General features: G+C 29.3%; 68 protein-coding genes, 1 tRNA gene and 1 riboswitch (2 of these 70 running past the window's edge). Of the genes, 56 read left to right on the forward strand and 13 right to left on the reverse strand.

Translation table 11 applies throughout. The features are described from left to right. The 3 genes from spoIVB to V2W16_RS01395 all read left to right on the forward strand — a co-directional run. Window positions 1-808 carry the 3' portion of a SpoIVB peptidase gene (gene spoIVB / locus V2W16_RS01385; RefSeq protein ID WP_329380265.1) on the forward strand. The gene continues 470 nt to the left of window position 1, outside the view, so 808 of the gene's 1278 nt are visible here — the last part of the coding sequence; its start codon lies beyond the left edge, outside the window; its stop codon occupies window positions 806-808. 81 nt (window positions 809-889) lie between these two features. Continuing rightward, window positions 890-1663 carry a sporulation transcription factor Spo0A gene (gene spo0A, locus V2W16_RS01390; RefSeq protein WP_253229232.1) on the forward strand — a complete coding sequence of 258 codons (774 nt, stop codon included), beginning with the start codon at window positions 890-892 and terminating at the stop codon, window positions 1661-1663. Window positions 1664-1783: 120 nt separating this feature from the next. Then, window positions 1784-2503, forward strand: coding sequence for a GntR family transcriptional regulator (locus V2W16_RS01395; protein ID WP_138269017.1), 720 nt, complete (start codon window positions 1784-1786; stop codon window positions 2501-2503). A gap of 159 nt (window positions 2504-2662) precedes the next feature. Here the strand turns inward: V2W16_RS01395 and V2W16_RS01400 are convergent, their stop codons facing one another. Then, window positions 2663-3331 carry an MBL fold metallo-hydrolase gene (locus tag V2W16_RS01400; RefSeq protein WP_329380271.1) on the reverse strand — a complete coding sequence of 223 codons (669 nt, stop codon included), beginning with the start codon at window positions 3329-3331 and terminating at the stop codon, window positions 2663-2665. Window positions 3332-3442: 111 nt separating this feature from the next. On the opposite strand from V2W16_RS01400, the gene V2W16_RS01405 reads away from it, so the two are divergent. From V2W16_RS01405 to V2W16_RS01455, 11 genes are all read left to right on the forward strand, one after another. Further along, on the forward strand, window positions 3443-3712 hold the full coding sequence (locus tag V2W16_RS01405) for an ACT domain-containing protein (protein ID WP_138269015.1): 270 nt from the start codon (window positions 3443-3445) through the stop codon (window positions 3710-3712). A gap of 17 nt (window positions 3713-3729) precedes the next feature. Further along, on the forward strand, window positions 3730-5082 hold the full coding sequence (locus V2W16_RS01410; RefSeq protein ID WP_329381531.1) for a PFL family protein: 1353 nt from the start codon (window positions 3730-3732) through the stop codon (window positions 5080-5082). Window positions 5083-5095: 13 nt separating this feature from the next. After that, window positions 5096-6157 (forward strand): alanine/ornithine racemase family PLP-dependent enzyme, encoded by a 1062-nt coding sequence (locus V2W16_RS01415; protein WP_253229234.1) that lies wholly within the window; start codon window positions 5096-5098, stop codon window positions 6155-6157. Further along, window positions 6158-7327: a cysteine desulfurase family protein gene (locus tag V2W16_RS01420; RefSeq protein WP_329380276.1), complete on the forward strand. Its 1170-nt coding sequence runs from the start codon at window positions 6158-6160 to the stop codon at window positions 7325-7327. A 7-nt stretch (window positions 7328-7334) separates the two neighbouring features. Then, on the forward strand, window positions 7335-8489 hold the full coding sequence (gene thiI, locus V2W16_RS01425) for a tRNA uracil 4-sulfurtransferase ThiI (protein WP_329380279.1): 1155 nt from the start codon (window positions 7335-7337) through the stop codon (window positions 8487-8489). Window positions 8490-8576: 87 nt separating this feature from the next. Next, on the forward strand, window positions 8577-9062 hold the full coding sequence (locus V2W16_RS01430; protein WP_253229237.1) for a MerR family transcriptional regulator: 486 nt from the start codon (window positions 8577-8579) through the stop codon (window positions 9060-9062). A gap of 80 nt (window positions 9063-9142) precedes the next feature. Then, window positions 9143-9319 (forward strand): alpha/beta-type small acid-soluble spore protein, encoded by a 177-nt coding sequence (locus tag V2W16_RS01435; RefSeq protein WP_253229238.1) that lies wholly within the window; start codon window positions 9143-9145, stop codon window positions 9317-9319. A 313-nt stretch (window positions 9320-9632) separates the two neighbouring features. Beyond that, on the forward strand, window positions 9633-10499 hold the full coding sequence (locus V2W16_RS01440; protein WP_253229239.1) for a class II fructose-bisphosphate aldolase: 867 nt from the start codon (window positions 9633-9635) through the stop codon (window positions 10497-10499). After that, entirely contained in the window at window positions 10492-11442 is a 951-nt protein-coding gene (locus tag V2W16_RS01445) for a PHP domain-containing protein (protein WP_253229240.1), read from the forward strand. Before V2W16_RS01440 ends, V2W16_RS01445 begins: the two co-directional genes overlap by 8 nt. A gap of 16 nt (window positions 11443-11458) precedes the next feature. Next, a complete protein-coding gene (gene deoC, locus V2W16_RS01450) occupies window positions 11459-12181 on the forward strand; it encodes a deoxyribose-phosphate aldolase (RefSeq protein WP_329380287.1) in 723 nt (240 codons plus the stop codon). Window positions 12182-12292: 111 nt separating this feature from the next. Next, a complete protein-coding gene (locus V2W16_RS01455) occupies window positions 12293-13237 on the forward strand; it encodes an L-lactate dehydrogenase (protein WP_253229241.1) in 945 nt (314 codons plus the stop codon). A 35-nt stretch (window positions 13238-13272) separates the two neighbouring features. On the opposite strand, the gene V2W16_RS01460 is transcribed toward V2W16_RS01455, so the two are convergent. Both V2W16_RS01460 and V2W16_RS01465 read right to left on the reverse strand, forming a co-directional pair. Further along, complete coding sequence (locus tag V2W16_RS01460; RefSeq protein ID WP_253229242.1) at window positions 13273-13536, reverse strand: glutaredoxin domain-containing protein; 264 nt, start codon at window positions 13534-13536, stop codon at window positions 13273-13275. A gap of 51 nt (window positions 13537-13587) precedes the next feature. Next, window positions 13588-14610, reverse strand: coding sequence for a bifunctional glycosyltransferase family 2/GtrA family protein (locus V2W16_RS01465; RefSeq protein WP_329380295.1), 1023 nt, complete (start codon window positions 14608-14610; stop codon window positions 13588-13590). 135 nt (window positions 14611-14745) lie between these two features. Here V2W16_RS01465 and V2W16_RS01470 point away from each other — a divergent pair, with 135 nt between their 5' ends. The 7 genes from V2W16_RS01470 to V2W16_RS01500 all read left to right on the forward strand — a co-directional run bounded on the left by V2W16_RS01470 (window position 14746) and on the right by V2W16_RS01500 (window position 19710). Continuing rightward, window positions 14746-15603 (forward strand): DMT family transporter, encoded by an 858-nt coding sequence (locus tag V2W16_RS01470; protein ID WP_329380298.1) that lies wholly within the window; start codon window positions 14746-14748, stop codon window positions 15601-15603. A 23-nt stretch (window positions 15604-15626) separates the two neighbouring features. Next, window positions 15627-15713: transfer RNA gene (locus V2W16_RS01475), tRNA-Leu, on the forward strand. A 178-nt stretch (window positions 15714-15891) separates the two neighbouring features. Further along, window positions 15892-16347, forward strand: coding sequence for a TFIIB-type zinc ribbon-containing protein (locus V2W16_RS01480; RefSeq protein WP_329380301.1), 456 nt, complete (start codon window positions 15892-15894; stop codon window positions 16345-16347). Window positions 16348-16399: 52 nt separating this feature from the next. Next, window positions 16400-17104 carry a hypothetical protein gene (locus tag V2W16_RS01485; RefSeq protein WP_329380304.1) on the forward strand — a complete coding sequence of 235 codons (705 nt, stop codon included), beginning with the start codon at window positions 16400-16402 and terminating at the stop codon, window positions 17102-17104. A gap of 229 nt (window positions 17105-17333) precedes the next feature. Next, a complete protein-coding gene (locus V2W16_RS01490) occupies window positions 17334-17474 on the forward strand; it encodes a recombinase family protein (RefSeq protein ID WP_329380306.1) in 141 nt (46 codons plus the stop codon). 527 nt (window positions 17475-18001) lie between these two features. Then, a complete protein-coding gene (locus V2W16_RS01495; RefSeq protein ID WP_329380309.1) occupies window positions 18002-18808 on the forward strand; it encodes a histidinol-phosphatase HisJ family protein in 807 nt (268 codons plus the stop codon). 137 nt (window positions 18809-18945) lie between these two features. Then, window positions 18946-19710, forward strand: a complete 765-nt coding sequence (locus tag V2W16_RS01500; protein WP_329380312.1) for an SHOCT domain-containing protein — start codon at window positions 18946-18948, stop codon at window positions 19708-19710. A 70-nt stretch (window positions 19711-19780) separates the two neighbouring features. On the opposite strand, the gene V2W16_RS01505 is transcribed toward V2W16_RS01500, so the two are convergent. Next, window positions 19781-23008: an ABC transporter ATP-binding protein/permease gene (locus V2W16_RS01505; protein WP_329380315.1), complete on the reverse strand. Its 3228-nt coding sequence runs from the start codon at window positions 23006-23008 to the stop codon at window positions 19781-19783. 264 nt (window positions 23009-23272) lie between these two features. Between V2W16_RS01505 and V2W16_RS01510 the strand changes: the two genes are divergently transcribed. The 11 genes from V2W16_RS01510 (at window position 23273) to bcp (ending at window position 30457) form a co-directional block, all read left to right on the forward strand. After that, window positions 23273-23452, forward strand: a complete 180-nt coding sequence (locus V2W16_RS01510; RefSeq protein WP_138269495.1) for a hypothetical protein — start codon at window positions 23273-23275, stop codon at window positions 23450-23452. A 23-nt stretch (window positions 23453-23475) separates the two neighbouring features. After that, on the forward strand, window positions 23476-24165 hold the full coding sequence (locus tag V2W16_RS01515; protein ID WP_329380321.1) for a GTP pyrophosphokinase: 690 nt from the start codon (window positions 23476-23478) through the stop codon (window positions 24163-24165). A 48-nt stretch (window positions 24166-24213) separates the two neighbouring features. Beyond that, a riboswitch (TPP riboswitch) is annotated at window positions 24214-24310 on the forward strand. A gap of 50 nt (window positions 24311-24360) precedes the next feature. After that, on the forward strand, window positions 24361-25185 hold the full coding sequence (thiM, locus tag V2W16_RS01520) for a hydroxyethylthiazole kinase (protein ID WP_329380324.1): 825 nt from the start codon (window positions 24361-24363) through the stop codon (window positions 25183-25185). Continuing rightward, on the forward strand, window positions 25172-25816 hold the full coding sequence (gene thiE, locus V2W16_RS01525; RefSeq protein ID WP_329380326.1) for a thiamine phosphate synthase: 645 nt from the start codon (window positions 25172-25174) through the stop codon (window positions 25814-25816). The genes thiM and thiE overlap by 14 nt, the downstream gene beginning before the upstream one ends. A gap of 1 nt (window position 25817) precedes the next feature. Beyond that, window positions 25818-26597, forward strand: a complete 780-nt coding sequence (gene thiD / locus V2W16_RS01530) for a bifunctional hydroxymethylpyrimidine kinase/phosphomethylpyrimidine kinase (RefSeq protein ID WP_329380329.1) — start codon at window positions 25818-25820, stop codon at window positions 26595-26597. A gap of 170 nt (window positions 26598-26767) precedes the next feature. Beyond that, window positions 26768-27262 (forward strand): thioredoxin family protein, encoded by a 495-nt coding sequence (locus V2W16_RS01535; protein ID WP_329380332.1) that lies wholly within the window; start codon window positions 26768-26770, stop codon window positions 27260-27262. A 1-nt stretch (window position 27263) separates the two neighbouring features. Then, window positions 27264-27953 (forward strand): cytochrome c biogenesis protein CcdA, encoded by a 690-nt coding sequence (locus V2W16_RS01540; protein ID WP_329380334.1) that lies wholly within the window; start codon window positions 27264-27266, stop codon window positions 27951-27953. Between the two features lie 228 nt (window positions 27954-28181). Continuing rightward, a complete protein-coding gene (locus tag V2W16_RS01545; RefSeq protein ID WP_329380337.1) occupies window positions 28182-28553 on the forward strand; it encodes a CidA/LrgA family protein in 372 nt (123 codons plus the stop codon). After that, on the forward strand, window positions 28540-29229 hold the full coding sequence (locus tag V2W16_RS01550) for an LrgB family protein (protein WP_329380340.1): 690 nt from the start codon (window positions 28540-28542) through the stop codon (window positions 29227-29229). The genes V2W16_RS01545 and V2W16_RS01550 overlap by 14 nt, the downstream gene beginning before the upstream one ends. A 13-nt stretch (window positions 29230-29242) precedes the next feature. Beyond that, window positions 29243-29983 carry a peroxide stress protein YaaA gene (gene yaaA, locus V2W16_RS01555; RefSeq protein WP_329380343.1) on the forward strand — a complete coding sequence of 247 codons (741 nt, stop codon included), beginning with the start codon at window positions 29243-29245 and terminating at the stop codon, window positions 29981-29983. Between the two features lie 12 nt (window positions 29984-29995). Beyond that, complete coding sequence (gene bcp, locus V2W16_RS01560; RefSeq protein WP_138269485.1) at window positions 29996-30457, forward strand: thioredoxin-dependent thiol peroxidase; 462 nt, start codon at window positions 29996-29998, stop codon at window positions 30455-30457. A gap of 23 nt (window positions 30458-30480) precedes the next feature. Here the strand turns inward: bcp and V2W16_RS01565 are convergent, their stop codons facing one another. Further along, window positions 30481-31227 carry a MerR family transcriptional regulator gene (locus V2W16_RS01565; protein ID WP_329380346.1) on the reverse strand — a complete coding sequence of 249 codons (747 nt, stop codon included), beginning with the start codon at window positions 31225-31227 and terminating at the stop codon, window positions 30481-30483. A 110-nt stretch (window positions 31228-31337) separates the two neighbouring features. On the opposite strand from V2W16_RS01565, the gene V2W16_RS01570 reads away from it, so the two are divergent. The 5 genes from V2W16_RS01570 to V2W16_RS01590 all read left to right on the forward strand — a co-directional run bounded on the left by V2W16_RS01570 (window position 31338) and on the right by V2W16_RS01590 (window position 35117). Next, on the forward strand, window positions 31338-32666 hold the full coding sequence (locus tag V2W16_RS01570) for an MATE family efflux transporter (RefSeq protein WP_329380349.1): 1329 nt from the start codon (window positions 31338-31340) through the stop codon (window positions 32664-32666). 79 nt (window positions 32667-32745) lie between these two features. Then, window positions 32746-33228, forward strand: coding sequence for a YbaK/EbsC family protein (locus V2W16_RS01575; RefSeq protein WP_329380352.1), 483 nt, complete (start codon window positions 32746-32748; stop codon window positions 33226-33228). A 4-nt stretch (window positions 33229-33232) separates the two neighbouring features. Beyond that, entirely contained in the window at window positions 33233-33733 is a 501-nt protein-coding gene (locus V2W16_RS01580; RefSeq protein ID WP_329380355.1) for a GNAT family N-acetyltransferase, read from the forward strand. A 132-nt stretch (window positions 33734-33865) separates the two neighbouring features. Further along, window positions 33866-34141: a hypothetical protein gene (locus V2W16_RS01585; protein WP_253229257.1), complete on the forward strand. Its 276-nt coding sequence runs from the start codon at window positions 33866-33868 to the stop codon at window positions 34139-34141. 91 nt (window positions 34142-34232) lie between these two features. Then, the gene (locus V2W16_RS01590) at window positions 34233-35117 is read left to right on the forward strand and encodes an SPL family radical SAM protein (RefSeq protein WP_329380360.1); all 885 of its coding nucleotides are present in this window, start codon (window positions 34233-34235) and stop codon (window positions 35115-35117) included. Here V2W16_RS01590 and V2W16_RS01595 read toward each other — a convergent pair whose 3' ends face one another. From V2W16_RS01595 to V2W16_RS01620, 6 genes are all read right to left on the reverse strand, one after another. Continuing rightward, window positions 35118-35300 carry a hypothetical protein gene (locus V2W16_RS01595; RefSeq protein WP_171020663.1) on the reverse strand — a complete coding sequence of 61 codons (183 nt, stop codon included), beginning with the start codon at window positions 35298-35300 and terminating at the stop codon, window positions 35118-35120. 26 nt (window positions 35301-35326) lie between these two features. Then, window positions 35327-36763, reverse strand: coding sequence for a phospholipase D-like domain-containing protein (locus V2W16_RS01600; protein WP_329380364.1), 1437 nt, complete (start codon window positions 36761-36763; stop codon window positions 35327-35329). Between the two features lie 142 nt (window positions 36764-36905). Continuing rightward, on the reverse strand, window positions 36906-37469 hold the full coding sequence (locus V2W16_RS01605; RefSeq protein WP_138269536.1) for a glycerol-3-phosphate responsive antiterminator: 564 nt from the start codon (window positions 37467-37469) through the stop codon (window positions 36906-36908). A gap of 118 nt (window positions 37470-37587) precedes the next feature. Next, the gene (locus V2W16_RS01610; RefSeq protein ID WP_138269537.1) at window positions 37588-37941 is read right to left on the reverse strand and encodes a DUF1667 domain-containing protein; all 354 of its coding nucleotides are present in this window, start codon (window positions 37939-37941) and stop codon (window positions 37588-37590) included. After that, a complete protein-coding gene (locus V2W16_RS01615) occupies window positions 37941-39197 on the reverse strand; it encodes an NAD(P)/FAD-dependent oxidoreductase (protein ID WP_329380372.1) in 1257 nt (418 codons plus the stop codon). Before V2W16_RS01615 ends, V2W16_RS01610 begins: the two co-directional genes overlap by 1 nt. Window position 39198: 1 nt before the next feature. Continuing rightward, the gene (locus V2W16_RS01620; protein WP_329380374.1) at window positions 39199-40650 is read right to left on the reverse strand and encodes an NAD(P)/FAD-dependent oxidoreductase; all 1452 of its coding nucleotides are present in this window, start codon (window positions 40648-40650) and stop codon (window positions 39199-39201) included. A gap of 486 nt (window positions 40651-41136) precedes the next feature. Here V2W16_RS01620 and V2W16_RS01625 point away from each other — a divergent pair, with 486 nt between their 5' ends. The 17 genes from V2W16_RS01625 to V2W16_RS01705 all read left to right on the forward strand — a co-directional run bounded on the left by V2W16_RS01625 (window position 41137) and on the right by V2W16_RS01705 (window position 54178). Beyond that, a complete protein-coding gene (locus V2W16_RS01625) occupies window positions 41137-41544 on the forward strand; it encodes a C-GCAxxG-C-C family protein (protein WP_329380377.1) in 408 nt (135 codons plus the stop codon). 10 nt (window positions 41545-41554) lie between these two features. Next, window positions 41555-42274 (forward strand): SDR family oxidoreductase, encoded by a 720-nt coding sequence (locus V2W16_RS01630; RefSeq protein ID WP_329380380.1) that lies wholly within the window; start codon window positions 41555-41557, stop codon window positions 42272-42274. Between the two features lie 17 nt (window positions 42275-42291). Then, window positions 42292-42855: a DUF2284 domain-containing protein gene (locus tag V2W16_RS01635; RefSeq protein ID WP_329380383.1), complete on the forward strand. Its 564-nt coding sequence runs from the start codon at window positions 42292-42294 to the stop codon at window positions 42853-42855. Between the two features lie 87 nt (window positions 42856-42942). Next, on the forward strand, window positions 42943-43458 hold the full coding sequence (locus tag V2W16_RS01640; RefSeq protein ID WP_329380386.1) for a DUF2284 domain-containing protein: 516 nt from the start codon (window positions 42943-42945) through the stop codon (window positions 43456-43458). A 92-nt stretch (window positions 43459-43550) separates the two neighbouring features. Beyond that, window positions 43551-43889: a GIY-YIG nuclease family protein gene (locus V2W16_RS01645; protein WP_138269544.1), complete on the forward strand. Its 339-nt coding sequence runs from the start codon at window positions 43551-43553 to the stop codon at window positions 43887-43889. Then, window positions 43889-44644, forward strand: a complete 756-nt coding sequence (locus V2W16_RS01650) for an exodeoxyribonuclease III (protein ID WP_138269545.1) — start codon at window positions 43889-43891, stop codon at window positions 44642-44644. Before V2W16_RS01645 ends, V2W16_RS01650 begins: the two co-directional genes overlap by 1 nt. After that, the gene (locus V2W16_RS01655; RefSeq protein WP_329380393.1) at window positions 44645-45193 is read left to right on the forward strand and encodes a hypothetical protein; all 549 of its coding nucleotides are present in this window, start codon (window positions 44645-44647) and stop codon (window positions 45191-45193) included. It abuts the gene before it with no gap. Window positions 45194-45283: 90 nt separating this feature from the next. After that, complete coding sequence (locus V2W16_RS01660) at window positions 45284-46273, forward strand: biotin--[acetyl-CoA-carboxylase] ligase (RefSeq protein WP_329380396.1); 990 nt, start codon at window positions 45284-45286, stop codon at window positions 46271-46273. A gap of 9 nt (window positions 46274-46282) precedes the next feature. Further along, window positions 46283-46762, forward strand: coding sequence for a GNAT family N-acetyltransferase (locus V2W16_RS01665; RefSeq protein ID WP_329380399.1), 480 nt, complete (start codon window positions 46283-46285; stop codon window positions 46760-46762). Window positions 46763-46967: 205 nt separating this feature from the next. Next, window positions 46968-47447, forward strand: coding sequence for a sigma-E processing peptidase SpoIIGA (locus V2W16_RS01670; RefSeq protein WP_329380402.1), 480 nt, complete (start codon window positions 46968-46970; stop codon window positions 47445-47447). A 12-nt stretch (window positions 47448-47459) separates the two neighbouring features. Continuing rightward, window positions 47460-48155 carry an RNA polymerase sporulation sigma factor SigE gene (gene sigE, locus V2W16_RS01675; RefSeq protein WP_329380405.1) on the forward strand — a complete coding sequence of 232 codons (696 nt, stop codon included), beginning with the start codon at window positions 47460-47462 and terminating at the stop codon, window positions 48153-48155. Between the two features lie 240 nt (window positions 48156-48395). Continuing rightward, window positions 48396-49850, forward strand: coding sequence for a UDP-N-acetylmuramoyl-L-alanyl-D-glutamate--2,6-diaminopimelate ligase (locus V2W16_RS01680; RefSeq protein ID WP_329380408.1), 1455 nt, complete (start codon window positions 48396-48398; stop codon window positions 49848-49850). A gap of 33 nt (window positions 49851-49883) precedes the next feature. Next, complete coding sequence (locus tag V2W16_RS01685; protein WP_171020619.1) at window positions 49884-50435, forward strand: hypothetical protein; 552 nt, start codon at window positions 49884-49886, stop codon at window positions 50433-50435. A gap of 17 nt (window positions 50436-50452) precedes the next feature. Further along, entirely contained in the window at window positions 50453-50692 is a 240-nt protein-coding gene (locus V2W16_RS01690) for a hypothetical protein (RefSeq protein ID WP_329380413.1), read from the forward strand. Continuing rightward, a complete protein-coding gene (gene serC, locus V2W16_RS01695; RefSeq protein ID WP_329380416.1) occupies window positions 50682-51755 on the forward strand; it encodes a 3-phosphoserine/phosphohydroxythreonine transaminase in 1074 nt (357 codons plus the stop codon). The genes V2W16_RS01690 and serC overlap by 11 nt, the downstream gene beginning before the upstream one ends. Before the next feature lie 13 nt (window positions 51756-51768). Beyond that, entirely contained in the window at window positions 51769-52935 is a 1167-nt protein-coding gene (locus V2W16_RS01700) for a phosphoglycerate dehydrogenase (RefSeq protein ID WP_329380419.1), read from the forward strand. Next, window positions 52928-54178: a BaiN/RdsA family NAD(P)/FAD-dependent oxidoreductase gene (locus tag V2W16_RS01705; RefSeq protein WP_329380422.1), complete on the forward strand. Its 1251-nt coding sequence runs from the start codon at window positions 52928-52930 to the stop codon at window positions 54176-54178. The genes V2W16_RS01700 and V2W16_RS01705 overlap by 8 nt, the downstream gene beginning before the upstream one ends. 58 nt (window positions 54179-54236) lie before the next feature. Here the strand turns inward: V2W16_RS01705 and lexA are convergent, their stop codons facing one another. After that, window positions 54237-54881 (reverse strand): transcriptional repressor LexA, encoded by a 645-nt coding sequence (lexA, locus tag V2W16_RS01710; RefSeq protein WP_138268970.1) that lies wholly within the window; start codon window positions 54879-54881, stop codon window positions 54237-54239. A 181-nt stretch (window positions 54882-55062) separates the two neighbouring features. On the opposite strand from lexA, the gene V2W16_RS01715 reads away from it, so the two are divergent. Next, window positions 55063-55401, forward strand: coding sequence for a LysM peptidoglycan-binding domain-containing protein (locus V2W16_RS01715; protein WP_138268971.1), 339 nt, complete (start codon window positions 55063-55065; stop codon window positions 55399-55401). Window positions 55402-55572: 171 nt separating this feature from the next. Here V2W16_RS01715 and V2W16_RS01720 read toward each other — a convergent pair whose 3' ends face one another. After that, a complete protein-coding gene (locus V2W16_RS01720) occupies window positions 55573-56634 on the reverse strand; it encodes a tyrosine-type recombinase/integrase (RefSeq protein ID WP_329380428.1) in 1062 nt (353 codons plus the stop codon). A 106-nt stretch (window positions 56635-56740) separates the two neighbouring features. On the opposite strand from V2W16_RS01720, the gene V2W16_RS01725 reads away from it, so the two are divergent. After that, window positions 56741-56829, forward strand: partial view of an AzlC family ABC transporter permease gene (locus V2W16_RS01725; RefSeq protein ID WP_138268973.1) — the 5' end (the start) only. It continues 616 nt past the right edge of the window; only the first 89 of its 705 coding nucleotides appear in the window; it begins with the start codon at window positions 56741-56743; the stop codon falls past the right edge of the window.

The raw sequence follows: 56829 nt of genomic DNA on the forward strand, positions 1-56829 counted from the left end.
TATAATAGTCGAAATAGGAGGTAGTAAAGTTTATAATGCCGATGAAGTTATCGAGCAGTTAAACAAAATCGACCATAAGGAAATTGAAGTTGTAATAAAAAGAGAAAATGTTGAGCAGACAGTAACAGTAAAACCCGTAAAATCAAAAGACGATAATAAATATAAAATAGGCTTATGGGTAAGAGACAGCGTTGCAGGAATAGGAACACTTACTTGTTACAATGATAAGTTAAATAGATTCGTTGCTTTGGGGCATAGCATAAATGATGTTGATACAGGAATAATAATGCCCGTAAAAAACGGAGATTTGATTGAAAGCGAACTTATAAGCATTGTAAAAGGAAAAAGAAACAATCCCGGAGAGCTTAGAGGAGTTTTAAAAGCAGATAACAAAGACATAATCGGTTCAATTGAACTTAATAATGATTTTGGAATTTACGGTGATGTTACAAAGAAAGTTACTTCTTCATCTTCTCCAATGGAAATTGCCCTTCAAGATAAAATAAAAGAAGGCGATGCGAAGATTCTTACTACTATCGATAATAACGAACCAAGACTTTTCGACATAAAAATTAAAAAGACCTATAAACAAACCAAGAAAAACACCAAAAGTATGTTAATCGAGGTTACCGATAAAGAACTTCTTTCAAAAACAGGCGGTATTGTACAAGGAATGAGCGGTAGTCCCATAATTCAAAACGGAAAAATCGTCGGAGCCGTTACCCATGTATTTGTAACAGACCCAACCAAAGGATATGGAATTTATATTGAATGGCTTTTAGAAGATTTGTTGACCAAGCAAAATTAGACAAACTTTGCATTAAAATTGTAGTAATCTTTAAAAGAAATTAAAATAAAACAAAATAATATTAAATCGGGAGGAAAAATTATGGTATATAAAGTTGCAATTGCAGATGATAACGAAAAATTTGCTTTGGCTGTAAAAGACCATTTTGAAGGAAGAGAAAATTTTAATGTAGTGGGAGTAGTAGGAAACGGCAGCGACCTTTTGGACGTTGTAAAAAACGAAAAGCCGGATATTTTACTTTTGGATACAATAATGCCAATGCTTGACGGTATCGGTGTACTTGAAAAATTAAACAAAAGTGATATGGGTAACTACGATCCTCATGTTGTTATGATGTCAGCTGTAGGAGGAGAATCCTTTACAAGACAAACAGTAAATTTAGGAGCTGACTATTATTTCTTAAAACCTTTTAATTTTGATGAATTAACGAGAGAGATAGATGCATATTTTTCTCCCGATATGAACGAAGAAACAAAGGAAGAAAAAGAAAAGAAAGATAAAGATTATCAAGTTATGGTAACATCAATACTTCATGAAGTAGGTGTTCCTGCTCATATAAAAGGATATATTTATTTAAGAGAAGCAATAAAACTTGTTATTGATAATGTTGAATTACTTGGAGGAATAACAAAAACTTTATATCCTATGATTGCAGAAAAATACGGTACAACACCAAGCAGAGTTGAAAGAGCAATAAGACATGCAATAGAAGTTGCTTGGAATAGAGGAAGAGTTGAGACAATAGATAAAATATTTGGTTATACAATAGACCAAAATAAAGGTAAACCTACCAATTCGGAATTTATTGCAATGGTTGCCGATAAAATGAGACTTGATATTGGACAGTATGCTTAAAAGACGTGCAAAAGGCACGTCTTTTTTTATGAAAATCAAAGAGATAATGATGTTTTGTATCTTTTTTGTTGATTTAAGTACGTTTTTATATTAAAATGTTGATAAAGGGAGGTATGAAATATGGAAAAAGTATATCAATACAGCAAACTTTACAAATATTTTAAAGAAAAAATAGAAAACGGATATTATAAGCCGGGAGACTTAATACCTCCGGAACCTGAAATAGAAAAGATGTTTGGTGTAAGCAGAACTACCGTAAGAAAAGCTGTTGACCTACTTTCAAGAGAAGGATTTTTAAAAGCTCAACAAGGTAAAGGAACGGTTGTAACAGACAATAAAACAATGCAAAGTTTAAATCATGTAACGTCTGTTTCTGAAACATTACGACATAAAGGTTATGAAGTTAAACCTAAAAATATATTTATAGATTCCGTTGCTGCGGATGATTTTATTAGTGAAAAACTTGGAATAGAAAACGGAACTGTAATAATAAGAATTCAAAGAATACAGCTTGCAAACAATATTCCAATAGCAATAGTAAAAAATTATTTAAGAAAAGAAGATGTACCGGATATCATTAAAAAGCAAGATGAAATCACATCTTTATATGCATTCCTTGAAAGGGAATATGGAATAAACTTTGATTCTGCAACAGAATTAATTTCTGCAAAGAACGCAACTTTTGAAGAAAGCCAAATGCTTGATGTTGCGGTTGGAACAGCTTTAATCGAACTTAAAAGAACATGTTATATGGGACAAAAACCTATATGTATAGACCATTCAAAAATCGTTGGAAGTAAATATGAACTTGAAATAGAAATGGTTGGTAGAGAAAAATAAAAAGAAACGCATGGCGTTTCTTTTTATTTTTAATTAACAAAATATTTAGTGTATTATATTAATTAGTATTACAGGATTATTTATAATTTAATTATAATATTACATATATTAGTATAATATTAAATAATATCAATTAAAATATAATATATCTAAGTAGTTTTAAAATATAAATTCTTGATTTTCTTTTGTGATTTCATGAATATTTACATTTTTATATTTTTCTTCTATTTCTTTTAAATCGTCAATATATCTTAAATCTTCTCTAAAATGCATAGGGAAAACATCTTTTGTTTTAATTTCTTTTAAGAAGAAGTTAATGGCAAGTGTTGAGTTTTCATTTAATCTTCTATCCACCGGAATAAATGCATAATCAATAACTTCATTTTGTAAATATTCTTTTAACTTCATTATTTCATCTTGATAGTCTTTAGCTTCTTTTTCCTGTGTTTTTTTATCATCATTTTCCCAGTGCCACCAGTTTAAATCTCCGCTGTGGAATAATATTTTTCCTTCTGCTTTTATTAAAAAACTTACTCCAAGGTCTGTTGAACCAAATGTTTTTATTTTTATTCCATTTGTATCTATTTCATCATAAGGCTTTATAAATATAATATTATCTTTTTTCCTTACTTTTATATCATCACTTAAAACACATAATCCTTCTTTTAGAATAAAATCGTTAAAGTGATCCATATGAGAATGAGTAGCAAAGCAAATTACTTTTTTATCTTTACTTTCAATTTTTATTTTGTTCATGGAATCAATTACAAAAATATAATCATCAAGTTCAATTAAAAATCCGCTGTTATATAAATATTTTACTTTCATTTTTTAACCTCCGCTTCACCAAATTATATCAAACAAGGGTTTAATTATAAAGGTAAATATGATAATATATAATTTAAGTTTAAAAATATTTTTATTAAATCGGAGGAAGATATGAAAGCAATTATCACAGTAATCGGGAAAGATAAAACAGGGATTATTTATAATGTTTCAAAAGTACTAAACGACTATGATGTAAACATTGAAGATATTTCTCAAACAGTTATGCAAGATTATTTTACAATGTTAATGCTTGTTAAAATAAACGAAAATAAAGCTTCTTTTAAAACAATTAAGGAAGAACTTGATAAATTATCTGAAGAAATTGGTTTATCAATAAGAATTCAAAAAGAAGAAATATTTGATACAATGCATAAAATTTAAGGAGTAAAACAATGATTATACAAAAAAAAGATGTAATGGATACAATCAAGATGCTTGATACCGAAAATTTGGATATCAGAACAACTACTCTTGGTATTTCTTTGCTTGATTGTTTTGACAGAAACTATAAAGTTGCAACAAATAAAATTTACGATAAAATAACAACAATTGCAAAAGACTTGGTAAAAACTGCGGATACTGTTGCCGATGAATATGGTATTCCAATTGTAAACAAAAGAATTTCCGTAACTCCAATAGCTCTTGCTTGTGCAAACAGCGTTGAAGAGTGGGTTGAGTATGCAAAAGCACTTGACAATGCAGCAAAAGAAGTTGGCGTTGATATTATCGGTGGGTATTCTGCTCTTGTTCAAAAAGGATGTACAACAAGCGACGTTTCATTCCTTGAATCAATTCCATATGCCCTAACAGAAACAACAAATATGTGTTCAAGCGTAAACCTTGGAAGTACAAAATCAGGAATAAACTTTAATGCTGTTAAGAAAATGGGTCCTATAATTAAAAAGACTGCATACATGACAAGAGATAATAACTCATTCGGTTGTGCAAAATTTGTAGTATTTGCAAATGCCGTTGAAGATAATCCATTTATGGCAGGAGCTTTTCATGGTGTAGGAGAAGCTGAAAAAGTTATAAACGTCGGTGTAAGCGGTCCTGGTGTTGTTAAAACTGCACTTGAAGGAATGAAAGGTGCAACAGTTGACGAAATTGCTGAAACAATAAAAAGAACAGCATTTAAAATAACAAGAGCCGGTTCTTTAATAGGACACGAAGTAAGCAGAAGACTTGATGTTCCTTTCGGAATTTTAGACTTATCTCTTGCCCCAACACCTGCAATAGGAGACAGTGTTGCTGAAATTCTTGAAGTAATGGGACTTGAAAGATGCGGTGCTCACGGAAGTACAGCTGCTCTTGCAATGCTTACAGACGCAGTTAAAAAAGGCGGTATCATGGCATCAAGTCACGTTGGAGGATTAAGCGGAGCTTTTATTCCTGTAAGTGAAGACAACAGAATGATTGCTGCAGTTGAAGACGGCTGCTTACATTTTGATAAACTTGAAGCAATGACAAGCGTTTGCTCTGTTGGACTTGACATGATTGCAATTCCATGGGAAACACCTGAAGATACAATTTCAGCTATGATTGCCGATGAAGCTGCAATTGGTGTAATAAACAATAAAACAACTGCTGTAAGAGTTGTTCCTGTATATGGTAAGAAAGTCGGCGATAAAGTTGACTGGGGCGGACTTTTCGGAAGTGCACCTATTATGGAAGTAAACAGCTTTAGCAGTTCTGATTTCATTCAAAGAGGCGGAAGAATTCCATCTCCTGTACATTCATTCAAAAACTAAAGAAGGGAAAAGTATGAGACCTACATTAAAGATTAATTTAAACAAAATATACGATAATGCAATAACCGTTAAAGAAACTCTTGGAAAATACGGTGTAGACGTAACAGCTGTTACGAAGCTTCATTCCTGCAATGAAAGAATAGTTAAAACATTAATGGAAGCAGGAATAAAGAAGTTTGGGGATTCAAGAATAGAAAATCTTGAAAATATTAAGGATTTAGATGCTGAAAAATGGCTTATAAGACTTCCAAGCATTTCAATGGCAGATGAAGTTGTAAAATACAGCGATGTATCCTTAAACAGTGAATATGATACGGTAAAAGCATTAAACGAGGCTGCAAAATATCAAAACAAAACTCACGATATATTATTAATGTTTGATGTGGGCGATTTAAGGGAAGGATATTTTGAAGAAAAAGACATCGTTGAAAATGCTAAAAAAATGAAAAATCTTTCCAATATTAATATAAAGGGTATAGCTACAAACTTAACCTGTTACGGGGGAGTTTTGCCTGATGAAAAAAATCTAACTCATCTTGTGAATGTAAACAAACTTCTTGAAAGTGAGTTAAACCAAAAGCTTGAAGTGGTTTCAGGCGGAAATTCAACAAGCTATACTTTATTTAGAGAAGATAACCCTATTGAAGGAATAACCAATATAAGAGTCGGTGATACGATTTATTTTGGTAGAGACTGTACTTACAGAAGCCATATTGACGGTATGATAAAAGACGCTTTCATATTAAAAGCCGAGATAATAGAAATAAAAAATAAACCTTCAATTCCAATAGGCAAAAGAGGTTTTTCTGCCTTAAATTCAAAACCTGAATTTGTTGATGAAGGTATAAGAAAAAGAGCGATTTTATCTGTAGGAAAACAGGATATAGACCTTGATATGTTTCCTCTTGATACAAATACAAAAATCCTTGGAGGAAGCAGCGATCATTTAATTATAGATATCACAGACAGTAAAAATGATTATAAAATCGGTGATACATTTGAACTTTTTATGTATTATACGGCTACACTTAGAGCCTTTACTTCAAAATATGTTGTTAAGGAGTTTATAGACTAAATGGAAGAAATATATTTGGATAACGCCGCCACAACCATGTGTTATAAAGAAGCGGCAAAAGAAATAGAAAAATATCTTTTATATGACTATGCAAATGCATCAGCCGTTCATAAAAAAGGGTTTGAAGCCGGTAAAATATTAAAAGAAACAAAAGACAACTTACTTGATTTTTTAAACATAAAAGAAAATAGAAGAGTCATTTTTACATCCGGTGCAACGGAAAGTGTAAATATGGCCATTAAAGGAACAATAGGAAAAATCAAACATCCCGAAAATATCAATATTATTACAACCAATATCGAACATCCTTGTGTTACAAATGTATTTCATTATTATGAAGATTTGAATGTAAAAACAAAATATGTTCCAGTTGATAAAAATGGTGTAATAAATTTAGAAGAATTAGTAAACAGTATTGATAAGAATACAAAACTTGTAAGCATAATTTACGTAAACAACGAATTTGGCGTTGTTCAGGATGTTGAAAAAATAATAAAAAAAGTAAAAGAAAAAAACGAAAATGTTCTTGTTCACATAGACGCAACTCAAGCTGTTGGAAAAGTTGATTTAAAACTAAAAGATGCTGATATGATTTCCTTAAGTGCTCATAAATTCCATGGTCCAAAAGGAATAGGAGCTTTAGTATTAAAGGAAAACATAACTCTTCTTCCACTTCTTCACGGAGGTGGGCAACAGGAAAGTTACAGAAGCGGAACAATAAACACTCCTTTAATTGCAGGCTTAAACGAAGCAGTTAAAATTACAAATAAAAACTTTGAAGAAAATAAAAAGATTTTTAAGGATTTGTTTTTATATACGGTAAGTAAACTATCTTCTGAGATTAAAGATTATCATATTAATACTCCTTATGAAAAAGCCGATATTTCTTATCATATTTTAAATGTAAGTTTTAAAGGTATAAAAGGAGAAGTACTTCTTCATATGCTTGAAGAAGATAATATTTATGTTTCCGTTTCAAGTGCTTGTTCTTCAAGAAACACAACAGTAAATAGCATATTAAAGGCAATAGACGTTGATGATGATTTAATAAACGGAACTATAAGAATAAGTTTTAGTGAATTTAATACAAAAGAACAAATTGATGTTTTTATTACAAAATTAAAAGAAAACATAGAAAGATTACATCTTTTAAATAAAATGAGTAGGTAGAAAATATATGAATAAAATAATAATGGTAAAATATGGAGAAATAAGCCTAAAAGGTCTTAACAGAAAATTCTTTATAGATTTACTTCAAAAAAATATTAGACTTTCTCTAAGAAAATTTGAGAATGTAAAACTGCATACAATTCAAAGCAGAATTATAGTAAGCGGATATAATGAAACTGATGAAGAGGCCATTATAGAAAGGCTTAAGAAAGTATTTGGGATTGTATATCTTACAAAGTGCTACGAACTTGAAAAGGATATGAACAAAATCAAAGAAGTAGCTCTTAAAGTAATGAAAGAGGGGAATTACAAAACTTTTAAAGTAGAAACAAAAAGAAGCGATAAAAAATTCCCTATGAAATCTCCTGAAATAAGTAAAGATGTAGGGGCTTATGTACTTATCAATACAGATGATTTAAAGGTTGACGTAAAAAATCCTGATACAATTTTAAAAGTTGAAATAAGAGAAAATGCATATGTTTATGCAGGAGATATAAGATGTAATGCTGGACTTCCTGTAAACAGCAGCGGAGTAGGCGGACTTCTTTTATCAGGTGGACTTGATTCTCCTGTTGCAGGATACTTAATGAATAAAAGAGGAATGAAAGTTGTAGGACTTCATTTTCACAGCTATCCATTTACAAGCATGGATGCAAAAGAAAAGGTTAAAGACCTTGCAGAAGTTTTAAGCGATTATAACATGGGTATAACTCTTGTAAATGTTTCTCTTACAAAAATTCAAGAAGCAATTATAAAAAACTGTGAAGGCGAATATTTAACCGTAATTCTTAGAAGATATATGATTAAAATTGCCAACAGATTAAAAGATAAATTCGATTTAAAAGCTCTTATAACAGGTGAAAGCCTTGGACAAGTTGCATCTCAAACTATTGAAGGAATTTCTTGTACAAATGCTTGCTCTAAGTTACCTATTTTAAGACCATTAATTGCTTTTGATAAAACTGAAATAGTGGATATATCAAGAAAAATCGGTGCTTATGACATTTCAATAAGACCATATGAAGACTGCTGTACAATATTCGTTCCAAAACATCCTATAATTAAACCTAAACTTGAAAGAGTTTTGGAAGAAGAAGTAAAACTTGATATTGATGATTTGGTAGATGAAGCAGTTGAAAATATCGAAATTATTAAATTATAAAATTAAAACTGAATAAACGACAAATTAAGGCTTATTTTTTAAATTATTTGGAGTAATATATAAAAAAACCGTTTAAGGAGTTAAGTTTTGAAATATACTATTACACAAGCATCAAATATTTTAAATTGTAAGCCTTATTTATTAAGATTTTATGAAGATGAGTTCGGGCTTGAAATTCCAAGAAGTTCAAACAACAGAAGATATTATACAACAAGGGAAATAGATATTTTTCGTTACATAGAATCTCTTAAAGACGAGGGAAAGAAAAACAAAGAAATTAAAGAAACTTTATCGGAAAGCAAAAATAAAATTATTTTTGAAGAGATTGAAGAAGAAAAACCGAAAGAAGAAGAAAATAACATAACCTGCCTTATAAAGACGATAAATTCTCTAAGAGAAGAAATAGAAGAATTAAAAAAACAGGATAACTTCAAACAAAGAGATGAACTTATTACAGAAAACGCAAGGCTTAAAATGAAATTAAAAGAAAAGACTTATGAAAATTCAATTTTAAAAGAAAAATATAATGCCTTAAAACAATCAAGAAAAAGAAGCCTTTTTAAATTTGAATAAACAAGGAATAACTTTCCAGTGTATTTTAAAATATTACGTCCATAATATAAGTATAACACTTATAAATGGAGGTGAAACAAATGACTAAAAAAGAAGCTAGAAAAGGCTTAGACCAATTTAAAAAACAAGTTGCCAGTGAACTTAGCATTAATCTTAAAGAAGGATATAATGGTAATTTAACTAGCAAAGAAGCCGGTTCAATCGGTGGTGAAATGGTTAAAAGAATGGTTGAATCTTACGAAAACTCTATGAAATAGTAAGACTTAATCATTTTGATTAATATAAAAAGGAAACGGTTTTCCGTTTCCTTTTTTAATTTAGTGAATTATTTGTATATGTTTTAAATATGTATTTTTAATAAGATTAAATTCATGTTTTATTTATTTGTAATTTTAATAAATTCTTTTCTTAATGAATATGTTATATAAAATATCTATAAAAATACTCTTTATAAAAGTTTAAATGTATTTAAAAAGATTAAAAACTATTGACAAAAAGGGGCTTTATACATATACTGGTATTAAGTGGTTATATGTGGTTATAGCACATATTATATAAGGAGGCGTTAATATGGCTTATGTATCAATGAAAAAAATGTTAAACGACGCAAGAGAAGGCTCTTACGCAATAGGAGCGTTTAACATAGTAAATTACTTAACGGCAAAGGCTGTGGTAAGTGCCGCAGAAGATTTGAACGTACCTGTTATTTTACAAACTTCGGTAAAAACAGTAAAACAATTTGGAATTGAAGAATTTATTTCTTTCTTAAGACCTATATGTGAAATGGCAAAGGTCGATGTTGCCATTCATTTGGATCACTGCACAGACATTGAATATGCGAAAAAATGTATAGATGCAGGCTGGAGTTCTATTATGTTTGACGGTTCTAAAACACCTCTTAAAAAGAACATAGAAGATACTTTGATTGTTAAAGATTACATAGCAGGTAGAGATATTACTCTTGAAGGCGAAGTAGGAAGTATTGTAGGTGTTGAAGATGATATAGTCGTTCATGCAAACGATGCTGCTTATGCAAATAAAGAAGACTGCGAAAAATACTTAAAAGAAACCGGTGTAGATTTCCTTGCTCCTGCAGTTGGCACGGCTCACGGGGTATATAAAGGAGAAATAAGATTAAACTACGATTTATTTAAAGAAATTGATTCCATTTCACCTGTACCTTTGGTTCTTCACGGTGGAACAGGCTTAAGCGATGAAATGTTCAATACTTTAATTGATTTAAGAGCAAGTAAGGTAAATATTTCAACAGCAATAAAAATCGCTTATTGCGACAGTATGTATGAATACTCTTCTACTCATAGGGATGAACATAATCCTTTAACATTGGACGATTATGTATATAAGAAAATTTATGACCTTGCATACAAACACATCAATTTCTTTACACTTAGAAAGGGGAGCGTAAACAATGAGTGATTATAATTTTAAACCTAATTATTTATGTGATATGCATTGTCACACTACACGTTCGGATGGACTTTGCACACCAAAAGAACTTATTGATTTGGCAGCAAAATCAGGAATGAAAGTTTTAACTATTTCTGACCATGATATGCTTCCTCCAAAAACAGTAGAAGTAGACGGAAAAGAAGTTGACAGTGTAGAATATGCAAAAAATAAAGGTGTACATTTATTAAAAGCCTGTGAATTTTCATGTGATACTGATGTTGATGATGTTCACATGGTTGCATATGGCTGTGATTTTGAAGATAAAAAAATTAAGGAAGTAATGGAAGATATAGCAAACAGCAAAATAGAAAGCTATAAGGATTTCTTAAAAAGATTAAATGAGTGCGGATATGAAATATCTCTTGATGAAGTTTTAAATTACGGAGGACAACAAAGGAGCGAAAAAGAACTTCAAAAGAAACTTATTTTTAACTTAATGGCAGACAAAGGATATACAAAAACATGGTCTGACGCAAAGAAACTTTCTAAAAAAGATGAAAGATTAAATGTTAGAAGAAGAAAACCAAATCCTGTAGATATAATAAAAATAGTTCATGATGCAGGCGGTATAATAGTTCTTGCACATCCTTACTTAATAGCCGATAAAGTGGTTTTAGATGGAAAAGAAGTATCAAGAAGCGAATATATAGAAAATCTTATTAAAAACGGTTTAGACGGCGTAGAGGCAAGTTATACCTATGATAAAACAAGCTACACCGGAAACATGAAAAAAGAAGATATAATAAACGAAGTAAGAAATACATATAAAGATAAAGTAAAAATAATCTCAGGCGGGTCTGATTTCCACGGAGACCATAAAAAAGATTCTGACAATCCAAGATTTATAGGTGAATGCGGAATTGATTATGATTATTTCATTAACAACGAATTACTAAAAAAACTTATATAAACAAAAGGAGAATAAAATGGCAGTAGATTTTAGTAAACTAACCAAAAAAGATGTGGGTAAGCTTTTTGATTATGCGAGCCTTGCAAAAGATTTAACGGAAGAAAAAGTAAGAATGGGATGTAGAGAAGCAATTAAATATAATTGTAAGGCATTTTGCTTTTCTTCTTCATACTGGACAAAAGTAGTTGCAGAAGAACTACAAGGAACAGACTTACTTGTAGGCGCTGGAATAGGTTTCCCTCTTGGACAGCAAACAAGCGCCGTAAAAGCTTTTGAAACAGAAGAAGCTGTAAAAATGGGAGCTACCGTTCTTGATAACTGCATGAACGTGGGGGCAATGAAAGATAAAAAATATGATGAAATAAAACAAGAATTTAAAGATTACGTTAATGCGGCAGGCGGAGTGCTTACAAAAATGATAATAGAATGTTGTATGCTTACTGATGAGGAAATAAAAATAGCCTGTGAACTTTGTGCTGAAACAGGAATTGATTATGTTAAATCATCTACAGGACACTACGCAGGACCCACTCTTGAACAAACAGTATTAATGAGAGACTGCTTAAAAGGAACAAATACAAAATTAAAAGTTTCAGGAGTAAAAGCTCCAAAACCTCAAAATGCTTATGCATACTTAATGGCAGGTGCAGAACTTATAGGAACACAAGATGCTCCAATGATTATAGATGCTCTTGATTTAATGAGGGAAGTTGGTATTGTGCCAAAATATGAAGGTTAGATAATAAAATCCTTTCAATAAAAACTTTTTAAGTTTTAACACGGTAAATTTTTACCGTGTTTTTTTATATTTTTTATTTATATGCAAAAGATAAACAGAAAGGAGGTTATTATGTTAAACAAACAAAAGATAGCTATAATCGGTCTTGGCATGGTTGGTTCAAGTATTGCATTTTCCTTAATGCAGGAAGGAATTTTTTCCGAAATTGTCTTAATTGATAAAGACAGAAAAAAAGCAAAGGGAGAGGCTATGGATTTAAGTCATGGGATACCTTTTTGTGAAAGTATTAATATTTATGAAGGGGACTATGATGATATAAAGGATTGTTATGTAGTTATTATAACAGCAGGAGCAAATCAAGAAAAAGGGGAAACAAGACTTGACTTGATAGATAAGAATTTAAAAATATATAAGTCCATTATTCCAAATATTACAAAGACAAGTTTTGAAGGAATACTTCTTGTTGTTTCAAATCCCGTTGATATTTTAACTTATGTTACTCTAAAACTATCCGGATACGATAAAAAAAGAGTAATAGGAAGCGGAACGGTTCTCGACAGTGCAAGATTTCAGTATATGCTGGGAAGACACTTAAATGTTGACAGTAAAAGTATCCATGCATTTATTATAGGAGAACATGGAGACAGTGAACTTGCTGTATGGGATAGTTCAGATATAGGAGGAATGAAAATAAATAACTTCTGTGAACTTAGAGGACATTTTAATCATGAACAAGCAATGAACGAAATATTTAGCGGTGTAAAAAACAGTGCATATGAGATAATTGAAAGAAAAGGTGCTACTTATTATGGTATTGCAATGGCCGTGAAAAGAATATGTACTGCTCTTGTAAAAGATGAACATTCCATTCTTCCTGTTTCAAGCTATATTGACGGTGAGTATGGTTTAAATGATATATGTATAAGTATTCCAAGTATAGTTTGTATGAAAGGGATTGATAAAGTTTTGGAAATTCCTCTAAGCAAAAGGGAAGATGAAAATTTATTTAATTCTGCATCTAAACTTAAAGATGTTTTAGAAAGTCTTAAATTGTAAGAAATCTTTTGTAAAAAAATAAAGGGGATAACCCTTTATTTTTTATAGTGTTCAATTGCTTCATCTACATCAAAAGTCATTTTTCCGTCATCAAAAACGAAGAAAGGAACTCCTATTGTACTTCTTTGTCTTACCTTTGCAAATTCGTTAAGATTATCTCTTAGTTTTAAAAATTCTTTCATTGAAGTTGTATCTTCAGTTATTTCAATAAGTTCATAATTAATGTTTTTTTCTTTTAAAAGTTTTTTTGCATTTATACAATCTATACAACTGTTCATACCATACATTTTAAAACTCATATTTAATACCTTCTTTCTGTTTTATATTATGTCATAAATTAAAATGTGATATTATTTAAAAACAAAATGTTTTTGTCCGTTATAACTTACTACATATAAACACATATCAACTATAATTTTTGCAAAATATACGTTTATTCCAAGATACATATTTACGCCCTTTGTAAGTATTCCGCTAAGTCCTGCAACAATAAATACCAAAACATAGTATTTAAACATTGTTTTGCCAACGTGACCGTCATTTTTAAAAACGAACTTTCTGTTTAAAGTATAATTAAACAGGGAAGAAATAAGCCTTGCAATGTATGTTGCGGTTATTGTGGGTATACCGATAAAAGTAAATAGGCAAAAACTTAAATAATCCAAAATCCCCGAAGATGTAGAAGATAGAATATATTTTATAATTCTTTTATATACCCTGAAAGAATCCCTTAAAGTATCGTAGTGAGAAGATTCGTTGTCGTTTATGTATACAACGCTTATTGGCTCTTGAATAACCTCAATATGTCTATTCTTAAGCTCAAGCAAGATATTCATTTCAAATTCATATCTTTCGCCTTCAATGTCTATTATTTTTTTAAGCATTTCAACACTAAATCCTCTAAGACCTGTTTGTGTGTCTACTATTTCATCTCCGTTATTTAAAAATTTGAAAATCTTTCTTGTTACTGTATTTCCAAATAAACTTCTAAGAGGTGTTGTTTTGTCGAAATGTCTAACGCCCAAAATAAGTTTGTCGGGATTTTCATCGAGTATTTTTTCGATATTCAAAATATCTTTTGGTAAATGCTGTCCGTCTGCATCTGCGGTAACAGCGCTTAAATTATGTTTAATACAATATTCAAATCCCGTTTTTAAGGCTCTTCCTTTACCTTTATTTTCTTCGTGAACAAGAACTGTACATCCCAAATCCTCGACTTGTTTAAAAATATCCTCAAATTCTTTTCCGCTTCCGTCATTTATAATGAGAATTTTCTCATCATGTTCAATTAATTCTTTTACAACTCCGATAAGTTTTTTATCGGGTTTGTAGGCAGGAATAAGAATAACAGGATTTATGTTTTTGTACTTCATAAATTCCCTACCTTTTAATATATGTCTTTTTTATATTTTACCAAAAAAACATAAAAAAATAAATGATAAAAAAAATTATAATTATTCTAAAAATTTTGATATAATATTTTAGTATTTAAAAAAGGGAGGTTTATAATGAACAATCAAAAAAACGGGGCAATATATATCGTTATGGCTGCTTTTTTATGGAGTTTAAACGGTGTACTTATAAAATACATTCCATGGGATGCAATGGCAATAAGCGGGGTTAGAGCATTTTTATCTACAATTACTTTAATTTTAATTAAAGGAAGCATGAATTTTAAAATAAATAAACACGTTATATGCGCCAGTATATCATATATTACAATGGGCATTTTATTTGTGTATGCAACAAAACTCACCACTGCCGCAAATGCAATAATACTTCAGTACACGGCTCCTATATTCGTTATAATTTTATCAATTATTTTCTTCAAAAGTTTCCCTACAAAAAAACAGGTGTTTACCGTTATACTTGCATTTATAGGTGTAATAATATTCTTTATGGAAAAAGTAGGTTCAGGAGCAATGCTTGGAAACATTCTTGCAATTCTTGCAGGGATCGGGTATTCAGGAGTATTTATTTTTAATTCATACGAAGATTCAAATACTTTAGATGCGACAATTTTAGGTAATGGTTTAATATTTTTAATTTCAGTACCGACATTACTTCAAAATAATCAGCCGGCTCTTGATATGGCAGGTGTGTTTGGAATAATTATTCTTGGTATATTCCAAATGGGTGTATCTTATGCTTTATTCTCAAAAGGAATAGAAAGAACGGAAAGCGTAGATGCTTCCTTAATTTCAATGTTAGAAGCAATATTAAATCCAATTTGGGTTGCTCTTGTAATAGGGGAAATCCCAAGTATAACAACTTTTATAGGTGGTGCACTTGTTTTAATAGCGGTTATGTATAATATTTTAAATGGCAAAAATGATAATTCAGGACTTGAAAATCAAGGTCAATGATGATATAATACATAAGGTATTTTGCCGATGTGGTGAAATTGGCAGACGCAACGGACTCAAAATCCGTCGATAGCAATATCGTGTGGGTTCGAATCCCACCATCGGCACCATTTAATGATAATCCGAACTCGGTTTCAATCGGGATAGCTTCGGATTTTTAGTATATATTGAGTGCTAAAGCAAAATCGGTGGTATCACTTATGATATCGCCAATTTTTTACTCAAAAATAAGGGTAGATTTTTATAAAAAGTTCCACTATAATACAAGATATAGGCAAGAGGTAAGGTATGAGTAGTATAATTGGTGAAGTATCAATACCTGCTGACGATCAAGGATTTGTTTTAATGCAATGTCCTCTATGCGGGGAATTTTTTAAAATAAAGCCAGAGGATTATTATGCAGAAGATGTTATTGAAATTTGGTGTCCAAGTTGTGGTTTAAAAGCGGAAAATTATTTTACCGATGACGTGATAGAGCTTGCTTTAAAAAAGACAAAGAATTACGCAAATGATTTAATATATAACGAGATGAAAAAGTTGGAGAAGAAATTTAAAAGTTCATTTACATCGTTTAAGGTAGGTAAAAATCCGAAGCATGAAGAAGAATATCCTATTAAGTATGGAATAGAAGCTTTAGAAGTTGAGGAATATCTTTGTTGCAAGAGGGAAGCAAAAATCAAACCAATTTATAAAATGTGCGGGAGTTATTGCCCGTTTTGTGGGGTAAGGTATGAAGAATATTGATAAAAAACAGTTGAAAATAATTTCCATGGAATTTAGAACAATTGCTAACCGTTTGATTACATGCAATCATCAAACGGGAATGGCTTTATTGAAAAAATTTATGGCTTATATTGACGAAAACGAAATTATATCAGAGTATATAAAACAATATGTTAATACAGACGATTTTCAGCCAGTTGAAAGAGGGACTTGCTTTTCATCAATGGGCGATACAAAACAAGAGGAAATTTCTTATACATATCAGTATTTGAAATATGCTGTAGAGAATTATCACAACTTTTACCATGATATGGCTTTTCGTTATGCAAGAGAAGCGAATCATGCTGTAAAAGAATTTTGTAATCGAATAGTACTTCCTTTTGTCAACTATATTGAGGGGTATCTTACGGAAATAGGCATTCAGATGGGATATGATGAAGATAAAAAATTTATGATTAATGTAAATGGTGGCGTGGCACAGGTAAATGTAGCAAATGATAACGCAACAGTTCATGCAACTCAAAACAATGGTATTGATATTTCTCAATTAGAAAACATTATCTCTGATATTATGAAATACATGCCTACTAATATTACAGAAGAAGAACAGGAACAAATAAGTGACAGTGTTGAAGTAATCCGAGCTGAGGTACAAAGTGCAAGTCCTAGAAAAGGGTTCATTAAAACAGCGCTGAAAGGATTACAAGCTATCAATGGGTCTGCACAATTCGGAGCAGCTATTGCTACATTAGTTCAATTTCTTGGAACAGTTTTATAATTAGATTATTGTTAAAAGCGGCGGTATTATTAATGATACCGTCGCTTTTGTCATATGCTCATTTTCTTTTCTGTTTCCTTTGTCTTCTGTCCTGCTACTTTTCCAGAAGTGTGACCAAAAATTCGAGTGACACTTTGTCAACAAGTGGGAGCGTAGGACGAGGGACGGAGGTTTTCATATACATGAAAAAGTTAGGAGATATAATGAGTATGCAGAACGCGACGATATTATGATTTTAGGTATTTATATTGATTGGGCTTTATCAGTGAAAACAGATAAACATCCCAAATTTCAGCACATGATTAAGGACAACGCAAAGGGCTTATTTGATGTCGTTCTGGTATGGGAGTTAGACTGTTTTGCCCAATAATGTTATGACAAGCGTAAGATATATAAATGTTTTGAAGAAGAACGGTGTCAAGGTTATTTTCGCAAACTTGATGTAACAAATCGGGAACAGCGGCAAAGTCTGATTGATAGTTTTGTAAATGCGGTATATCTTTATGAGGATAAGATAATCCTTACTTTCAACTATAAGGACGGTTCCAAGAATATTACACTGGCAGATGGTGAGGGCGGCGGATTTATCCGTACTCGGTGCACCAGCTTAGATATATTACTGTAAAGCCTAAATGGTTTTACAGTTTTTTTATTTTATAAATATTTATTCAAATATTTCAAAGTGCGGTATTTAATTAAACTTATTTTTAATATTTCAGTAAATTATTTTTTGTTTATAAATATTCTTTTCAACTTAAAAATTTTCAATGCAAAATTATTTGAATAATAAAATTTATATAAACATTAAAGTTTGATATTTTAAATAATTTGATAATATGATATTATTTTGTAGCTTTATATTTAGGATATAAATAGTTTTAAAGGAGAGCTTAATATATGAAAGATTGTCATGTACATACTAATCTGTCTCATGATGGAATATCTACATTCAAAGAGTACATCGAAACTTCTAAAGAAAAAAATGTTGATGAAATAACTTTCACTGAACATTGGGATGATTATACAGGTTTAGATACAAAATTAACAATGTTAGATGTGTCAGAATATAGAAAAGAATATTTAAAATATAAAGATGATTCTATATTAAAAACAAATTTTGGCATTGAAATAGGATTACAGCCAGATATTGTAGATAAAGTTGAAACAATGGTAAAGCAATATCCTTTTGATTTTGTTATAGGCTCATCTCATATTACTTGTAAAAAAGATATGGCAATGGATAAAAGTTTTTTTAGTGGTTTATCCAGAAAAGAAGCTTATTTAAAATATTTTGAAGAAGTTCTTGAAAATATAAAATTATATAATGAATTTGATGTTTATGGTCATATTGATTATGTAGTAAGATATGGGGGATATTCTAAAAAGAAAATAGACTATGAAGAATTTAGTGAAGTATTAGACGAAATATTACTATTACTAATAAGAAAAGATAAAGGAATAGAAGTTAATACTTCAGGGCTTAGATATAACCTAGGTAACCCTCATCCAAATTTTGATATAATCAGAAGATATAAACATTTAGGGGGAAAGATAATTACAGTAGGTTCAGATGCTCATAAGGCTGATGATATTGCTAATAATTTTAGTATTGTATTTGATATCCTTGAAGATATCGGCTTTAAAGAAATTGCATTTTATCATAATAGAAAACCTGATTTCTATAAAATTAGGTCTTTAAGATAATAATTATATAAATTGATTTGTCTTTTATTAAAATATTTAATTGTATATTTTGGGAGAAATTATAAAAAATAATTTAATATTATACATTTTTACTATATAATAATATTATAATACAAATGCTAAAGGATGTGATTATTTTGGGGTTATTATCTAAAGAACAGTGTACTATATGTGGTAAAAAATTAAAATGCAAAAAATTAAATAATTATTCTTTTATTTGTAGTAACTGCATTTCATTAACAGGTTTGGATCTTGAAACACTAAAAAATTTTTCTAATGTACAAATTATTGAGAGAATTAATCATGTAAAAATAGCAGAAAAGTTAAATCAAGAAAAAATTTCAAACTTTGTACCAACAAAAAAGTTTGAAAATTATATATGGTTCGATGATACAAATAAGTGGTTTGCAATACCATCTGGAACAATAAAATATAATATAAATAATTCACATATTTTTTCATATGATGAAATAATAAATTATGAAGTCATCGAAGATGGAACAACTGTATCTACAGGAGGTCTTGGAAAAGCAATTGTTGGAGGAGCATTATTTGGTATCGCTGGAGCAATTGCAGGTGGAACTTCAAAGAAAAATAAGCAAGTTTGTACAAAACTTGATATTAAAATCACTACAAAAGATTTAGAAAATCCAGTTGCCATTATAAATGTTATTTCTACAGAATTAAAGAAAAGTGGAATATTATATGATGCTGCTTATAAAAGTACTCAACAAATTTTATCTAAACTTCAACTTATATTAAATGAATTTGAAGAAAATAATATTTCAGATTCAAATTTATCTATAGCAGATGAAATAAAAAAATATAAAGAGCTACTTGATATTAATGCTATTTCACAAGATGAATTTGATAAAATAAAAAGTAAATTATTAAACTTGTAGGATAAGTAATAATAAATTAACATAAATTATTATATTAATTTAAAAAAAAGGACTGCCAAGCAGTCCTTTTTTATTCACTTCTAAGGGCAAGAACAGGATCTTCTTTTGCCGCTTTTTTAGATGGAATTATTCCGCCTATTAATGTTAAAACAATACTTAAAATTATAAGAATTATTGCTGCGCTAATAGGTAGGGAAGCTTTTACATTTGCTCCGTCGGAAAGAATATATATAAGTTTATTTATAGGTATAAGCGCAAGTAATGAGATTCCAACACCCAAAACTCCCGCAAGAGCACCTATTATAATGGTTTCTGCATTAAATACCTGCGAAATATTTCTCTTTGAGGCTCCCATTGCTCTTAATATACCAATCTCTTTTTTCCTTTCAAGTACACTTATATAAGTTATTACACCAATCATAATGGAAGAAACAACAAGTGAAATGGATACAAAGGCTATAAGAACATAACTTACGGTGTCAACTATGTTTGTAACTGAACTCATTAGCGTTCCTACCATATCCGTAAATGAAATTACTTTATCTTCATTGCCTTCTTTTTCCATTCTTTCGTTATATTCGTTTAGTAAATTTGTTATTGATTTATTTCCTTCAAAATCTTTTGGATATATATCAATACCGCTTGGTTCATTAGGATTTGCATAGTTTAATTTCTTCAAGTTATTTTCATAAGTAACGCTTTCTTTTGAAAGAAGGGAAGTAAACAGTTCCGAAAGTTCCTCTTCACTCATGTTCATTTTGAAAGCTCCCGCAAAAGTTGAAGGGTCGATACTTATGGCATTTGAAATTGACTTGCTAAACTCTTCCATGCTTATTGCCATTTGTGCTTGCATAGATGCACTCATTTGTCCCATAGCACTTTGCATATATTGATTCATAATAGCATTTATTTGACCTTCAATATTTTGTGATTGCATTATCTGAGTCAAATTAGAAATAATAATTTGTTTTGCAATATCTGAATTTAAGTAATCATTAATTGATTGATTTAAATCCTCAGAGCTTACAAGTTCATTATCTTCAACATATTTCGTATATCCACCTAATACTTCATTAAATATGCTTTGCATTTTTTCTTGAGAAATAGAACCATTTGCTTGAATCTCTTCACTTATTCTTTGGTTTATTAAATTATTTACTTCTTCAGAACTTAAATACTCGCTAAATTGTTGATTTATTTTATTTGCATTATCATTAGGGTTGTTTTTTAAATATTCTTGATATCCTTTTATCAGTTCATCAACCAGTTTTTGAGTGTCTTCTTGTGTAATAGTAAAATTAATTTGATTTAAAATATCATTTAAATTTAAAGAAGGAAGATTGTTAGAATTCATCATTCCATTCATATCACCAAAATCAAATTTAATTTTAGATTCATCTATTTTAAAAGCAGACTGTAATGCATTTGTATCAACTTGCATTAGTGAGTTCATATCAAAAGCATTATCATTTCCTTCATCATCAAAACTTTTACCTGTAAATACGTTTATATCAGGATTTTCAAGTTGTTGTTTTACTATCTCGCTGTTTTTTGCATTATCCATGACATGAGTTGTAAGGCTTTGTGGGTAACATATTCCCATTGATAACATCATGCTTGATGCATCTTCTTTAGGTTGTACTACTCCAACGATTTTTAAGTCTTCACCGTTTTTTACGACCTTTTTCATGTATTCTGTATTATCGGTTTTATCACGCCATAGGTTATAATTTGAATCATATTCATAACAGTCGCTGTTATCAACAAGTTTAAATGTTTTTCCGATTATATCGTCATATGAGTATTCACCGAGATTTTCAGGAACAGTTACGTTTTTATCATTTGAAAAATCTTTTACCCATTCATCAAGTTCGTCATAATCCCTAAGTCCCAAAGTATAAAGTAAAAAGTCGCTCATTCCACCATTTGATGATAAAACAAGTACACATTCATTGTAATTTTCTGGCCATTTTCCAGCTTTTACATCGTATTGATTAATATATAAATTTTCATCACTTGGCATTTGGAAAAATACGTTTGTACTCATCATGCTTGACATAAAAGAGTTGTTTGAAGTTCCGGAGCCTATACCAAGACTTGTAAATGTTATATCAGGATTAACCTGTCTTATTTCATCATCTTTTTGTAAATATATCTTAGGAGAAACATCGTATTTGTATTCTATATTTTTTGCATAGTTATCAATAGGACATTCATCGCTTTCTAAATATGTTTTTAGTGATTTTAAATCGTTTGAGCCAATAGTTGAAAACATATTTGTAAGCTGTTTGTTTATTTTTATTTCTGAATCTTTTTGTTCGTTATTTGTATTTTGTATATTAATCATTGAAGTTAAATCAAAACCCGAACTTTGTATTTGTAAAGGGTATTCAGATAATGTATCTTCTTCTATTGATTTAATATAAGAGTTTACGCCGTTTGATAGGGAAAGAATTAAGGCAATTCCTATTATTCCAATAGAACCTGCAAATGACGTAAGAATGGTTCTTCCTTTTTTTGTCTTTAAGTTGTTAAAACTTAAAGAAAGAGAAGTTAAAAAAGACATTGCCGTTTTCCCGAATTTTTTATAAACAGATTCAACCTGGTTTTCTTCATTAATTTCAAAAGGGTCAGAATCTGAACGTATTTTACCGTCTCTTAAATTTACAATACGTGTCGCATATCTTTCGGCAAGTTCCGGGTTATGGGTTACCATTACAACTAAACGGTCTTTTGCAACTTCTTTTAATAAATCCATAACTTGTATACTTGTTTCACTGTCAAGGGCTCCCGTAGGTTCGTCCGCAAGAACAATATCAGGGTTATTTACAAGAGCCCTTGCTATTGCTACTCTTTGCATCTGTCCGCCTGATAACTGATTTGGCTTTTTGTGCATTTGTTCTTTTAAACCTACTTGTTCAAGGGCTTTTATTGCTCTTTCTCTTCTTTCTGATTTGTCTATACCCGAAATAGTAAGAGCAAGTTCAACATTTGAAAGTATCGTTTGATGTGGTATTAGATTATAACTTTGAAATACGAATCCTATTGTATGGTTACGATAAGAATCCCAATCCCTGTCTTTGTATTCTTTTGTTGATATTTCATTTATTATCAAATCTCCGCTGTCATATCTATCAAGCCCTCCGATAATATTCAAAAGTGTCGTCTTACCGGAACCGCTTGGGCCTAAAATTGCAACGAATTCATTGTCTCTTAAATTCAAACTTACGTCATCTAATGCTTTTTGAACTAAACTTCCGGTTTTATATTGTTTGCTTATATTTTTTATTTGAAGCACAACTAAACCTCCAAAATTTTATAATATGCCGTAATTTCTTAATCTGTTTTAGCATTTGATATATGATGTAATTTTAACATATTTGAAAATAAGTTTATATAGTTTTAATTAAATATTAATTATCATTTTTTTAAAAAAAGATAGAAGTATTTTTTACTATAAATAAAGTTGTGTTTTAAATTAAATAATAATTAAGAATTAATTAATGTTCTATGTAATATTGTCGATTTATGATACAATATTAAAATGTAAGGAGAATAATATATGGAAAAGATATGTCCAAAGTGTAAAAGCAAACATATTGAAGAAATGATATACGGTCTTATGTATTTTGAAGCTTGTGAAGCAATGGGGAAAGATGAAGGTTTTTACGGCGGATGTTTTGAAGATGAAAAAACAAGACCTGATTACATATGCCTTGACTGCGGACATAAATGGAAATAAATATCATATATTAAAAGATTACAATGAATATGGAAAAAGACCTGAACAGGACGTTTATAAGCACTGTTAACGTTCCTGCAGATACAAAAAATTATTTTATAGAACAAACAAAAGAATTTAAAGAAGCAATTATGATGTATGGATGTGCAATAAGAGAAGTTAAAACTAAACTTGAAGTTTTAAATGACGAACTTGCACTTAAAAGAGCTAACAGCCCAATAGAATTTATTAAGTCAAGAATTAAAAAACCTGAAAGCATAGCCGCAAAACTAAAAAAAGAAGGATATGAAGTATCCGTGGAATCAGCTATGGAACATCTAAATGATATTGCGGGAATAAGAATAGTTTGTTCTTTTATTGATGATATATATGCACTTGCAAAAATGATTGCAAAACAAGATGATATCACGGTTATAGCCGTAAAGGATTATATTAACAACCCTAAGGAAAACGGATATAGATCTTATCATATGATTGTCGAAATACCCGTGTTCTTTTCTGATAAAAAACAAAATTTAAGAGTTGAAATACAAATTAGAACAATAGCAATGGACTTTTGGGCAAGTTTGGAACATCAGCTTAAATACAAAAAAAATATAGAAGAAGAGGAAAAAATCATAAGTGAATTAAAAGAATGTGCAACCCTTATTTCTTATACAGATATAAAAATGCAGGAAATAAGAGATAAAATTCATTTGGAAAACGAAGCATAATGCTTTTATTGACATATTTTTTATCTTGTGGTAGCATAGTTTTATAAATAAAATATACAGGGGAGCTTTTTGCTGAGAGGAATTTATTCGACCCTTAAACCTGATTTGGATAATGCCAACGTAGGAAGAAATAATAAGTAAATTTTAACGAGAATCCTAATTGGTTTCTCGTTTTTTTATATTAGGAGGAATGAAATGTTAAAAGAAATTTTGGAAAACGTAAAAAACAATACACCACTTGTACATAACATTACAAACTACGTAACTGTAAATGACTGTGCAAATATACTGCTTGCCTGTGGAGGTTCTCCGATAATGGCGGATGATGAAGGAGAAGTAGAAGAAATAACAAGTATTTGCAGCGGTTTAAATATAAACATAGGAACTTTAAATAAAAATACAATTCCTTCAATGTTACTTGCAGGGAAAAAAGCAAATGAACTTTCTCATCCTATTATTCTTGACCCTGTAGGAGCAGGTGCTTCAACTCTTAGAACAAATACAGCAAAGGAACTTTTGAATAACGTTAAATTTTCTGTAATAAAAGGTAATATTTCCGAAATTAAAACTCTTATGGCAGGAAGCGGTTCAACAAAAGGAGTTGATGCCGATATAGCTGATAAAGTAACTGAAGAAAACATTGATGATGTAATAAAATCTTTAAAAGAATTTTCAAAACAAACAGGTGCTGTAATAATAGTTACGGGAGAAATTGATATTGTAACTAATGATAAAGATGCTTATATAATAAAAAACGGACATGCTGTAATGTCTTCAATAACAGGAACAGGCTGTATGCTTTCAGCTATGACTTGTGCTTATATATGTGCAAATACTGACAATATGTTAAAAGCCTGCCTTGCAAGCGTATGTTTAATGGGATATGCAGGCGAAAAAGCATATGAAAAAATGGTTGAAACAAAAGCCGGTAACTCATCATTTAGAAATTATTTAATTGATGCTATTTACAATATGTCAGGTGAAGAACTTGATAAGGGGGCAAAATATGAACACAGATAAAAAAGATATGCTTTTATATGCCGTAACGGACAGAATGTGGAGCAAAGAAAAAGGATTAAAGGGGCAAATCAAAGAAGCTTTAGAGGGAGGAATAACTTTTTTACAGCTTAGAGAAAAAGAATTAAGTTATGAAGAATTCTTAAAAGAAGCATTAGAAATAAAAGATATGGTAAAAGAGTATAATATTCCTTTTGTAATCAATGATAACGTAGATGTTGCAATAAAATGTGATGCAGACGGAGTACATGTAGGTCAAAGCGACATGAAAGCTACGGACGTTAGAAGTAAAATAGGAAAAGATAAAATCCTAGGCGTTTCTGCTCATACTCTCGAAGAGGCTATAGAAGCAGAAAAAATGGGAGCTGACTATCTTGGAGTTGGAGCGGTATTTTCAACTTCAACAAAGTTAGATGCCGATGATGTATCTTTTGAAACACTAAAAGAAATATGCGACAGTGTAAATATTCCCGTTGTTGCAATAGGGGGAATAAGTAAAGATAATATTTTAAAATTAAAAGGAAGTCATGTTGACGGAGTTGCAGTTGTATCTGCAATCTTTGCAAGCAAAAATATAACTGAAGATACAAAAGAACTTTTAAATTTATCTAAGGAAATGGTAAAAGGAGAATAATATGAAAAAGGTTTTAACAATCGCGGGTTCTGATTCAAGTGGAGGAGCCGGAATACAAGCCGATATAAAAACAATAACAGCTCATAAACTTTATGCGATGAGTGCAATAACGGCTCTAACAGCACAAAACACAACAGGAGTTTACGGTGTTTTAGATGCAGATGCAGACTTTGTAAAAAATCAAATTGATTGCATTTTTACTGATATACGACCTGACAGTTTGAAAATTGGTATGGTTTCAAACAGCGATATAATCAATGCCATAGCAGATAAACTAATTGAATATAAAGCAGAAAATATTGTTGTTGATCCTGTAATGGTTGCAACAAGCGGAAGTAAGCTTATAAGTGATGAAGCAAAAGATACTTTAATAAACAGACTTCTTCCACTTGGAACAATAATCACTCCTAATATTCCTGAAGCTGAAGTTTTATCGGGAAGAAAAATAAAAAGCGATGAAGATATGATTAATGCCGCAAAAGAAATCTCTAAAAATATTGACAGTGCAATTCTTATAAAAGGCGGTCATTATGATAAAAACGCAAATGATCTTTTATATGATAATGGAGAAATTTTCTGGTTTAAGGGGGATAGAGTAGATACTAATAATACTCACGGAACAGGATGTACTCTTTCTTCTGCAATTGCTTGTAATCTTGCAATGGGCTATTCTAAAGAAGAAAGCATTAAAAATGCAAAGGATTATATAACAGGAGCCCTAAAGGCAGGGTTAGATCTTGGAAGGGGAAGTGGACCTTTAAATCATATGTATAATTTATAAAATATAAACCTGTAAATATTTATATTTGCAGGTTTTTTATTATTTTAAGCATATAATTTATGTGGAGGAAATAACGTAAATTAAAATAATTCTAAAAAACTTGTTTGCATATGTTAACAAAAAGCAATTTATATGATAGAATGGATTAAATAAAAGAAGGGAGATGGAATATGAATAAAAAAGTCTTAAGAATAATAGTACCGATTTTAATTGTTTTAGTAATCGGTGGAATATATATATTTAAAAATATTGAAGAAAGCAAAAAGGTAGATGATAACATAAATATAACAAGTCTTAATATGGATGAACTTAAAAAACAAAATCTTCCAATCGTTCTAAATTTTTCAAGTTCAACCTGTCCTCCATGCAGAGAAATGGAACCTACAATACATAATCTTGCAAAAGAGTATCAAGGAAAAATTATCATTAAAACAATTAATTTAGATGCTGATGTCAGCGGTATAGAAGATTTTCCAATAAGAGTTACTCCGACTATTTTCTTTTTTGATAAAAACGGAAAACCTTATTCACCAACACAAACTCCAACAGTAGAGCTTGTAAAGTATACATCTAAAGATACTAATGAACATTTATTTACCGCAAGAGAGGGAATATTAAGCGAAGAAGAGTTCAGATCAATATTTAAAGATTTGGGAGTAGAATAATATGAATCAACTAATAGAAAGTTTATCAAACATAATAGCTTCAAGCTCTGTTTTTGCTCCATTATTTGCTTTTTTAGCTGGGATACTTGTTTCCTTTACACCATGTTCTTTATCCTCAATACCATTGATAGTAGGTTATGTAGGGTTAAACAGCAAAAAAGAAACGAAAAATCTATTTTTATTAAGTGTAGTATTTGCTCTTGGAACAGCACTTACATTTACGCTTTTTGGCGTAGTTTCAGCACTGATAGGCAACATACTTTCTCTTTCAGGTAAATGGTTTTATATATTCCTTGGAATAATAATGGTTTTAATGGCTCTTCAAACATTAGAACTTTATAATTTTATACCCTCAACAAACTTGGTTGCAAAAAACGGTAAAACGGGATATATAGGAGCATTTATATGCGGTATACTTGCAGGTGTTTTTTCTTCTCCCTGCTCAACTCCCGCTTTGGTTGTTATTTTAAGTTTTGTTGCATCAAAGGGAAGTTTATTAATGGGAATAATAATGTTATTTTGTTATTCTGTGGGACACGGTATATTAACAGTTCTTGTAGGTACCGGCATTGGATTTACAAAAAATTTGAACAAAAGCGAAAAATATGCAAAAGTACAGTTTGTAGTAAAAATCCTACTTTCAATTTTAATGCTTCTTATAGCTTTCTATATGTTTTATTTAGGCTTTTAAAGACACGTTATGTGTCTTTTTTATTTAAAATATTTGTAAAATTAAAGTAAATACTTTATGCTTTTTAACAATAATTAAGTTAAATTTTATATAATAGAAAGGCAAATTATATAAGATTAAAGACAGCAAAAAAATATTAAAAGTTTTGTTTTGGAATGTAAAAAACTTTAAAAATTTTCATATTTAATATATAATTAATTTTCAAAATACATTTTAGAAAGGCATAATATGAAATATTTTTATCAATTTTTAATTATTTGTTTGATAACTTTTGTAAGTGAGCTGTTAAATTATATAATACCGCTTCCGATTCCAAGCAGTATATACGGTCTTGTAATAATGCTGATACTTCTAAAATCAAATATACTTAAATTAAGTTATATAAAAGACGTTGGCAGTTTTTTACTGGATACAATGCCTATAATGTTCGTTCCTATAGGAGTAGAAATAGTTACGTTATTTGCGGTTTTAAAGGAATTTTTGTTTCCTATGACAATAATCGTTTTTGTAACTACAATTATTGTTATGGTTGTAACGGCGCATGTTTCACAATTTGTAATAAATAAAGATAAGGAGAATGTGAATAATGGAAATAATTAAAAATTCTCTTTATTTTGCAGTTTTGATAACAATACTTGGGTATTTTATAGGGGATATAATAAGAAAAAAAACAAAGTTAAATGTTTTTAATCCTATACTTATTGGCATTATTTTTGTAAGTATTATATTAAGTGTTTTTAAAATTGACTATGATGTTTATTATGAGGGCGCAAAATATATAAGCTACTTCCTAACCCCTGCGACAATATGTCTTGCAATACCTTTATACGAAGAATTTGAAACACTTAAACACAATTTTAAAGCAATTATAATAGGGATAACTGCAGGAGTACTCTCAAGTCTTGGAAGTATTTTATTGTTTTCATACTTGTTTGCTTTGACTCATGAGCAATATGTTACTCTTCTTCCAAAGTCAATTACTACGGCAATAGGAATGACTGTAAGTGAACAATTCGGAGGAATTGCTTCAATAACGGTTGCCGTAATAATAATAACCGGAATACTTGGGAATTTAATGGGAGAATATATCTTAAAAATATTTAAGATTAAGCACCCTATATCTAAAGGGCTTGCTATAGGAACAGCTGCTCATGCGGTAGGAACAGCCAAGGCTCTTGAAATGGGAGAAGTTGAAGGTGCTATGAGCGGACTTTCCGTAGCCGTATCGGGACTTATAACTGTGGTTCTTGCGGGAGCATTCGTAAATTTTTTATAAAAGAGGTTTAACATTGAAAGTAATAATTTCACCTGCAAAGAAAATGAAAATAGCATATGATGAAAAAAAGGAAATTACAACTCCTGTATTTTTTAATAAGGCAAAACAGCTTGCAAAAATAATAAAGAAGTTTTCGCCTATGGAAATAGAAAGTATTATGAAAGTAAATCCAAAAATAGCAATGGAAACTTTTGTTTACTATAATGATTTCTTTGATTTTAAGCATGAAATACCTGCAATATTATCTTATAACGGTCTTCAATATACACATATAAAAGCAGAAGAATTTAAGGAAGAAGATTATGAGTTTGTAAACTCTACCATTAGGGTAATAAGCGGTTTATACGGCATATTAAAACCTTATGACGGTATTTGTCCCTATAGACTTGAAATGCAGTGTAAACTTGATATAGACGGTAAAAATTTATATAAATTCTGGGCAGACAGTATTTATAAGGAATTATATAAGGATAATGAAGAAGTAATCAATCTTGCCTCAAAGGAATATTCAAAAGTAATTACATCGTATTTAAAATATGAAGATAAATTTATCACAGTTGATTTTAAGAGTTTTCATAAAGGGAAAATTAGGACTATTGCAACTGAAGCTAAAATGCTAAGAGGGGAAATGGTAAGGTATATAGTTGATAAAAAGATAAATAATAGTGATAAATTAAAAGAATTTTGCTATAATGGATATGGTTTCAGTGAAGAATATTCAAATGAAAATAATTTTGTTTTCTTCAAAATTTAAGGAGGGAATATTATGTTAGAACAAGGTATAAAAGCACCTGATTTTACACTTAACGATAAAGACGGAAAAGAAGTAAGTTTATCTGATTTTTTAGGAAAGAAAGTGGTTCTTTATTTCTATCCAAGGGATAATACTCCTGGATGTACAAAACAAGCCTGTGGATTTAGAGACAACTACGATAAATACAAAGATAACGACATTGTTGTAATCGGAATAAGCAAAGACAGTGAAAAGTCTCATTCTAATTTTATAAATAAACATGATTTACCTTTTATTCTTCTTTCAGACCCTGAACTTAAAGCAATTCAGTCTTATGATGTGTGGAAAGAAAAGAATATGTACGGTAAAAAAAGCATGGGTGTAGTAAGAACTACTTATATTATCGATGAACAAGGAAATATAGAAAAAGTTTATGGTAAAGTTAAAGCTGCAACAAATGCTGAAGATGTTCTTATGGATCTTGGCATAATGTAAAAAAGGACTGTTAGGTCCTTTTTTTATTTTATTTCCATATATGTTTCATAGTAATCGTACTTTTTACCCTCGAAATCTGTCATTAAATACTTTGCTATCATTTCTCCGGTTTCATAGCCCATATCAGTTAATTTTTTAATATGAAAATCTAAATTTGTATTTAGGTTATAATAATCTTGTTTTAAGATAAATTTTACATATTTCTTGTTTTTGTCTTCTTTTTCCTGCCAAAGAATTTTATCTTCTTTGTTTATACTATTTAATATAAAACCATATTTCATTTCTTCGTTCTTTTCTTTATAAAACACAAAGTTTTCAGGAGAGTTTATATATTTTGAAAGAATTTTTTTGTTATTTATATCAAAGTTCACGATATATTTTATATTTTCTATTTTATCTGCTTTTTGATAAGGGTTATTTATAAGTTCATAATAAATTTGTATTTGATTAATTCTTTTTTCAATTAATGTTTTTGTATATTTTAGTTCGTTAATGCTTTTATCTATGTTTTCTTTGTTTTTGATTAAAACTTTTTCTATTTCATTAACATTTTGATTTTCCATTTTTTTTATTTCTTTTATAGAAATATTTAGTTTTCTGTATAAAGCTATGTCGAGGATTTCAAATATTGATGAAACATCAAACTCCCTATAATCATTTTCTTTATTTCTTTTTAAGTTTATCAGCCCTTCGCTTTCCCAGTATCTTAGAGTTGATCTTGGTATATTTAGAATTTTGGAAATCAGCCCTATATTATATTTGTTTTCCATTTTATTACCTCAAGATTAATTTTATCTATATTATATATATTTTACTCTTGACATTCAAGTTACTTGAAGGTTTATAATGTTCAAAGTGAAATTATAAGGAGGAATGAATAATGAATAATAATATAGCAAAAGAATTTAATCTTATATCTTTAATTAAGTTTAGTTTTCCCACTATTATTATGATGCTGTTCATGTCTCTTTACACAATAGTTGACGGAGTATTTATATCAAGAATAGTAGGGGTTAACGGACTAAGTGCAATTAACATAATAGAACCTCTTTTAAATTTATTTTTCGGGGTTGGAATTATGTTCGGTACCGGAGGAAGTGCCATAATAGCAAAAAAGATAGGGCAGAAAAAAGACGAAGAAGCAAATGGAGATTTATCTCTTATTGTAATTACAATTGTTGTAATAAGCATGATAATGTCTATATTTTCTGTATTATTTTTAAATAAAATAATAAATTTTTTAGGTGCAAGTGAAATATTATTTGGATATTGCCATGATTATTTGAGCATATATTTAAGATTTGCTCCGCTTTTAATGCTTCAACTTGTATTTAGCAGCCTTTTTGTAACTGCCGGAAAGCCAAACTTAGGACTATTTTTTACTGTTCTTGCAGGAATAACAAACATAATACTTGATTATGTGTTTATGGTTCCTTTAAATATGGGAATAAAAGGTGCTGCTTGGGGAACGGTTATTGGATATATGATTCCTACAACATCGGGATTAATATTTTTTATAATAAACAAAAAAGGACTTCATTTCTCAAAGATAGATAAAAACCCTAAAGTAATAACTGAAGCTATGTTTAACGGTGCATCAGAAATGGTTGGACATATTTCAATGTGTATTACAAACTGGATGTTTAATATATCATTAATGAAAATGCTTGGAGAAAACGGAGTTGCCGCAATATCACTGCTTCTTTATGCGCAGTTCTTGTTTAATTCAATGTATATGGGATTTTCAAGCGGGGTTGCTCCGATATTTAGTTATAACTTTGGAAGCGAAAACAAAAAACAGCTTCAAAAAGCCTTTAAAAACAGTATTAGAATAATTTTGGTATCTGTAATATGTATATTTATTCTATCATTGTTATTCTCATCTAAGGTTGTAACTATATTTATACCTGTAAACAGCGAAGTTTATCCAATAGCAACAAGAGCATATTTGTTATTCTCCATAACATTCTTGTTTTCAGGATTTAACATTTTTGCCTCTGCAATGTTTACAGCTCTTTCAAACGGTAAGGTTTCAGCGATAATATCATTTATGAGAACATTCGTTTTTATATCAGGTGCAATTATGCTTCTTCCTTTGTTTATGGGAGTTGACGGAATGTGGCTTGCAATACCGACAGCAGAGATACTTGCATTAATGGTTTCCTTGTTCTTCATAATTAAAGAAAAAAACAGATATAATTATATTTAATATTTAAAGGGGTAGAAATTAATCTATCCCTTTTTATTTGTGATATAATATTAAAATAGTTTATATTTTGGAGGAAAGTATGGCAATAGATTTAGTAAAAGAATATTTTGATAAATTTAATATGAAAGATAAAGTTATGGAGTTTGAAACTTCAAGCGCAACAGTAGAGCTTGCTGCAAAAGCACTTGGAACAACAGGAGCAAGAATTGCAAAAACTCTTTCTTTTTATGATAAAAATGAAGAAGAAGGAGGATGTATTCTTGTTGTTGCTGCAGGAGATGCAAAAATTGACAATAAAAAATTTAAAGGAAAATTTTTACAAAAAGCAAAAATGTTATCAATGGAAGATGTGGAAAAATATACAAATCATAAAATAGGAGGTGTATGTCCTTTTGCAAACCCAAAAAGCGTAAAAACTTATCTTGATGAATCTTTAAAAAGATTTGATACGGTGTATCCCGCTTGCGGAAGTGCAAATTCTGCAATAGAACTTAACATGAAAGATTTGTTTAAATATTCAAATGCTTTGGAATGGGTTGATGTATGTAAGGACTGGGAATAATTATATGGATTTTAAACTTGAAAAATGGGATATAAAATATCTTGAAGATGTTGTTAAACATGCAAACAACAGGCATATATCAAATAATTTGAGAGATGTTTTTCCTTATCCTTATACAAAGGAAAATGCTGAATTTTTCATAAAAGACTGTATTAATAATGATATTAACAATATATTAAAAGCCATAACGGTAAACGGAAAAGCAGTGGGAAGCATATCCGTTATAAAACTAAATGATGTAAATAGAAAAACTGCAGAAATAGGATACTGGATAGGGGAAGAATTCCAAAATAAAGGAATAATGAAAAAAGCTGTAAAAATGGTTATAAAAGAAGCTTTTGAAAGAATGGATATAGTAAGAATTGAAGCAGAAATATTTGAAACAAACATTCCATCAAGAAAAGTTCTCCAAAATAACGGCTTTAAATTAGAAGGCAGAAAAGAAAAAAGCATATTTAAAAATGGTAAAATAATGGACAGCTTGATGTATTCCATCGTAAAATAATCAGATTTGTTTTTTATAGAGTAAAATAAAAGAAAATTAAAAGATATTTCATTTTGAAATGTCTTTTTTTAGATATTGTTAATATATGTTTAGTTATTGTTAATAGTATTGTTTTTTTTATGATGATATAATATGAAAAATTATGATAAAAAAAGGGAAAAAATGAAATTAAAAAATATTATAAATATTATATTATTAATACTCATGATTATTTTTGGCGTTTTTAATATTTTCGAAATAATTATGCCTCAAAATTTAAGTTTGCTTTTAATGCAATTTTTCTTTTTTACTTTAGTTTTAGTTAAAAGTTTCGAATTTAAAAACAAAGGAGATAAAAAAGGATTTTTCTTTTTTTTATCTATTTCAATAATATGTTTAACGTTAAACTTTATAAGTATTGTTACTTAAAATAAATTAAATTTATTTTAAATTTATTATTGTAAAACCATTTTTTTACCGTTATAATATATACGAACAAAAGTTCTGTATGGTGATTCAAATGAAAATAAACGAAATTAAATGTAAAACGGCAATAAACAAACTTTCAAAATCAAGGCTTCCGTACAGTTTGGATTTAAATATTTACAGAGGATGTTCTCATAAATGCAGTTATTGCTATGCTCTTTATTCAAATAGTTACTTAGGTTCAACTGACTTCTTTAATGAAATATTTGTAAAGAAGAATATTATTGAAGTATTGGAAAAGGAACTTAGAAAGAAAAAAGACGATAAAATCATAAATATGGGAAGTGTAACGGATGCATATCAGCCTTTGGAAGAAAAATATGGATTAATGAGAGAAGTACTAAAACTTATGATTAAATATAATCAGCCAATTATAATTTCCACAAAGTCCGATTTGATTTTAAGAGATATTGATTTAATCGAAAAGCTTTCAAGGAAAACGTATGTGAATATTGCTTCCACAATAACAGTAATGGACGAAAGAATTAGAAAATTAATCGAGCCTTATTCTAAAAGCAGTATTCAAAGGATAAATATGTTAAAAGAAATAGAAAAGACAAATGCAAATACTGCTATTCATATGATGCCAATTATTCCATATATTACAGATAGTATAGAAAATATAGATAAAATTTTTTATTTAGGAAAACAAATAAACATAGATTATATTTTAACCGGACCTTTAAACTTAAGAGGGCAGACGAGAAGTTATTTTCTTAATTTTATTAAAAAAAATTTTAGTGAAGAATATAAAAAAATAGAGAAGCTTTATGAAAGTTCCTCTATTTTAAATAAAGAATATTTAACAAATCTTAATAGAAAGATATATTCTATAAGAAAGAAATATAATATTAGTTCAAATTATATGAAAAAAATAAATGAACATTATAATAATATAGAACAGCTTAGTCTGTTTTAATTATTTTTCTTTTATTCTAAATATAAAATAAAATATAAGTGCTATTACTCCTATTCCAAGAAAGGTTGATTTAACCGTTTCAAATAAATTAGGAAGAGTAATAAACTTTTGTAATATTCCTATAACAAGTTCAAGTAAAATGAATATAAATGCCGTATTAATGGCAATTCTGCTTTTCTCCATACTTTTTCCTTTCCTGTCAATTTGTTTTATAATTGACACTTAAACACGTTTAGAATGTACTGAATTATTTTTGTTTTCTTTGAGCGATGAAGCCATTCATCATAAGTAATTTCATCGCAGTCTTTCATAATATCATCAATCTGTGTTTTTATATCTTTAATGAAAGGTTTGTCTGTTATAAAAACTCCGTTTTCATATTGAATATAAAAACTTCTGAAATTCATGTTTATTGTGCTTATTATTCCTGCAAAATCATTTAAGATAATTTTACTGTGCAAATATCCTTTATTGTATTCGTAAATTCTTACACCGTTTTTTAAAAGTCTTCCAAAGTTAAATTCACTTAAATATTTGTTTGTTTTCTTATCGAAATGTTTTGGTGTAACAATTCTTATATCTACACCGCTTTTACCGCATAAACAAAGTACGTCTATCATTTCATCGTCTAAATTTAAGCAAGGTGTTGTTATATATAAAGTATTTTTTGCTGTATTTATAAGATATTTATACATATCTTCCGCAAATTGAACATAATTTGAAGGTCCATCTGCAAAAGGCTGGCATATTATATCATTTCTTATATAATGACTTGGTCTGTATTTTTCTATATCACTTATTTTATGGTCAGTTGTATTCCACATTCCTATAAATACTAATGTAAAACTCCAAGTTGCATCTCCTGTAATTTTAAGAGAACAGTCTTTATAGCTTTCATGTAAGATGTTATTCCAATTATTATCTTTTATGTCGATTCCGCCTGTATAAGATATGTTTCCGTCAATTATAATTATCTTTTGATGAAGTCTATAATTATAATATTGTTTTGATGCATTTTTGTGTATTGCATTGAATATGGTAACTTCTATACCTTGTTCTTCAAGACGTTTTTTTACGTTTGCGGGGATTTTTAAAATTGACCCTACATCATCATACATTATCTTTACTTCAACGCCTTCACTTGCTTTTTGTTTTAAAATATTAAATATTTTATCAAACAAGTCACCTTTTGAAAGAGTAAACACGCTTATAAAGATAAACTTCCCGGCATTTTTTATATCTTTAACTATATTTTCAAAGGTTTCTTCTCCGGAATAATAAAAGTCAAGTGAATTGTTTTTATAAGGAGGGAAGGAGTAGTTTGTAAGATATGAAGATAAGCGTTGTGAATCATCATCTTCTATTTCACTTAAAACTTTTCCGTCCATATTTTGATAAGAATTTACCTTATCAATTTCATCCTGCATTTTAGTATGTTTTCTTATATGTGAATGAGATTTTCCCCATAAATCATACATAATATGTCCAACGATTGGAAGAAGCAGAACTATACCAATCCATAACATTTTATATGCGGAGTTTCTTTCATCGGCCATTAAATGAATTAAAACCAAAATACTAAATATTTCAATTATTACATAGGCAAAAATAGCATGTTTTTTTAATAAATACGTAAAAATAAACATACAAAAAATTTGAATAATAAATAATAATATTATAAAAAATATTCTTAAAAAAGTATGAACACGACCTAAATGTTTTTCTTTCATAAAACTACCTTTCAATATAAAAAGTCCGATATAAAATATTTTAATATCGGACTAAATTTTATTTAATTAATTTATCACTTGAAGAAGATACTGCAATTGCACCGCTTTTTATACAGTCGATAACTTCTTCTTTATATTCTATTAAACCACCCGATATTATAGGTATATTAACTTTTTCTTTTATTTTTCTTATTGCTTTTGGAGCAATCCCCGGTAATATTTCAACAACATCCGGTTTTACTTCTTTTATAAGTTTTGAACAAGATGAAATTGTAGGGGAGTCAATAACAAAAACTCTAAGTATGCTTATTAAGTTAAGTGATTTTGCTTTATTTATTATTGATTTTTTTGTTGTAAGTATTCCATCGGGTTTTGTAAGTTTATAAATGTATTCCAGTGCCAAAGGTGAAGATGAAAAGCCCGGTATTAAATCAACATGTATAAAAACAAGTTTTCCGGCTTTCTTTATTTTTCTTACCTGTTCTATTAAATGATTCATATCTATATGAATTATAAATACTGCTTCTGCTTTGCTTTTTATGGCTCTGTCAACTTCTTCTTCTGTTCTAACAGATGCAATAATAGGATTTCTCTTTAGTGCTTCAAAAAAATTATTGTTCATATGTACATTATCCTCCAAATTCCTGATATATTATATCATTAAGAACAAAAAAAATAAACCCAATATAACTTTAAATTATATCGGGTTTTTAATGGATTTAACATTTTATTATTATTTATTAATTATCTCTTGTTACAACAAGGTCAACACCTGTACCGCAGATATCTTTTTTAGCAATATCTCCGATTTTAACAGGGGATTTTAAAGTAATACTGTTTATTTCGTCCATTACTTCAAATATTTTTGCTTTTGGAACAGTTCCGTTTGTTCTTACGCTTGTTACAGCGTCTTTCCCTCCTTCAACTTTTACTGTTGAAGTTATAACTCTTTTAGGTTCTACAACTTCTTCTCTTGCGTATTTATCTCCTCTTGGACAGAAGTTGCCTTCTACTGAAAATACTTCTTTTCCTTCGTATTCAACTGTTAAACTACAACCTCTTGGACAGCATATACAAGTTAATTCTCTTTTCATTATTCTGCCTCCTCAATTTCAAATGTAAGTTCGCCTTTTTGGTCTTTGATTAAATCTTTTTTAATTGTTATGTTAATCATTTCACCAGGTAAGAATTTAAGCTCTTTCTTTCTGTATATTTCTTCACCGTTTAGTTTTACAACAACAAATCCTGTTGGAACAACCCTGTTTACTCTCATAAACATTGATACATCTTCATCTAAGTTTGTTGTTGAAATATTTTGAGGAATAGTGTAAGAGATAGGAAGAACCGCTTTTGTTTTTAAGTCTTCTTTTATTGTATCGCCGTTTTTAATATAGTCGGCTGCACCTTTTCCTGCAATAAATCCTTCTGTTGAAACGAAGTCAACCATATCATGAACTTGTAAAACATTACCACAGGCAAATACACCAGGTATACTTGTTTGTCTGTTTTGAGATACGAATGGTCCTCTTACTTTAGGGTCAATTTCAATTCCTGCCATGTTAGAAAGTTCATTTTCAGGAATTAAACCAACTGATAATAAAAGTGTATCACAAGGAATTGTTTCTTCTGTTCCAGGAATTGGTTGTCTGTTTTCGTCAACTTTTGCAACGACAACAGCTTCTAGTCTTTCGTTTCCTTTGATGTCAACAACAGTATGAGCAAGTTTCAAAGGAATATTAAAGTCATCAAGACATTGAACGATGTTTCTTTGTAGACCGTTAGAGTAAGGCATTAACTCAAGAACACATTTTACTTTTGCACCTTCTAATGTCATTCTTCTTGCCATAATTAATCCGATATCACCTGAACCTAAGATAACAACTTCTTTACCAACCATATAACCTTCCATGTTGATAAATCTTTGAGCTGTACCGGCAGTCATAACACCGCTTGGTCTTGCTCCAGGAGTGTTTAAGGCTCCTCTTGTTCTTTCTCTGCATCCTGTTGCAAGAATAACAGCTGTAGGTTTTATTGTTTGATATCCCATTTCTTTATTAAGAAAATGAATTGTTTTATCTTCTTCAAGTTTAATAACCATAGTGTCAAGCATTACATCAACACCAAGTTCTTCAACTGTTTTTATATCTCTTCCCGCATATTCCGGACCTGCTAATTCTTCTTTGAATCTGTGAAGTCCAAAACCGTTATGTATACATTGGTTTAAGATACCGCCAAGTCTTACGTCCCTTTCAAGAATAAGTATATCTTTAACTCCGTTTTCTTTTGCGGCAATCGCACTGCTTAGTCCCGCAGGACCTCCGCCAATAATAACTAAATCGTAATTTTTCATATTAGTTTTTGCCTCCCTTTCCAAGCTTTCCTGTTAGGATATAAGACTCTTTACCTTTTTTAGTAACATCTTCGTAGTTCATTCCGTATTCTCTCTTAATGATTTCCATTACTCTTGGAGAACAGAATCCGCCTTGACATCTTCCCATGCCGGCTCTCATTCTTCTCTTAACACCATCAAGAGTTGTTACTTTAATACCTCTGTGTAATACATCAACGATTTGACCTTCTGTAATTGTTTCGCATCTGCAGATTACTCTTGCAAATCTTGGGTCTTTTTTAATTAATTCGTTTATTTCATCTTGTGACATTTTTGCCATGTCAACATATCCTCTTCTATTAGGATTAAAGTCTTTGTTTTCTTCTAAACTTAGTCCTGCTTCTTTTAATATATCAACAAGCATTTCTGCTATTGCATAAGAAACAGTAAATCCAGGAGACTGAATTGCTGCGGCATTGATAAAGCCTTTTGTTGAGCTTTCTTCGATTATGAAGTCTTGAGAGTCTGTTACGGCTCTTAGCCCTGCAAATTGTGTAATAACTTTGCTTTTATCAAGTTTATTTATAAGGAATCTATCTGTTTGTTTCCAAACTTCATCTAAAGTTTTTGCATCTGTTGAAACATCTTCTTTATCATCAACATATTCTGCATTTGGTCCTACAAGTACGTTTCCGTCATGTGATCTTGTAAGAGCAATACCTTTTGAATGAGCTTTTGGAGTAGGGAATATAACCGGGTGAACTTTATCAGATTCACATGAATCAAGTAACATATATTCGCCTTTTCTTGGTGTGATTTTAAAGTTTGTTTCACAAATCATGCTTGAAATTTTATCAGCATAAACACCTGCTGCATTGATAACGTATTTTGCTTTGTATTCATTATCTTTTGTTTTTACTGTGAATACATTATCTTCTTTTGTTATGTCTATTACTTCTTCGTTAAAGAAAAATTCTACACCGTTATCAATAGCATTTTCAGCTAATGCAACACAGTATTGGAATGGCATTGCAATACCTGCTGTTTTACAGTATAGGGCAGCTTTAACTTCGTTTGAAATATTAGGTTCTATTTCATGAATTCTATCAATATCGATTATTTCTGTTTCTACACCGTTTTTATTTCCGTTTTCTTGAAGTTTTTTAAGTGTTTCAATATCTTCATCATCAAAAGCTAAAACAAGTGAACCGCATCTTGTATGACCAAAGTGAAGTTCATTATCAAGAATTGTAAAAAGTTCGTTTCCTCTTTTTGATAATTTAGCTTTAAGTGTTCCGTATGTAGCGTCATAACCACCATGAATCATACCGGAATTTGCTTTTGATGTCCCACAAGAAACATCTTCTCTTCTTTCAAGTACTGCTATGTCTAAATTGTACTTGGAAAGTTCTCTTGCTGCTGAACAGCCTACAACACCTGCACCGATAACCAGTACATCATAAATTTCTTTCATTACTTCCTCCTTATAAATACAAAAAAACAACATAAAACACCTACGAATATAAGTGTAATATGTTGCGGTTTCTCTATCATTCTCTTCCGCTATTTAATTGTACATTTTTTATTTTTGTATATTATATATCTTTTCGTAAATAATTTCAATAGTTTTATGTTACTTTTGTAAACTTTTTTTATTTTATATGGAAATTGTCATGGTTTAATTATATCGTTAAACCTATATAAAAAGGGAATTCTATACATATTTTACTATATATTTTTCATTTAATAATTACTATTTATAATGATTATAAGTTTACCTCTATATTAATTCATATAAAAATTATCTATTTAAAATAGAATATATATTTATAATTTAAACACAAAAAGCACCTATGAAACATCATAATGTTTATACTATATAACATTAAATTTACTTTACAAAACGCTGAAATAATGGTAAAATAATGATGTTATTAAGATTTAAAAAGGAGAAACGAACATGGGAAAATACGGTGAAAGAGCGAAAAAATTTCATGATGAAAAATATAACTGCTGCCAGTCTGTAGTTTTGGCATTTAGCGATGAAATTGGAATAGAAAAAGACAAGCTTGCAAAACTTGTAGCAAATATGGGCGGTGGATTTGGATATGCAGGAGAAGTATGCGGTGCTGTTTCAGGTATGGCAATAGTTTCAGGATACTTCGGCAACTGGGATATTCCAAGTGACCAAGAAAGCAAAAAAGAAAGTTATGACACTATAAAAGAACTTGTTGAAGAATTTAGAGAAAGACACAATTTTTCAAGATGTCCCGAACTTTTGGAACAAAGACACAACGGTGGAACGACTTGTCTTGAACTAATCGGAATAGCAGCAGACATGGTTGCTGAAAAAATGGGGCTTGAATAAAGGAGAAGAAATGAACGCTTTAAAAGATAAAGTAATAATCGTAACAGGAGCAACAGGCGGAATAGGAAGTGTTATAGTAAGAGAAATGGTAAATAACGGTGCGAAGGTTCTGCTTTGTGATATAAACGAAGAAGCTCTTGTAAAACTAAGTGATGAACTTGGGGAAAATGTAAAATATTATGTAGGGGACTTATGCGATAAAAAGGTATGTGAAAGTATAGCAGCATACTGTAAAAAAGAGTTTGGAAAGCTTGATACATTAATAAACAGCGCAGGAGTTGCATTGAGAAAACCTCTTTTAGAAGTTACAAAAGAAGAATTTATGAAGTTATACGAAATCAACGTATATTCAAATCTTGCAATGACACAAGCCTGCTATGAAATGTTAAAAGAATCGGAAAATGCCGATATTATTTCAATAGTTTCATCTTCAGGTGTTTATCCTCATTATCATCAAGGTGCGTACTGCTCTACAAAATTTGCTCAAAAAGCATTAAACGGTGTTTTAAATATAGAGTTATTTGAAGATGACATAAGAGTACATAATTTATACCCTTCTGCCGTTGAAACACCAATGGCAAAAATTGCAAGAGGGGATTTAAAAGAAAATATGTCTTGTAAACCAGAAGAAATTGCAGAAATTATTACTTTTGTATTATCACATAGAAACAATTCTGTTCTTGACGATATAGTTATAAGACGTTATACAAAACGTCCGGATGAAATGTAAAAAGGTATATATTAAAAATGGAAGAGTTTGATAAAAAAGCAATAGAATTTGGTGCTGTAACGGCAAAAATGATTGACCCTGAAACTGTGGTAACTGCCCCATGGACTTTAAATAAATGTAAATACGGTTGTAAGAATTATAATAAAAGACAATGCTGTCCTCCAATTGCACCAACATATAAAGAAACAAGAGAACTTTTAGAAGTTTATAAAGATGTTTTGCTTATACAATGTTTGGATCCATACGATGTAAACAAAGTAATAAGAAAAATGCTTGATTATCTTGGTAAAAACGGATATTATAAAGCATTGGGATTTGGTGCGAAAAAATGCGAAATATGCAGGGATGAATATAACGAAGAATGTACTTTCCCAAATTGTAAGCATGCAGATAAAGTAATACCGCAAATGGACGGAAGCGGTATAGATGTTATACAAACGGTGATTAACAACGGATACGAAGAACATGGCGTAAAAGGATGGGGAAGAAAAGACGGTTTTAAAGTTCTTCCTCGTGAAGATGGAGGAAAGAACTGGAGTGAATCCAAAATAAACTTCTATGGTTTAATAATGATTGAATAAAAAAGGAGGATACCCTCCTTTTTTATATATTATAAATATGATATTATACAATATATTTTAATATTAAATAAAAAGGATATATAAATTATGGAACAATTAATTAAAAAAGCAGTTGAGTTTGGCTCACTAAATGCAAAAATTAAAGATACAAACTCAGTGGTAATTCTTTATGATGCAAAAGAAAAATGCAAAGAGGGGTGTCCTTTTTATGATAAAAAGCAAGGCTGTCCGCCCTCTTCTCCTCAATATAAGGAAATAGAAAATATATTAAAAGAATATAAAAAATGTATGCTTATTCAGTGTGAAAATATGGATAAAGTTGATAATGTTCTTAGGGAAATAAAAAAATACTTAAAGGAAGAAGATAAAGAGTGCTTTATTTTTGGAGCTAAGGTATGTAATGTATGTGAAGAATTTTATAATGAAAAATGCACTTATCCGGATTGTAAACATAAAGGAGAGGTTATACCTCAAATGTCGGGATGTGGAATAGACGCTTTAAAAACAGCTTTAAACATGGGGTATAGTGAAAATGATTTTGTTATACAAAAAAACGATTATAAAAATGAAGATATAAAATTTTATGGAATGGTCGTATTTTAAAAGAGGCTTAGCCTCTTTTTTATTTTAAATTAAGTTGTAAAAAAAATTTAATCGTATATAATAAGCATAGTAAAACATATGGGGAGAATAAAATGTATTATACATATATGTTAAGATGTGAAGATAATTCAATCTATACGGGTATTACAACAGATGTAAAAAGAAGAATGAAAGAGCATTTTGAAAGAGGAGAAAAATGTGCCAAGTATACTCTAAAACATCATGCAAAAAAACTGGAAGCCGTATGGGAAAGTGAAAACAGAGTTCTTTCTTCTAAACTTGAATACAGAATAAAAAGACTAAGTAAAATAGAAAAAGAAAATTTAATCAAAACCCCGAATAAGTTTAACATATATTTTAAAGATACATTAACCATAGATGAATATAAATATATAGATATAAAAAATTTAGATAAAGAGAGGAAAAAATAATGAAATTTGTAACATGGAATGTAAACGGGCTTAGAGCTTGTGTAAATAAAGGATTTATGGACTTTTTTAATGAAATTGATGCAGATATCTTTGCAGTACAGGAAACAAAACTTCAAGAAGGACAAATTGAACTTGAAATGGAAAACCACCATGATTACTGGGACTACGCTGAAAAGAAAGGGTATTCCGGGACTGCGTGCTTTGCTAAAAATGAACCTATAAGTGTAAAATACGGTCTTGATGATGAAAAATTTTCTAAAGAGGGAAGAGTTGTAACTCTTGAATATGATAATTTTTATTTTGTAAATGTATATACTCCAAATTCACAAAACGAATTAAAAAGACTTGATTACAGAATGGAATGGGAAGATTATTTTACAGACTACTTATGCGAACTTGATAAGAAAAAACCTGTTATTTTATGTGGGGACTTAAATGTTGCCCATACTGAAATTGACCTTAAAAACCCTAAAACAAATAAGAAAAATGCAGGATTTACAATTGAAGAAAGAGATAAAATGACAGCTTTACTATCTAAAGGTTTTGTTGATTCATACAGATACCTTTATCCTGACACTACGGGAGTATATACATGGTGGTCATATCGTTTTAATGCAAGAAAGAATAATGCCGGATGGAGAATTGACTACTTTATAGTAAGCGATAGAATAAAAGATAAAATAAATGACGTAAAAATATATTCTGACGTAATGGGTTCTGACCATTGTCCTGTTTTAATTGATATTGATTTATAAATGGAAGTAAAAAATATTACAAGAGATGATATAAATAAACTTGCTAATATTTTAACTAAAAATGAGATAAAAGAACTTACCTATAACCTTAAAAATGAAGATAATAATTTACGTTATAATTCATTTTTGATATTAAGACAAAGAAGCAAAATAAAAGAAGATGTGTATTGCTATTTTGATGTGTTTAAAGAAATGCTTTATAGTGAAAACTTATATCATAAACATATTGCAATTTACCTTATTGCACAAAACGCAAAATATTCAAAGAAATATAAAGATAATAAATTTAGTTTTCTTCTAAAGGGATACTTAAATTGTATAGATATTAAAAACTATATCCTTTCAAGGCACACTATCCAAAGCATTAAAATTTGGATAGATTATTATCCGGAATATGCAAAAAGAATAGCTTATTATCTAATGAATATAAACGTAAACTCATATAGAAAAAGCGGAAGAGAACTTATTTTATTCGATATAAAACAGACTTTAAAAAAGATAAACCAAATAATAGAAGATGATAAAATAAAAAGTTATATTTTAAGTTAATAAAAATAAATATATTCATATGTCAACCAATATTATAATTAATGTTGACATATGAATTTTTGTTTTATAATATATTTATGGGTGAAAAACATGAATAAAGATAAAATACTTGAAATATTAAAAGTGAAAAGCGGAGAAATTGTTTCAGGGGGCTTTATAGCAAATAAACTTAACATATCGAGAAATGCCGTTTGGAAGAATATTAACCTGCTTAAAAACGAAGGTTATGATATATCTTCCATAAAAAACAGAGGATATATGCTAAATAGCGATATAAGTTATTTAAACAAAGAAGAAATAGAAAAATTTCTAAATACCATTTTAATAGGAAGAGAACTTGAAATAGTTGAAAGAATAGATTCTACTCTTAACTATTTTAAAAATATGGAAAATAGTGAAAAAAGAGAAGGAAGAACCATAATAGCAAATGAGCAGACTTTAGGCAGAGGAAGAAGAGGAAGAAGTTTCTTTTCCCCAAAAAATTCAAATGCTTTTATAAGTGTTTTGTTAAAACCAAAATTCAGCGTAAGTGACATAAATTTAATTACTATAATATGTGGTTTAAGTGTAGTGGAAGCTGTTAAGGAAATATGCGATATTGACTGCGACATTAAGTGGGTAAATGATGTTTATATAAACGGAAAAAAGATTTGCGGAATTTTAACAGAGGGAATTTTAAGCGTTGAAAACGGAAGTATAGACAGTGTGATTATAGGTGTTGGAATAAATATAAACCGTCCAAAAGATACACCCGTTCCAAAAAAAATAGAAGATATAGTTGGGTTTGTAAATGACTTTACGGGAAGAAAAGAAAACAGAAATAAGTTTATAGCAAAGTTTTTAAATGCCTTTGAAAAAAGATATATTAATTTTGACAAAAAAGCTTTATATTTGGAATATAAAGAAAAAATGTTATACTTAAACGAGGAAGTAACTTGTTTTATCGGAAATGAAACAATTCAAGGAACCCTTATTGATTTAAACAAAGATTTTTCTATTAAGATAAAAACAAACGAGGGTGAAATAAGAAACTTTAACAGCGGTGAAATAAGTTTAAGAAAAAAAGGAATAAATATGTAAGGAGTAATTATGGACAGTAAAATTTCATTTAGATTTGCAAAAAAAGAAGATACAGGCTTAATTCTTGATTTTATTAAGAAGCTTGCGGAATATGAAAAACTTCTTGACGAAGTAGTGGCAACAGAAGAAAAACTTGAAGAATGGATTTTTGAAAAAGAAAAAGCAGAAGTTATATTTCCCTTATATGATGGAAAAGAAGTAGGATTTGCTTTGTTCTTCCATAATTTTTCAACATTCCTTGGAAGAAGCGGTATATACCTTGAAGATTTATTTGTACTTGAAGAATACAGAAAAAAAGGTCTTGGAAAAGCAACGTTAAAACAACTTGCTAAAATTACAGTCGAAAGAGGCTGCGGAAGACTTGAATGGTCTTGTCTTGATTGGAACAAGCCAAGCATAGATTTTTATTTGTCTCTAAAAGCTGTGCCAATGGAAGGATGGAGCGTTTATCGTTTAACTGGAGAAAGTCTAAAATCTCTTGCAAAATAAAATTAATTTAACATAAAACAGCACTTAAAAACAATTAAGTGCTGTTTTTATTTTCTTGTTACAATAAAGAATTTTAATGTGATAAAGAATAAATAATAAATTAAAATTTTGATTTTATTATATTCTTTTATAACAAATTCATATAATTTCATTATGACAAAATCATTTATCCAAAGAATGTAAAATGTTTTTCGAGGTGGGATATATGAGTTTTAAAAAGAAATATTTATTTGTAATTTTTACTTATGTACTTGCATATTTATTTTTTAGGAGAGTAAAGAATCCTTCTTTGAATTACATATGTACCCTTTATTATAAAGATAGATTTGTTTCATGTAAAGGTTTTTTAGATACGGGAAATCTCGTTAAGAATTCGAAGGGAAAAGACGTAATAATAATAGACAAAGACATTATTAATAATCTTTTAAATTTGAATTTATCTTTTAAAACAATGAATTATAACGATTATTTTAATACATATAATAACCTTCCTTTCGATTTAAAACAAAGACTTTCTTATACATTTTTAAATTATCAAAGAGAAAAAATCATTTTACCTATCTTAAATTTAGACAAAATCATTATAGAAAAAAAGGATTTTAAAAAGACAATTTATAATCCATGTGTTGGAGTATTAGATATTAATGAGTCTCTGGCTCTTCTTCCGTTATCAATATTAAAATAAACAGGGGGCTTTATGTTTAAATTATTTACTTTATTTAAAAAAAACAAAAAGAATAAATTATTTTATATTTCGGGTTCTTATATGTTACCTCCTCCTTTAACAAAGGAAGAAGAAGCAAGAATTTTAGATGAACTTCAAAAGGGGGAAAATAATGCTGCAAAAACAATTTTGATAGAGAGAAATTTAAGGTTAGTAGTATATATAGCAAAAAAATTCGATACATCTTCAACAGGGGTGGAAGATTTAATTTCAATCGGAACAATAGGACTTATAAAAGCAGTTAAAACATTTAAAGTAGAAAAGAACATAAAACTTGCAACTTACGCATCAAAATGCATAGAAAACGAAATATTAATGCATCTTAGAAAAGTAAACAGAATAAAAGGCGAAATATCTCTTGATGAACCTTTAAACGTAGATTATGACGGAAACGAGCTTTTACTTTCAGATATACTGGGAACAGCAACAGACCCCGTAAAAGATAAAATAGACAGAGATGTTAACAAGGAAATTATGCTTGAAGCAGTTAATAATTTAAAAGAAAGCGAAAAAGAAATCATAAATTATCGCTTTGGCTTAAACGGAAAAGAGAAGAAAACTCAAAAAGAACTTGCAAATATGCTAAATATTTCTCAGTCTTATATTTCAAGACTGGAAAAAAGAATAATATCTAATTTAAAAAAGGAAGTGAGAAAGATGTGTACATAAGAAGGTTTATACCTTCTTTTTTTAATAAATAACCTAACTTTGAATAAAAGGTATTTATTTTATTTTAAAATAATGTTATTATTTATCTTAGAATATTTAAGAATAAAATTCTAACAAATATACACTTTTTATATTTCTTAATACTAAGAAATTTTTTTATTACAATTTTAAAATATTATTCTTAATAATTTTATAATCTGCCTTTTTAAGATAAGGTAAAAATATTTAAGGAGTATTATTTTGAATTTAGAGGATATTATAAGCGGTTACGATTATGAGCTAACCGGGGGGAAAAATATAGAAAACATAAAAATTGACAATATAGAATTTGACTCAAGAAAGTGCAGAAAAAACACTTTATTTGTTGCAATAAAAGGTTACGAAACCGACGGACATAAATACATAAAAAGTGCAATAGACCTTGGAGCAACAGTAGTTTGTCACAGTGAAGAACTTGATAAATATGAGGAAAACATAGTATATATAAAATGCAAAAATACAAGAAATGCACTTGCATATTTTGCAAATAAATTTACTTCTTTTCCAAGCAAGGAACTTAAGTTAATCGGAATAAGCGGTACAAACGGTAAAACGTCTTTTTGTGATATGGCGGGAACATTATTTGAAAATTTAGGTTTTAAAAGTGATTATATAGGAACTTTGGGAAGAAAAAATACAAAACTTAAAGGTCAAATAATAAGAACAACGCCTGAAATCACAGAACTTACAAAAGACTTCAGAGAAATGGTAAATAATAAAGTAGATTATTGTTTTATGGAAGTTTCGTCCCATGGTCTTGTTTTGGACAGGGTAAGCTATTTGAATTTTTACATAGGTGTATTTTCAAACTTATCTCAAGATCATTTGGATTTTCATAAAACAATGGAAAATTATTATCAGGCAAAGAAAAAACTTTATTATATGGTTGATAAATTCAGTATTATAAATACAGACGATAAATACGGTAATAGACTTTATAATGAGTTAAAAGAAGATAAAGTAAACGTAATTTCCTTTGGCATGAATGAAGACTGTGATTATAAAATAGTAATAAACGATTTAAGTTTGGAAAAATCCGATTTTACTTTGGTAAATAAAGATAAAGAATATAGATTTGAAACTTACAGTATCGGAAAGTTTAATATATATAATATTACACCGGCGATAATAATTGCCCTTTTGGAAGGTTTTTCTTATGAAGAAATAAAAAATGCAATTAAGAAATATCACGGTACAAACGGCAGAGTTGAAAAAATCCATAAAGACATATTTATAGATTATGCTCATACTCCGGACGCAATGGAAAATGTTTTAAAACTCGTTAAAGAAGTAAGCAGTAAAAAAATTACTCTTGTGTTTGGATGTGGAGGAAACAGAGATCATGGGAAAAGACCTATGATGGGAAGTATCGGTGAAAAATATGCTGATAATATAGTCTTAACAATGGACAATCCAAGAAAAGAAAACAACGACGATATAATAAACGATATTCTAAAAGGAATAGAAAACAAAGACAAAGTTAAAGTTATAAATGATAGAAAAGACGCTATAAATGAAGTTGTAAAACATAAATTAACAGATGAAAACGAAATTGTACTTATTCTTGGAAAAGGACATGAAACTTATCAAGAAATAGGGGATAAAAAGATATTTTTCTCTGACAGAGATGAAATTTTAAATGCATTAAAAAATTAATTTACAAATTACATATTTTAGATGGGAATAACAATGGAAAGAAAAAAAATATATATAGTTCTTACAAGCACAAGAACAATGTTAGCAAGAGCAATAAGATTATGTGCAAAAGAAACTTACAACCATGTTTCAATATCTTTGGATAAAGAACTCAATGAAATGTATTGTTTCGGTAGAAGAAGTCCAAGAAATCCTTTTATAGCAGGATTTATAAAAGAAGATTGGGATAAGGGATTCTATGCTGTATATAAAAATATACCTTGTCTTGTTTATGAATGTGAAGTAGACGATGAGGTTTATAATAACATAAAAGGGATAATTGAATATTTTTATTCAAATAAGTTTTCATATAAATTTAATATAATCGGACTTGTGGGAAATGGAATAGGGCTTGACATACAAAGAAAAAACAGATATTACTGTGCTGAATTTCTATCCTATCTTTTTGAAGAAAGTGGATTTTATTCATTTAACGAAGCCCATACAAGAAGACGTCCAATGGATTATAAAGAATTTTTAAATAGCAAATTAATATACAATGGTTATATAAGTGAATATAAACATAAATGCGAACAATTAATTTAGTATAAAGGATATAAAATATGAAATTGATTTTGGCCGTTCTTGCAGGAATTATTTTTATAGTTTTAGTATTTTTGTACGCAAGAGGAATTACACAAAAGTATAATAAAAGAATAGATTCTATTGCAAGACATTATGGATACAGAAATTATAAACATATGGCAAAAGAAGCAGAAAAAAAAGAACAAAGAATTTTAAGACAAAGAAGAATAGAGCAGAAATTTAAAAGGGAGGAGTGGTTAAGAAGACATGGAAGGTAAAATAAATTTTTCGGCATCTTCACCTGTTATGCCAAAAGAAGTAATAGAAAGAATAAATAAAAATATTGTTAACTTCAAAAACAGCGGGTTTTCAGCCTTAGAACTTAACTATAAAAATCCTCTTTTTATTGACTTAATAAATGAAACACGTGAAATACTTAAAAAACTTCTTCATCTAAATGATAATATGGAAATATTATTTATAAACGGAGGAGGCAGTATGCATTTTGACATGGTTCCTCTAAATTTTACAAATGAAGATGATACGGTAAGCATAATAAACAGTGATTTATGGACAAACAATGCAGTAACAGAAGCAAGAAAATATGCTAATGTAGATGAAATAAATCTAATAAACCATAAAGGTTCGCTTCCAAAAATCACATTAGATGATATAGATAAAAACAGTAAATATTTGTTTATGTGTACAAACAATACTTCATCAGGTTCTAAGTTTAATAAAGATAAAATACCTGATGTAGAGGGGATACCATTAATTTCCGATATGACATCGAATTTGTTAAGTGAAACATATGATATAAACAAATTTGATTTATCTTTTGCAAGCAGTGCAAAAAATATGGGAACAAGCGGTATCAGCGTTGTAGTTATAAACAAAAATTTATTTGAGATAGAAACAAACAGAAATGTTCCTAAAATTCTATCCTATAAGGACTATTATTACTCGGGTAACTCCTTTACAACTCCAAATACATTTGCGGTATACATCATTTACGAAATGGTTAAGTACCTTTATGAAAATGGCGGGGTAGAGGAAATTGAAAAAATAAACATTGAAAAATCCAATTTACTATATGATTTTATAGATAACAGTAAATTTTACGATAATGACATCGTAAAAGAAGACAGATCGGTAACTTCCTTGATATTTAAAACAAAAAATAACGATAATTTTATCAAAGAAGCAAAAAAACATGATATAATAAACATCAGTACCTCCATGAATAATGCCGTTAGAGTAGGGCTTTATAATGGAGTAAGCATTGAAAATGTAAAAAAACTGATAGACTTTATGTATGAGTATGAAAAGAAAAACATTTAAGGAGAGTGTCAAAATGTACAAAATCAAAACTTTTAACAAAATTGCTGAAGAAGGATTAAGTTTACTTGGAAAAAATATAGAGGTACAAGACTCTAAAGATTATGACGGAATTATTTTAAGAAGCTTTAATTTAAAAGAAGAACCTATTTCAAAAGAATGTAAAGTAATTGCAAGAGCCGGTGCAGGATATAATAACGTTCCTGTTGAAGAATGTACAAAAAACGGTGTTGTTGTAATGAATACACCTGGTGCAAATGCAAACGCAGTAAAAGAGCTTGTATTATGTGCATTCCTTATGGCTGCAAGAAATATTATCAAAGGAACAAAATGGGTTCAATCATTAGATAAAAACTCTGATGTTACCGGAATAATTGAAAAAGAGAAATCTAATTATAAAGGAAACGAACTTGCAGGGAAAAAAGTCGGTGTTATCGGTCTTGGAGCGATCGGTGTTTTAGTTGCAAATGCACTTGACTCTTTAGGTATGGAAGTTTATGGTTATGACCCATACTTATCAGTAGAACATGCATGGAGTATAAATAAAAACATCAATAGAAGTTATGATATTGAAAAAATATTTGAAAAATGTGATTTTGTAACAATTCACGTTCCTTTAATGGAATCGACAAAAGATACAGTAAATAAAGAAGTTTTAGATAAAGCTAAAGACAATATTAAAATCTTTAACCTTGCAAGAGGTGGGCTTGTAAATGATGATGATATTTTAGAAGCTGTAAATAGTGGTAAAGTTTCTTGTTATGTAACAGATTTCCCTAATGAAAAATTACTTGGAAACGAAAATATCATTTGTATTCCTCACCTTGGAGCATCTACTCCGGAATCAGAAACAAAATGTGCTGTAATGGCAGCAAGACAAGTAAGAGAATACTTAGAAAATGGTAATATTATAAACAGCGTTAACTTCCCTAACTGCGATTTAGGAGCAATAGAATCAAAAGCAAGAATTTGTATTATTCATAAAAACATTCCTAACATGGTTGGACAATTTACTGCATTACTTGCAAGCAACGATGTAAACATCGCAAACATGATTAATAAAAGTAAAGGTGAAAATGCTTACACAATGATTGATACTGATACAGATGTAAGCGAATATATCGAAGAAACATTAAATAATGTTGAAGGTATAGTTTCTGTGAGAGTACTACATAATGACTAATAATTTATCTAATTTAGATGTTATAATCATAGGAGGAGGTGCTGCCGGTATTATGGCGGCTATCTCCTCTTTAGAATGTAATAAAAAAGTTTTGTTAATAGAAAAAAACGAAAAAATAGGCAAAAAGATTTACATAACAGGTAAGGGAAGATGCAACGTAACAAACAATAAAGATATATCGGAATTCTTTGACCATATAGTTAAAAATAAAGAATTTTTATATAGTGCATTATACACTTTTGATAATACACGTCTTCTTGAAATGCTTAACAAAAACGGACTAAAAACAAAAGTTGAAAGGGGAGACAGAGTTTTTCCCGTTTCAGATAAAGCAAGTGACGTTACAAAAACTCTTTTAAACATAGCTAAAAAATATCCTGATTTTAATATAATGTATAATATAGAATTAAAGGATATAATTCTAAATGAAAATAACGAAGCCATAGGGGTTTTACTTAATAATAAAGAAAAAATATATGCTAAAAACATTATCCTTGCAACAGGGGGTAAAAGTTATCCTTCTACAGGAAGTGATGGATACGGATATATAGTTGCAAAGAAACTTGGGCATAAGATTATAAATCCAGTACCTGCCCTTGTTCAGATGTTAAGCGGTGATAAATGGGTTCATGACCTTATGGGGCTTAGTCTTAAAAACGTAGATGTAACTTTAATGATAAACGGTAAAAAGAAAAATTCACAGTTTGGAGAACTTCTATTTACTCATAAAGGTATATCAGGGCCTACAATCCTTTATTTAAGTAATTTTATTAATATGGATAAATTATCTGATACAAAGATAAAAATCGATTTAAAGCCTGCTCTTGACTTTAAAACTCTTGAAAAAAGAATTATAAGGGATTTTGAAAAGAACCAAAATAAAATGGTGAAAAATTCACTTGATTTACTTCTTCCAAAATCGCTTGCGGCAAAAATCATAGAACTAAGCAAAATTAATAAAGAAAAACAAATAAACCAAATAACAAAAGAAGAAAGAAAAGTTATTTTAAATTTAATCAAAGACTTACAAGTTAATATAACAGGTCTTGGAAGTTTTAAAGAAGCAATTATAACAAACGGAGGCATAAACGTAAAAGAAATAAATCCTTCTACAATGGAATCAAGACTTATTAAAAATCTATTCTTTGCCGGAGAAATAATCGACGTTCATGCTGTTACAGGTGGATATAATTTACAAATTGCTTTTTCAACCGGTTATCTCGCAGGACAAAATTTACATTAAGAACGCATAAGCGTTCTTTTTTTATAAAAAAAAGAAGGAAAAAATCCTTCTTTTAATTTTATGAGAACATTCTTATTACACCGATAACTTTTCCCAAAATCTGACAGTCTGTTGAGTAAATAGGCTCAAAAGCAGGGTTTTCAGGTTGTAATCTTATTCTGTTCGGTTCTTTGAAAAATGTTTTTACAGTTGCTTCATTTTCTATTAAAGCAACAACCATATCATGATTATTTGCAGTATTTTGTTTTTTTACTATTACCATGTCACCATCAAGTATTCCCGCATCTTTCATGCTTTCACCTTTTACATTTAGCATAAAACATTCTTTTGTCCCAACAAAAGAACTTGGAAGGGGATAAGTATCTTCAACGTTTTCTTCAGCCAAAATAGGAAGTCCTGCCGCAACGTTTCCGATTATAGGAACATTTATGACATCATCTACCATACTAACTTCATCATAACTTGGTTCATTATTTGTAAAAGGAGAAAACCCAACAACTTCAATAGCTCTTTGTTTTGATACTCCTCTTTTAATATAGCCTTTTTTCTCAAGGTTGTTTAACTGGTTATGCACTGAAGAAGTTGAAGTAAGCCCAACATTTGCTCCTATTTCTCTTACTGATGGCGGATAACCTTTATCTTTAAGTTCTTGTTTTATAAACTCTAATATCTTTATTTGAATTTTGGTTAAATCATTATACATAAAAATGACCTCCTACTATTATATAATTATATTATACATAAAAAACGAACATTGTCAAACTTATGTTCTAAATTATTCAAAAATTTGTTCTAAAAATATTGACAAATAGAACAACTGTTTGGTATAATACAACCATAGAAAACGAACAAAAGTTCTTTTATATTAATAGGGGGACAAAAAAATGAATCAAAGAAATAATTTAAACAAACAAAGAAGAATGAGAATGATAAGAAGAAGAAAAGCAAGATTAAGAAAAAGAATCATTTGTACTGTTATGATTATGTTTATAATTGCTATGATTCCTTCTTTTATGAATAATATTAAAGCTAAAAACTTATATGATGTACATTATAAAGTTTATACCGTTCAAGCAGACGATACTATATGGGATATAGCACAAAATATTACAGATGAAAAAACAGATGTAAGAGAAACTATATATAATATTGAGAAATTAAATAATTTTGATAAAGGATATTCTTTAAATGTCGGACAGACAATTAAACTTCCAACTTATTAATTTTATTTTTTTTAACATAACAATCGAACAAATTATCTAATATATAATTTTAACATGAATATATGTTCGATACACATCAGCTCCCGACCCTCTTTAGGGATAATATAAACATATTGTAAACTCTAAAAAAAGACTGGCTGGCAGTCTTTTTTTAGTATATTTTAAATTATATTAATCTTCTCTTAGCTTTGTAACTCTAGCTGCAATTTTTCTTCTTTCTTCCTCAATTGCGGCATAATGTTTTTTTGTCGTATTTACATCTTTATGTCCAAGAACATCTGCAACAAGATATATATCTCCTGTTTCTTTATAGAGATTTGTTCCGTATGTACTTCTTAATTTATGAGGTGAAATATTTTTAAGAGGTACTACAATCTTTGTATATTTTTTTAGCATCTTTTGAATTGAACTTTGAGTCATTCTTTTGTGTTGTAAGGATAAAAACAAAGCATCTTCCTCTACATCAACTTTTTCTCTATCTTCCTTAAGATATCTAAGCAGGGCAGACCTAACTTCTTCTGGCATATAAAGAATTGTTTTATTTCCACCTTTTCTTGTTACCACAAAACTGTCATTGTCAAAATCCACATCGTTTATATTCATTCCGACACATTCACTTATACGAATTCCTGTTCCAACAAGCAAAGTAACAATTGCAAGATCTCTTACTTTTGTTTTGTTGTGATATTTAAGCTGGGAAGGTGTTAAATTATTCCCGCTTTCTATTTCATCAAGAAGATTTGCAACCTCATTTGGTTCTAATCTTACAATTGGCTTTTCGTAGTTTTTAGGTAAATCAACAAGCACTGTAGGATTTGTTTTTATAAGTTCTTTTTTAAAATAGTATTTATAAAAAGAACGAAGGGTGGAAAGTTTTCTCATTTTTCCTCTGTTTGAATTAGATAAACTTACCTTTGTTTCATCGTTTTTATAATGGCCTTTTGTGTAATAAGACAGATACTCGCTGAAATCTTCAAGATCGACTGCCTTAATATAATCAAGGTCACTTAAAAATATATCTTTTATATCTTTATAATGTGTAAATTTAGGATGATTTTCTATTAAATATTCAAAGAATATTTTTAAATCCATCGCATAAGCTATTCTCGTTTTTATGGAGGTGTTCGCGGAAATTCCTCTAAAAAATGTATTTGCAAATGAAGGAAGATATTCAATTTGTTTTCTTAGCTTAATGTTTAATTTATTTGACATTTCTTTACTGTAATCAGCCATTTTTACCTCCAAAATAATTATATAAACAATTATATTACATTATTTTGAAATTTCAAAGTCTTGTGTGGTATAATAGAAAAAGTTTAGTAAATTAAAGGGGTATAGCATGAATAAGACATTTAAAGAGGCTTTTAAAGTAACAATGCCGGTACTTCTTGGATATTTGTCTATCGGGCTTGCGTTCGGACTTATGAT

The organism is Anaerofustis butyriciformans (genome assembly GCF_036289385.1).
In the GTDB taxonomy this organism is placed as follows: Bacteria; Bacillota; Clostridia; order Eubacteriales; family Anaerofustaceae; genus Anaerofustis; species Anaerofustis butyriciformans.

Bases quoted from the DNA above. Each gene is read 5' to 3' on its own strand.
- V2W16_RS01435 (WP_253229238.1), top strand. From the start codon at position 9,143: ATGACTAAAAAAGAAGCTAGAAAAGGCTTAGACCAATTTAAAAAACAA.
- V2W16_RS01625 (WP_329380377.1), top strand. From the start codon at position 41,137: ATGGGAAAATACGGTGAAAGAGCGAAAAAATTTCATGATGAAAAATAT.
- V2W16_RS01550 (WP_329380340.1), top strand. From the start codon at position 28,540: ATGGAAATAATTAAAAATTCTCTTTATTTTGCAGTTTTGATAACAATA.
- V2W16_RS01510 (WP_138269495.1), top strand. From the start codon at position 23,273: ATGGAAAAGATATGTCCAAAGTGTAAAAGCAAACATATTGAAGAAATG.
- V2W16_RS01665 (WP_329380399.1), top strand. From the start codon at position 46,283: ATGGACAGTAAAATTTCATTTAGATTTGCAAAAAAAGAAGATACAGGC.
- V2W16_RS01600 (WP_329380364.1), bottom strand. From the start codon at position 36,763: ATGTTTATTTTTACGTATTTATTAAAAAAACATGCTATTTTTGCCTAT.
- V2W16_RS01495 (WP_329380309.1), top strand. From the start codon at position 18,002: ATGAAAGATTGTCATGTACATACTAATCTGTCTCATGATGGAATATCT.
- V2W16_RS01420 (WP_329380276.1), top strand. From the start codon at position 6,158: ATGGAAGAAATATATTTGGATAACGCCGCCACAACCATGTGTTATAAA.
- V2W16_RS01605 (WP_138269536.1), bottom strand. From the start codon at position 37,469: ATGAACAATAATTTTTTTGAAGCACTAAAGAGAAATCCTATTATTGCA.
- V2W16_RS01400 (WP_329380271.1), bottom strand. From the start codon at position 3,331: ATGAAAGTAAAATATTTATATAACAGCGGATTTTTAATTGAACTTGAT.
- thiD (WP_329380329.1), top strand. From the start codon at position 25,818: ATGAAAAAGGTTTTAACAATCGCGGGTTCTGATTCAAGTGGAGGAGCC.
- deoC (WP_329380287.1), top strand. From the start codon at position 11,459: ATGGCAGTAGATTTTAGTAAACTAACCAAAAAAGATGTGGGTAAGCTT.
- V2W16_RS01615 (WP_329380372.1), bottom strand. From the start codon at position 39,197: ATGAAAAATTACGATTTAGTTATTATTGGCGGAGGTCCTGCGGGACTA.
- V2W16_RS01620 (WP_329380374.1), bottom strand. From the start codon at position 40,650: ATGAAAGAAATTTATGATGTACTGGTTATCGGTGCAGGTGTTGTAGGC.
- V2W16_RS01610 (WP_138269537.1), bottom strand. From the start codon at position 37,941: ATGAAAAGAGAATTAACTTGTATATGCTGTCCAAGAGGTTGTAGTTTA.
- V2W16_RS01490 (WP_329380306.1), top strand. From the start codon at position 17,334: ATGATTTTAGGTATTTATATTGATTGGGCTTTATCAGTGAAAACAGAT.
- V2W16_RS01650 (WP_138269545.1), top strand. From the start codon at position 43,889: ATGAAATTTGTAACATGGAATGTAAACGGGCTTAGAGCTTGTGTAAAT.
- V2W16_RS01595 (WP_171020663.1), bottom strand. From the start codon at position 35,300: ATGGAGAAAAGCAGAATTGCCATTAATACGGCATTTATATTCATTTTA.
- V2W16_RS01405 (WP_138269015.1), top strand. From the start codon at position 3,443: ATGAAAGCAATTATCACAGTAATCGGGAAAGATAAAACAGGGATTATT.
- V2W16_RS01580 (WP_329380355.1), top strand. From the start codon at position 33,233: ATGGATTTTAAACTTGAAAAATGGGATATAAAATATCTTGAAGATGTT.
- V2W16_RS01630 (WP_329380380.1), top strand. From the start codon at position 41,555: ATGAACGCTTTAAAAGATAAAGTAATAATCGTAACAGGAGCAACAGGC.
- bcp (WP_138269485.1), top strand. From the start codon at position 29,996: ATGTTAGAACAAGGTATAAAAGCACCTGATTTTACACTTAACGATAAA.
- thiM (WP_329380324.1), top strand. From the start codon at position 24,361: ATGTTAAAAGAAATTTTGGAAAACGTAAAAAACAATACACCACTTGTA.
- V2W16_RS01440 (WP_253229239.1), top strand. From the start codon at position 9,633: ATGGCTTATGTATCAATGAAAAAAATGTTAAACGACGCAAGAGAAGGC.
- V2W16_RS01445 (WP_253229240.1), top strand. From the start codon at position 10,492: ATGAGTGATTATAATTTTAAACCTAATTATTTATGTGATATGCATTGT.
- V2W16_RS01590 (WP_329380360.1), top strand. From the start codon at position 34,233: ATGAAAATAAACGAAATTAAATGTAAAACGGCAATAAACAAACTTTCA.
- V2W16_RS01570 (WP_329380349.1), top strand. From the start codon at position 31,338: ATGAATAATAATATAGCAAAAGAATTTAATCTTATATCTTTAATTAAG.
- V2W16_RS01720 (WP_329380428.1), bottom strand. From the start codon at position 56,634: ATGGCTGATTACAGTAAAGAAATGTCAAATAAATTAAACATTAAGCTA.
- V2W16_RS01715 (WP_138268971.1), top strand. From the start codon at position 55,063: ATGAATCAAAGAAATAATTTAAACAAACAAAGAAGAATGAGAATGATA.
- V2W16_RS01685 (WP_171020619.1), top strand. From the start codon at position 49,884: ATGGAAAGAAAAAAAATATATATAGTTCTTACAAGCACAAGAACAATG.
- thiI (WP_329380279.1), top strand. From the start codon at position 7,335: ATGAATAAAATAATAATGGTAAAATATGGAGAAATAAGCCTAAAAGGT.
- V2W16_RS01415 (WP_253229234.1), top strand. From the start codon at position 5,096: ATGAGACCTACATTAAAGATTAATTTAAACAAAATATACGATAATGCA.
- V2W16_RS01705 (WP_329380422.1), top strand. From the start codon at position 52,928: ATGACTAATAATTTATCTAATTTAGATGTTATAATCATAGGAGGAGGT.
- V2W16_RS01660 (WP_329380396.1), top strand. From the start codon at position 45,284: ATGAATAAAGATAAAATACTTGAAATATTAAAAGTGAAAAGCGGAGAA.
- V2W16_RS01540 (WP_329380334.1), top strand. From the start codon at position 27,264: ATGAATCAACTAATAGAAAGTTTATCAAACATAATAGCTTCAAGCTCT.
- V2W16_RS01690 (WP_329380413.1), top strand. From the start codon at position 50,453: ATGAAATTGATTTTGGCCGTTCTTGCAGGAATTATTTTTATAGTTTTA.
- serC (WP_329380416.1), top strand. From the start codon at position 50,682: ATGGAAGGTAAAATAAATTTTTCGGCATCTTCACCTGTTATGCCAAAA.
- V2W16_RS01670 (WP_329380402.1), top strand. From the start codon at position 46,968: ATGAGTTTTAAAAAGAAATATTTATTTGTAATTTTTACTTATGTACTT.
- V2W16_RS01480 (WP_329380301.1), top strand. From the start codon at position 15,892: ATGAGTAGTATAATTGGTGAAGTATCAATACCTGCTGACGATCAAGGA.
- lexA (WP_138268970.1), bottom strand. From the start codon at position 54,881: ATGTATAATGATTTAACCAAAATTCAAATAAAGATATTAGAGTTTATA.
- V2W16_RS01455 (WP_253229241.1), top strand. From the start codon at position 12,293: ATGTTAAACAAACAAAAGATAGCTATAATCGGTCTTGGCATGGTTGGT.
- V2W16_RS01585 (WP_253229257.1), top strand. From the start codon at position 33,866: ATGAAAAATTATGATAAAAAAAGGGAAAAAATGAAATTAAAAAATATT.
- V2W16_RS01395 (WP_138269017.1), top strand. From the start codon at position 1,784: ATGGAAAAAGTATATCAATACAGCAAACTTTACAAATATTTTAAAGAA.
- V2W16_RS01565 (WP_329380346.1), bottom strand. From the start codon at position 31,227: ATGGAAAACAAATATAATATAGGGCTGATTTCCAAAATTCTAAATATA.
- sigE (WP_329380405.1), top strand. From the start codon at position 47,460: ATGTTTAAATTATTTACTTTATTTAAAAAAAACAAAAAGAATAAATTA.
- V2W16_RS01545 (WP_329380337.1), top strand. From the start codon at position 28,182: ATGAAATATTTTTATCAATTTTTAATTATTTGTTTGATAACTTTTGTA.
- V2W16_RS01535 (WP_329380332.1), top strand. From the start codon at position 26,768: ATGAATAAAAAAGTCTTAAGAATAATAGTACCGATTTTAATTGTTTTA.
- V2W16_RS01460 (WP_253229242.1), bottom strand. From the start codon at position 13,536: ATGAGTTTTAAAATGTATGGTATGAACAGTTGTATAGATTGTATAAAT.
- V2W16_RS01700 (WP_329380419.1), top strand. From the start codon at position 51,769: ATGTACAAAATCAAAACTTTTAACAAAATTGCTGAAGAAGGATTAAGT.
- V2W16_RS01645 (WP_138269544.1), top strand. From the start codon at position 43,551: ATGTATTATACATATATGTTAAGATGTGAAGATAATTCAATCTATACG.
- V2W16_RS01515 (WP_329380321.1), top strand. From the start codon at position 23,476: ATGAATATGGAAAAAGACCTGAACAGGACGTTTATAAGCACTGTTAAC.
- V2W16_RS01575 (WP_329380352.1), top strand. From the start codon at position 32,746: ATGGCAATAGATTTAGTAAAAGAATATTTTGATAAATTTAATATGAAA.
- V2W16_RS01640 (WP_329380386.1), top strand. From the start codon at position 42,943: ATGGAACAATTAATTAAAAAAGCAGTTGAGTTTGGCTCACTAAATGCA.
- V2W16_RS01465 (WP_329380295.1), bottom strand. From the start codon at position 14,610: ATGAAGTACAAAAACATAAATCCTGTTATTCTTATTCCTGCCTACAAA.
- thiE (WP_329380326.1), top strand. From the start codon at position 25,172: ATGAACACAGATAAAAAAGATATGCTTTTATATGCCGTAACGGACAGA.
- V2W16_RS01470 (WP_329380298.1), top strand. From the start codon at position 14,746: ATGAACAATCAAAAAAACGGGGCAATATATATCGTTATGGCTGCTTTT.
- V2W16_RS01635 (WP_329380383.1), top strand. From the start codon at position 42,292: ATGGAAGAGTTTGATAAAAAAGCAATAGAATTTGGTGCTGTAACGGCA.
- spo0A (WP_253229232.1), top strand. From the start codon at position 890: ATGGTATATAAAGTTGCAATTGCAGATGATAACGAAAAATTTGCTTTG.
- V2W16_RS01655 (WP_329380393.1), top strand. From the start codon at position 44,645: ATGGAAGTAAAAAATATTACAAGAGATGATATAAATAAACTTGCTAAT.